Raw genomic sequence first — 43,023 nt, 5'->3', positions numbered from 1 at the left:
TGCAATTAACTTAATGAACCGCCAAGTACCGAACGGTATGCTTGGTGGTGTGAGAGGACGGTAGATAAAATAATTATCTACCTCCTACTCGATGTTCTAAACTCAATTTTTCAGTATAGAATATAGTAAAAAGCATAAGGTGGAAAAGTATGATTTCGAGAAAGCTTGAATTATATAATAGTGCAGACCTATTAATTGAAAAAGTTATACAAAATTTAGATTTAGTCCAGATTACATTAGATGAAGTAATCAACTTAGATGAGTTGTACAATAAGGCTTTTGAAAGGGAAACAGGTAGTAATCACAATATGGAAAAACGAATTTTAAAGGTTATTATGACAAGGCTTCCCCCGCCAGTGGCAATGCAATCATTTCTTAATTTTAAGTCTAGACTTAATAAAATAATTAAACTGTACATTTTTCTTAAACAAAAAGTTATTGTTGAATATTTATACTATATCAAAACTATATACTCAAAACATCAAATTTTGATAAAGCTTACTAGACATAACGAAAACATAGTTTTTATAGTGCCTAATATTGATTTAAATATTAGCTTAAAACTTAAAGACACACTGATAAAAAACCATCGTGACTTATTGAGGCAAATTAGACCACAAAAATTTTCACAATTGTGACTTTTATGTTGACACAGTAAGATCTGTTGTGTAATATATATATAAATATAAATTAATAGATATACGCAAAAACTATGATGGAGAAAGTAGAAATTGAATTTCTTTTCAGAGAGCTGGTGGTAGGTGCGAATCAGCAGAAATCCAATTTTGAAAGCCACTCCGGAGTGATTGACTGAATAATATTAAGTCTATCCGCTTGGCTGGCGTTATAGCTAAGAGTTGAATTGCCTTTTTCTGGTGATTAACAAGGGTGGTACCGCGGGTGAAGTTTCTCGTCCCTATTTTTAGGGAGAGGAGCTTTTATTTTTTTTATAAGGAGGTTTAATAATGGAACAGCTTAAAGTTAAGATATTAGAAATTATTGAAAGAAACTGTAAGATTACTTCAAAAGATATCAGTATGATGTTGGGTATAAACACTGATGAAGTTGATCGGTTAATAGGTGAAATGGAACAGGAGAATATCATTCTTTGCTACCCTACCTTGATTAACTGGGAAAAGGCCGGTGGAGAAAATGTAACTGCTCTTATTGATGTAAAAGTTCAACCTCAAAGGGGAGTTGGGTTTGATACTGTTGCTGAAAGAATTTACCGTTTTCCAGAAGTAAAATCGGTATATTTAATGTCTGGAGGATATGATTTATCCTTGACAATTGAAGGAACTAGCATGAAAAAAGTAGCTCTCTTTGTGGCAGAAAAACTAGCAACATTAGAATTTGTACAGAGTACAACTACCCACTTTGTCTTAAAAAAGTATAAAGACAATGGAATTATTTATGAAGACAATGTGAGTGACAAAAGATTGGTGGTGAGCCCATAATGAGGCCGAAAATTGCGAAACAAGTTAAAAGTTTACCGCCCTCTGGTATCAGAAAGTTTTTTGATTTAGTAGTTTCCACCGAAGGAGTAATTTCTTTAGGTGTAGGTGAACCTGATTTCACAACCCCTTGGCACATTCGAGAGGCTAGCGTCCATACAATTGAAAAGGGCTATACTACCTATACATCAAATTATGGCTTATTAGAATTGCGAGAACAAATTGCTAAAAATAGTAACCGAAAATTTAATGTTCTATATAACCCTAAAACAGAAGTCCTTGTAACTGTAGGCGTTAGTGAAGCCTTGGATGTTGCCCTTCGAGCTATCCTAGATCCAGGTGATGAAGTATTAATACCAGAACCTTGTTTTGTTTCATATAACCCGTGTACGGTTCTAGCAGGCGGGAAACCAATAACAATAGAGACAACTGCTGAAACGGAGTTTAAAGTAACACCAGAGTTACTTAAGGAGCATATTTCTGACAAAACAAAAGTTCTTTTGCTTAGTTATCCCAATAACCCTACTGGATCTATTCTAACAGAATCAGAAATGCGAGAGATAGCTAAAGTAGTGTTTGAAAATGATTTACTAGTAATTTCAGATGAAATATACAGTGACCTAACCTTTGAAGGTGAACACACCTGTTTTGCCAGCCTTCCTGGAATGAGGGATAGAACAATTGTGCTTAATGGTTTTTCTAAGTCCTATGCCATGACCGGTTGGAGAATTGGCTATGCTATGGCCTGTGAAGAAATTATCGATGCTATGGTGAAAATACATCAATACAGCATCATGTGTGCCCCTGTAATGGGTCAGATGGCTGCTTTAGAGGCTTTGGCCACTGGCGAAGAAGACGTTAAGAAAATGTACAATGTTTACGATCAGAGAAGAAATCTAATTGTATCGAAGTTTAATAATATGGGATTAGAATGTCATACTCCAAAAGGTGCATTTTACGCCTTTCCTTCCATTAAAAATACAGGCTTTTCCTCTGAAGAGTTTGCCGAACGCTTGCTAATGGAGGAAAAAGTTGCAGTCGTTCCAGGTAATGCATTTGGATCCTGTGGTGAGGGATTTATTCGATGTGCCTATGCTTCATCCACTGAAAACATAGTAGAAGCTCTAAATAGAATAGAAGAATTTATAAAAAGAAATATAACCTGAGGTGAAATATGAAAATACAATTTATGGGTGCCGCAAAAAATGTAACAGGTTCATGTTTTTTACTTAGTACCGAAAAAAACAAGTTCTTAGTTGATTGTGGATTATTTCAAGGACCAAAAGAGGTAAAGGAATTAAACTATAATAATTTTGATTTCAATCCCGAGGAGATAGACTTTGTAATTTTAACCCATGCCCATATTGACCACAGCGGTCTAATACCTAAGCTAGTCAAACACGGTTTTAAAGGTAAAGTATACTGTACACCTACTACTCTAGAGCTTTGCAAGATTATGCTTCCAGACAGTGGTTATATTCAAGAGATGGAAGTAGAGAGAAAAAACAGAAAGAATATAAGAGCAGGAAGGGAACTAATAGAACCAATTTACACCTCAGATGATGCCTATGCTTCGATTAGTTATTTCGTTGAAGTTGATTATGATAAGCTGTTTACTATTACCGAAAATATAAAACTACGACTAAAAAACGCTGGACACATCTTGGGTTCCGCTATTGTAGAGCTGTGGTTGAAAGATGAAGCTAACCAACAGGAGAAAAAAATTGTATTTTCAGGAGATTTAGGCGATTGTAACCAGCCTATAATCAAAGATCCAGATACTATAACAGAAGCGGATTATTTGGTAATTGAGTCCACATATGGTCACAAAAATCGCGATAAAAGCAAGAGTAAAAAAGAGCAGCTAGAAGAAGTTATTGCTGAAACCATAAGATGTAAGGGCAATTTAATAATACCAGCTTTTGCTATTGAGAGAACACAGGACTTATTATACTATTTAAATCAGATTGAGCTTGAGGGTAAATCTGGAAATATGAGTATGTTTGTGGACAGTCCTCTTGCTATTTCAGCAACAGAGATTTTCTGTAAAAGTGATGATTACTTTGATCATAAAACTCAACTATTAAAAGATCAAACTAATGCTTGTCCTATTTTGCCAAAGGGTATAAAACTCACCAGATCAGCCGAAGAATCTATTAAACTTAATACTATAAAAAAGGGAGCTATAATTATATCTGCCAGTGGTATGTGTGAGGCAGGTAGGATCAAGCACCATTTAAAACACAATTTATGGCGCAGGGAATGCACAATTTTATTTGTAGGCTATCAAGCAATTGGTACTTTAGGCAGGAGAATTATAAACGGAGAAGAGAGAGTTAGGATTCATGGTGAGGAAATTGCAGTGAAAGCCCAAATTAAAAATATAGAAGGCTTTTCAGCTCATGCAGATCAAAACGCATTAATAAATTGGATTGATGCATTTACCGTAAAGCCAAGAAGAATTTTTGTGACCCACGGTGAAGAACAAAACAGCAGTATATTTGCTGAAAAAATTTCAACTAAATTTGGCATAGAAGCAGTTGTTCCTAGTAGACTAGATGTGGTAAAATTATAAATAAGGAGGCACTTTTAGATTAGTTATTTTGTTTATTTACTAGAATGTAGTGATGGTACATTATATACAGGTTATACTAACAACATCAATAAGCGTTTAGCGACACACAATAGTGGTAAAGGAGCTAAATATACTCGTAGTCGTTTACCCGTAAAAATAGTATATTGTGAAGAACACTTTACAAAATCTGCGGCTTTAAAAAGAGAATATATCATTAGAAAAATGTCAAGGCAAAAAAAAGAAGAACTTGTAAAAAAGCACCTACTTTCATGAAGGTGCTTTTATTATTCCAAATATGTATCTAAAGTGTTATAATAATTAAATAGGAGGGCAGAAAATGATTAATCAAAATGAACAATTAGGATTGGAAATGATGACTAACAGCTTGATTTTGCCCAGCTTGTTAATCAAACACTATAATTTAGTTGGCTTAACTGATGTTGAATTGTTAGTCTTGTTAAAGATATTGAGTATCAATAAGGATGATATTGACAACCACGAGTATTTACTTCGGTTGCCAGAAGCAATGAGTTCTGAACGAGCAGAAATAAAGAATTCAGTTGCCAGTCTGATGGAAAAGGGTCTGCTCACAATTAACGCTGAGCCTAGAATGGACATGCTCTATAAGCTCTTAGAAGACATTTGGGAAAAAGAAAATGCTCAGGGAGATGAAGGGCAATTATCAGCTAAAGTGGCAGATAGTTTATTTACCATCTTCGAACAAGAATTTGGTAGGCTTTTAACACCTATGGAGGCTAGTCAAATAAATATGTGGCTTACTGAAGATAAATATAATTATGATATTATTAAAGAGGCATTAAAGAGATCTGTATTAAGAGGGGTATTAAATTTCAAATATGTAGATTCTATTTTGAGAGAGTGGGCAAAAAAGAACTTTAAAACAGTTAAAGAAATCAAGGCATATGAAGCTAGCTATGGCAATAAACGCACTGGTAAAAGTGCTAAAGAACCAAAGCGAGATAGTTTAGACGATAAATATAACGATATATATATGACATAGGTTGTGATGTTCATGGTAAATTCTAAGTATAGTTGTCAGCAATGTAAAGATAGAGGTCTTATTATAAAAAATAAAGAGTATGCAGTTCCTTGTAATTGTGTTAAACAAAAGTCCATAGCTAAGCACTTTCAGTTTGCCAATATGAGTAAGGAATTGCTTAGATGTACTTTTAATAATTTTTCTTTGGATTTCTATTCTGAAACTGATTATGACCACCACTCTGGAAATAACTCATATAAGAAACTAGCCTTAAATGCGCTTCAGGCCAGTAGAAGGTTTTGTGCTGATTATTTACAAGGTCACAAAGGAAGTGGACTAATGTTTACTGGCCAAGTAGGGTCTGGTAAAACTTTTTTAGCTGCAGCAATCGCTAATGAGCTTTTAAAGAGCAAAGTGAATGTTTTATTTGCTGTAGTTCCAGATTTATTAGATGAAATAAAGAGTACATTTAATAATAATTATAAATCAGATAACACTAAAGATGAGTTAAACCTCTTGAAAAAATTACGTGATGTAGATGTATTAATATTAGATGACTTAGGTGTGCATAATTACACTCAATGGAGCAATAATAAAATTTACAGTATTGTTAATTATCGGGTAAACAATTCCTTACCAACAATTATAACTACAAATTTAAGTTTAAGAGAAATGGAGGAATTGTTAGGTGAGAGGACCACATCTAGAATAATTCAAATGTGTCATGTCTATAGACTTATGGTGTCTAAGGATATTAGACATATTCTCCGTAAGAAAGCAAGTACTAACTATAAATAGCGTTTTAGATTCTTTTTTACAGCTGAGGCAACCATTACATCATATATGTAATTTTGATTAGGGAAAAATAAGATTGAGTATTCCTAATCAGAGCTGTAAAGGAGGAAGCATAATGATTGAGATAACTGGAAAATGCCGTCATAATATCTATTTTAATAATGACGATCCCTGTACTAGATGTGCATTTTGTACAATTGATGGAAACGATTACTCTGACTTTAGACAAGGAAAACCATCTATTTGTGACGATTAAAAATGTGCGATCTCTTCCTAACCAATGCACTAGCATTGGTTTTCTTTTGTTATTAATATACCATTTAATGGGAGATAATAGTAATAGTAGCACTATAACGCAGATTGGGGGGAGAAAATTTGAAACGATTATTAATTTTATTGCTGATCTTAATGATGACAACCACAGGCTGTACAATTCCACTTACAGATTTACCCAAACCTGAAATACCTGTAACCTCAACTATCTATGATAAAAACCAAAACGAAATTTCTTCACTATTTGAAGAGTATAGATTAGAGGTTCCCATAGAGGAGGTTTCACCATATTTTTTGAAAGCTCTTTTGGCATCAGAAGATCATCGTTTTTTCGAACATCGAGGAGTGAATTTACAAGCAATAGCAAGAGCTACAATACGTAATATTAGGGCTAGACGTACTGTGGAAGGTGGTAGTACGATTACTCAACAAACAGCTAAAAACTTATTTCTGTCACCGGACCGCACAATGAGTCGAAAAATAAACGAGCTTTTTCTCACATTAAAGTTAGAAAGAACCTATACTAAAAAAGAAATTTTGGAAATGTACATTAATCTCGCTTTTTTCGGTCATGGAGGTTATGGTATAGAAGTTGCTGCTCAAACTTACTTTGGGAAATCAGCAAATGAATTAACCCTGGCTGAAAGTGCTGGCTTAGTAGGGCTATTACCAGGCCCAGCTTTTTACTCTCCATTTACAAATATGGATGCTTTTAAAGAAAGACAAGCCGTAGTATTAAATAGAATGGTTACTTTAGAAGTGATCACACCTGAAGAGGCAGAGGATGCAAAAGAAGAGGAAATAGTATTAAATCACAATAGAGAAAGAGTTAGAGAGGCACCATATTTTGTTCAAGAGATTATTAGTTATATAACAGATAAATACGATAATGGGCACGAAATGTTATACCGTGGTGGGCTACAAATTCACACAAGTTTAGACTTAGAAATGCAAAAGTACGCAGAACAAGCTCTACAACAGGGCTTAGCGGAATTTGAGCCTGAATTAGAAGGAGCGCTAGTAGCTATAGAGCCTAAAACGGGCTTAGTGAGAGCCATGGTAGGAGGTAGGGATTATTCTAGAAGCCAACGCAATAGAGTGATGGATTCAGATAGACCTCAACCTGCATCAGCCTTTAAGCCATTTTTATATGCTGCAGCTATTGGCAATGGTTTTACTTCAGCAGATATTATTAAAGATGAACCGATTAGCTTTGAACTGGCTTCAGGTCAAACATGGGAGCCAAAAAACTATGGAGCAATAGATTATTACAATAGAAACTTTACCCTTAAAGAAGCACTAATGAAATCAAATAATGTCGTTGCTGCAAGATTAATTGACAAGGTTGGCCCGGAAACAGTTGTCAGATATGCAAACAACTTGGGTATTAAAAGTACTTTATCACCTGTTTTGTCATTATCTCTAGGAACTTCCGAGGTATCTCCTTATGAGTTGACAGTAGGTTTTTCTACTTTAGCAAATCAAGGGGTTAAAGTTGAACCTATAATGGTTACAAAAATAATTGACCGTAATGGTATAGTACTTGAAGAAAACTCAACCTATAGAGAAATAGCTATTGATAAAAGGGTAGCATATATAGTAACAGACATGTTGAAAAGTGTGTTAGAACCAGGAGGCACTGGGGCAAATCTGAGAAATATATTTAATAGGCCAGCTGCCGGCAAGACTGGTACCTCGCAGGATTATCGAGATGCCTGGTTTGTCGGATACACCCCTGATTTAGTTGCAGGAGTTTATGTAGGTTATGACGACCCAAAGTCTATTGGACGGCCAGGTGGAGCTCTAGCAGGACCTATATGGGCAAACTTTATGGAAAACTCCCATAAAAATATAGAGGTTAGGGACTTTGAAGTACCAAGTGGAATTATAGAAAAAACTATATCTATGGAAAGTGGAAAGCTTGCCACAGATTATTGTCCAGAGAGAATTAATGCTACCTTTATCCAAGGGACTGAACCCACTGAAATCTGTGATTTGCATAAAAGAGGTCAATCTTCTGCACCCGAAGAGGATAGTCAAAGGGATAGTGAAAGAGGAAATCAAAACTTTTTTGATTGGTTCTTTAATTGGAACTAAAATATATATTGCAAAATATATATATGTGGTGTAATGTAATTATGTAATTTTAGAGTTAGGGGTGATAGTTATGTGGAAAGGAAATCAAGAGAGGACGCCTATAGTTGAAGCAGTTAATAAATATGTAGAAGATAAAATTATTCCTTTTCATGTACCTGGTCATAAACAAGGTTTAGGCAATACTGAACTGAGAGATTATCTTGGCTCTAAAGCTCTAGAAATTGATTTGACCTGCATGGAAAATTTGGATAACATTTGTAATCCACTGGGGGCTATTAAAGAAGCTCAAGAGCTAGCAGCTGAAGTTTATAAAGCAGATCACTCCTATTTCTTGGTCAATGGCACAACTTCTGGCATTCAAGGAATGATTATGAGTGTATGCAAGCCAGGGGAAAAGATTATTATTCCTCGCAATGCTCATAAATCAGCTGTCAGTGGCATTATCTTAAGTGGAGCAATTCCAATTTATATTGAACCAGAAATAAGTATAGAGTATGGTATGGCATTACAAATAACACCGGAGAAAGTAGAATATACACTAAAAATGCATCCCGATGCTAAAGCTGTATTTGTTATTAACCCTACGTACTATGGTGTGGTCTCTGACCTAAAGGGAATTGTAGATGTAGCCCATTCCCATGGAATTCCTGTTGTAGTAGATGAAGCTCACGGAAGTCACTTGTACTTTAGTTCTCAGTTACCTATGTCCGCCATGGAAGCAGGAGCTGATTTGGCTGCAGTAAGTACTCACAAACTGGCAGGATCTATGACGCAGAGTTCTATTTTATTATTAAACGAAGGGTTAATTAGTCAAAAGCACGTCAAGTCTGTTTTAAACTTAATGCAAACTACTAGCCCATCTTACATTTTACTTGTATCTCTAGACATTGCTCGTAAGCAGATGGCTTTAAGTGGGCGAGAAATGATCGCTAATACTATGACCATCTCGGAAAAAATATGCTATGAGATAAGAAAGATGGAAGGGATAGCTTTAATAGAAGATAAATTAGCTGAACATAACAGCTTTTATGGCTTTGATAAAACTAAAATAACTATAAATGTAAAAGGCCTAGGTCTTTCTGGGTATGATGTTGAAAAAATACTGCGAGATAAATATGGAATCCAGGTAGAGCTATCAGATCTTTTCAATGTAATCTTTCTAATCTCAATCGGAGATAACATGGATAAAGCTGAGGTGCTCATTACTGCACTTAGAGACATGATAAAGTCACACTCGAAACAAAAAGTTCTAAAATACAGTGTACAGTTACCAGAGATCCCAAATCTATCGGTTTCGCCTCAAGAAGCCTTTTATAGTGAAACCAAAACAGTAAGATTAGATCAGGCAGCTGGTGAGATAAGTGCAGAAATGATAATGGCATATCCCCCAGGAATCCCAATAATATGTCCAGGAGAACGGATTACTGAGGGAGTAATTAATTATGTTAAGGTATTAAAAATAGAGAAAGCAGATTTGCAGGGTCCTGAAGATCCTTTAATAGAAAATATCAAGGTCTTAGAAAATAGATTAATTTTAGTAAATGATGATTTATGTGGAGAAGGAGACGTGAATGATAATGTCATCTGAAATTCCAAAGACTAATTTTGCAATTATTGGAGGTTCTAGTACACTTTCAATTAATTTTCCTGAAGATGTTGACCCTGAAGTTAAAGTAATTGCATCGGATTTAATATTTCAAACTCCTTATGGGGAAAGTCCAAAGTTTAAGCTTCTTGAAATTAATGCAAAAAAGATTCTACTATGTAAAATGCACGGGTGGAGACCAGGAGTTCCGAGAAGAGATGCCTCTCTTCAAATCTTTTGGGTATTTTATAAGGCTGGAGTTAAGAGTATAATCGCCGAAGGAGGCGTTGGTAGTATTAACCACTTATTAAAGCCAAGAGACCTAGTTATACCCAATGACTACATTGATCACTCTATGAGAAAAGATGTAACATTAGACTTGGGTTACCTCTCAATTATGAGAAACCCAGTTTGTCCTCATACTAGTAAGATTTTATATGAAACCGCATTAAAAAATACTGACGCCAATGTATTTAGTAGAGGCAATTATGTAGTTACAGATGGGAAGCACTTTGAAAGTGTAGCAGAGGTCCATTCCTTCAAGCTAATGAGCGGAGATATTATCGGTCAGAGTATGTGTCCTGAAGTTTACTTAAGTAGAGAGATTGGCGCTTGCTATGGGCGAGTAGACATGGTAGTAAACTATGCAGAAGGTATAATATGCGACTGGGAGCATGCTGAATTAAAGGATATCTTCTACAACGAGTCAGTGCGTATAGGATCAATCGTATTAACTACTATGATACAGCTGACCCAAGAAGTGGAAACATCTAGATGTGAGTGCAAAGACTTACGTAAAAAAACTTTATTAAAGATAGATTAGAACAAAGCTAACGGCTTTGTTCTATTTTTTTTATCCGTTTCTATAATTATTATGAGGTGATTTCTGTGGAAGGGCTGACTTCGATAGTTATACTAGCTCTAAATATTTTTATTGTCCTTAGAATTTATTGGTGGATAGTTGTCAGGTTAATGAAGCTGAAAGAATTAAATATAATGCAACCATCCCGGGTACTAATTACTGTAGCTACAATTCTCGCAATGGGTATTTCCTTTATTATTTTTACCTTTGGCTTAAGTTATTTTATGATTAATAATTATGGGTTTAGAGAAAACTACATAATTTCTGCTAGTGATAGCGTACCTTTAACTAAGTTAGATATGCATTTGTTTTTATACTTTAGTGCAGCAACGTATTTCTCTTTAGGGTATGGAGACTTTGTCCCTTCAGGCAATATAATGTACCTACTAGTATTTCTTCAAACTTTACTGGGCTATGTAACTTCTGGATTAATTTTGGCTTATGCTTTTGATATTTTTATCAAGACAACAAAACCGTAAAAAAATTAACTAGAAACTCATTGTAAAAGCTATTGTCCTATGTTATATTGTATTTAAGATATTGTATACAGTATTTTAGCGAGGAGGCGTAAATATGGACTACCTTGTTACCTGGATTGAAGGAGAAGAAGTACACTATAAATTCACCACAGAAGTGGGACTAAGCGACTTATTAAGTGAAAAACATAACTGCATTTATACAAAAGTAAACTAATTTAATGAAACCTGGCTAACTGACAAAGTTAGCTTTTTTTTTGCCTCTTTTAAAGTTGAAAACTATACTTTTAGAAGGATAATAAATACATACAAAGAAATATATAGTTAAGATGAAATATCAGGTAAAGGTGGTTAGATATATGGATATACAAGCAAATAAAAATTATAACCTAGATAACACCTACGCGATAGCCTTACAAAAACTGCTTTCTATGTCTTTTGATGAGATTGCCTGGAAGTCGGGTGCAACTTATGATGAAAATTCGGGAAAGTTAGAATTACAGTACTTAAATGGTTTTGTCTATTTAGATCAGAATGGACATATGACTTTTAGTGATGTAGAGCCAAACTTACAGGAAAGAATAGCTATTCTTCACTATTTGTGCAAAGCCGATGGTGCACCTCGAGTACCTGATAAAGTTATATCCTACAAAGAGCTAGAAGGAGGAGATATTTATATTGGTCCCTTTACCAATAGGGCCATTAACCCATTAATTAAGATATTTGGAGAAAACCCAAAAGAGCTACATAAATTACTTGAAGTTTGGCCAGGAGTAAAAGCGCCCTATGGCGATTTTAGCATTGAAGTAAAGGTATTTCCATTGGTGCATATATATTATGTTCTTTGGGAGGGCGATGATGAATTTCCACCTAATGGAAACATATTGTTTGACGTTAATACAAATAATTATTTATCTACAGAGGATGCTGCTGTTATAGCAAGCAATTTAGTCTATAAAATGCCTAAACTATAGGACCTTAATTGCATCATCATTGAAGGTTACATTTATTGTTATTGAAAAAATAAAATACTAAAAAACAAAGGATTGTATAGTAGGAGGTACAATAATGAAATCAAAAATTAGAGATATTAACTTAGCACCTATGGGTAAAATAAAAATAGATTGGGTTAAAGAACATATGCCCGTTTTAAATGAGCTTAGAGAAGATTTTGTCCAGAAACAAATTTTTGCCAATAAGAAAATTGTAATGTGTATGCATTTGGAAGCAAAAACCGCTTATTTAGCCAGGATAATACATGAGGCTGGAGGAGATTTAACTGTTGTAGCAAGTAACCCTTTATCTACTCAGGACGATGTAGTAGCAGCTTTAGTAGAAGAGGGAATAACAGCTTTCGCATGGCATGGAGCTACTGATAGCGAATATCAAGACCACATTAAATCCGCCCTTGCTTGTGAACCAGATTTGATTATTGATGATGGTGGAGACCTGGTAGCTACTTTACACACTAGCTGTAAAGAGTATGCTAATAACTTAATTGGCGGTACAGAAGAAACTACAACAGGAGTACTTAGGCTAAAATCTATGGCTAAAGAAGGAGAATTGAACTTTCCTGTTATAGCTGTTAACGATGCTTTTAGTAAATATCTCTTTGACAATCGTTATGGTACCGGACAATCTGTGTGGGATGGAATAATGAGAACTACGAATTTAGTAGTCGCAGGTAAGACTGTAGTTGTCAATGGTTATGGATGGTGTGGTAAGGGTATTGCAATGAGAGCTAAGGGCTTAGGTGCAAAGGTAATTGTTACAGAAATTGATACTATTAAAGCAAATGAAGCCATTATGGACGGATTTTCTGTCATGCCCATGATAGAAGCAGCAAAATTTGGCGATTTTTTTGTAACAGTTACTGGAAATAAAGATGTAATTAGAAAAGAACATTTAGAGGTAATTAAAGATAAAGCGATAATGTGTAATGCGGGTCATTTCGATGTGGAAATATCCAAAAAAGACCTAAACTCATTAGCAGTAAAATCTAGATTAGTTCGAGATAACGTTCAAGAATTTACACTTGAAGACGGCAGAATCGTTTATTTACTAGCAGAGGGCAGATTAGTTAACTTAGCTTCCGGAGATGGGCATCCTGCTGAAATTATGGATATGAGCTTTGCCCTTCAAGCACTATCTTTAAGATATGTACTTGAGAATCACGATAAAATGGGAAGTGGTGTACATGACGTTCCAGATAACTTAGATGAAAGAGTAGCAGCATTGAGATTAAAAGCTCTTGGTATTGAAATTGATACACTAACACCAGAACAAGAAAAGTATCTTAATAGCTGGCAAGAATAATAAAGAAGCAAGTATACAAGAGATTGGCAAATAAGCCAGTCTCTTTTTGTATTTACAATAGTCTTTTTGTTAAAAATAACTTTATCAAATGATTCTGAGGAGTGGTTGTGTGGTAGCAAAAGGGCTGGATCCTGTTATTATAGTTGGCGGCGGACTTGCTGGGTTGACAGCTGCGGTGCGCTTAGCTGAGAAAAGGATAAAAGTAAAGATTATTTCTCTTTGTCCAACAAGGAGATCTCACTCAGCTTGTGCTCAAGGAGGTATTAATGCTGTATTTGACACGATTCACCAAGGAGATTCAACTTATGAGCACTTTTTAGATACTATTTACGGAGGTGACTATTTGGCCAATCAGTCATCTGTAAAACAAATGTGTGAATCTGCTCCTGAAATAATTAACTATATGATTCAAATGGGAGTTGCCTATAATAGAAAAGAGAACGGTGAATTAGACTTGAGAATGTTTGGTGGTGGTAAGAAGAACAGAACTGTATATGCTGGCACTACTACAGGTCAGCAAATGCTTCATTGCTGCGATGAACAAGTGCAAAAATGGATGGAGCAAGGCATGATTGAGAAATATGAAAGCTGGGAGTTTGTATCTTTAATCAAGGATGATAATCGTTGTAATGGAGTAGTAGTTCAAAATGTTGACACATTAGAGTTGAAATCGTTTAGAAGTAATGCAGTAATACTGGCGACTGGTGGAGCTGGGTATATTTACGGTAAAAGCACTAACTCATTAATTAATACTGGAGCTGCAGCTAGCTCTGTCTATCAGCAAGGTGTATTGTTTGCCAATGGTGAATTTGTTCAAATTCACCCTACAGGAATTCAAGGTAGAGATAAAATTCATTTGATTTCTGAAGCAGCTAGAGGTGAAGGGGGTAGAATATGGACTTATAAGGACAACAAGCCCTGGTACTTTTTAGAGGAAATGTATCCTGAGTATGGCAATTTAGTTCCTCGGGATATAGCTGCTAGAGCAATCTACGAAGTTTGTGTCAAACAAAGGTTGGGAGTAGATGGAGAGAAACAGGTTTATTTAGATTTAAGAGATGTAGATGAAAGCATACTGCAAAATAGACTTGCTGGAGTTGCAAATACATGTAAAAATTTTTATTCGATTGATCCAAAAAAAGAGCCAATCAAAGTTTTTCCAGCAGTTCATTACTTTATGGGTGGTCTTCATGTTGATAATTACCATATGACAAATATAAAGGGCCTATTTTCAATAGGCGAATGCGACTACATGTATCACGGAGCAAATAGATTAGGTGCTAACTCCCTTTTAGCCGCCATTTACAGCGGCTTTAAAGTTGCTCCACATGTACTAGACTATATCTTGGGTATGGAAAGCAAAGATGACAAGTTGTGGCAAAGGACAGAACATGATGTCATTACTAGTACCAAAGAAGAATATGAAAGAATAAAACATATGAATGGCAATGAGAGTCCTTATAAACTTCATCAAGAAATGGGCACTCTAATGAGTGAGTACGCTTTTATTGAGAGAAATAATAGAGATTTACAAAAGGCTGATGAAAAACTACAAGAATTACAAGAAAGATGGGATAATATTACTATTAACTCTTCTGGGAATTGGGGTGCTAGTAGTATTCTATTTGTTCGTCAATTGAGACATATGATGGAATTAGCTCGGGTTGTAGTTATTAGTGCATTACACAGAAATGAAAGCCGTGGAGCTCATTATAAGCCAGAGTTTCCTTATAGGGATGATGATAAATGGCTTAAAACAACTTTAGCAAAATGGACACCACAGGGTCCTAAAATTAGCTACCAGGAAGTAGATACATCGTTTATCACCCCTGGAACTCGCAGCTACGATACCAAAGGGAGGTAATTTAATGGACGAAAAAGTAACCCTTAAAATCAAACGCCAGCAACACTCAAGTAAAGCACACTGGGAAAAATTCGAATTACCAAAAGAAAAAGGAAAAAGTATCGTAGTATGCTTACAAGAAATAAGAGATAACCCAGTTACTATTGACGGTAAAGTCACTACTCCAGTTATTTGGGAATGTAATTGCTTAGAGGAGATGTGTGGAGCTTGCATTATGATGATAAATGGCACTCCCAAGCAAGCCTGTTCTACACTCATCGATAATATAGAAGGAGAAGAAGTTATAATAGAGCCACTCAGCAAATTTCCAGTTATAACTGACTTAAAAGTAGATAGGTCATCTATTTATAACAGTAATTATCTAATAAATGGATGGATAGAAACTGAAAACAATACTGAGAACCCAGTTTATGATCAATGCTTCAAACAATTATCTGATGAAGTAACACAGTGCATCTCCTGTGGAGCCTGTTACGAAGTGTGCCCCAATTATTCATCTAAAGCAGAATTTGTTGGCCCAGCACTTCTGCCACAGCTTAATAGATTAATCAATCACCCTTTGGGAAAACCTCAAAAAGTAGCTAGGCTAAAAAAAGTGGCCGGTAACGGCAAAATACAATGTGATAGCTCAAAAAATTGTACTGAAGTTTGTCCAAAAGGGATTGGTATAACAAATTACATTATGGAACTAAAAAAAGAACTTAGAAATATTTGAAAGAAGGCTTTTAATAAAAAGTGAAAAGTGATAAAATGGTTTTGATTACAATGTAGTAAGCAGGAGGAATATAATTATTATGAAGCTTTATCCAATTGCACTAAACGTATCTAGCCAAATTCTTATCGGGAGGATAAAGGCATGAGTAAAAGCTTTAACATAAGCATTATCCCGAACTTATTTACTTTATCTAATTTGTTATTGGGTATCCTGGCTTTAATTTTAACTATGGATAATCAATTTAGATTAGCAGCTTTTTTAATTCTTATCTCAGTTGTCCTAGATGCAATGGACGGTAAAGTCGCCCGTCGACTAGATGCAACTACTTCTTTTGGAAAAGAACTTGACTCTCTGTCGGATTTAGTTTCCTTCGGGGTTGCACCAGCTATTTTACTTTATGCATCTGTTTTACAAGGGGGATTTGGTGTATTTGGTCTTGCCGTAGCTGTTTCTTTTGCCCTTTGCGGAGCAATTCGCTTGGCTAGATTTAATACTTTAAATATCACTGATTATTTTATCGGAGTTCCCATTACCTTTGCTGGTGGTGTAGTTGCGCTTATCATAGCTACAGGTATTGCTTTACCAACATGGTTTTATTTAGTATTAACAGCTGTATTAGCTTACCTAATGATTAGTAATTTTAGAGTACCTAAGTTTTAACTACATAAAAATAAGCTATTGACTAAAGTCAATAGCTTATTTTTGTGCTATACCTAATTTTTTGCGATATGCAACTATTCTCGAGCGATAATATTTTAATGTTTGAAAATTGGGTTGGTGTTTTGAGTTTTCCTTTTGTAATAGTTCTTGGTAGAGTTTGAGATTATTCACCGCTTGCATCTTTTCGAAGGCGCTTAACACTGGATTATATCTCATCTATATTACATCCCCTTTTGCCATTATTTTATAGTTATTATTACCCTTTTACATTTCTTTTATAAACATTAAACAAACAAGACACAAATTGGAATAAATTCATCTCAATTACATATATTTCTACTATTAAATATGAACTAAAGTAGGGGTTAATTATGGGTGAGTTTATACTACTAATACTACTAAGTCACACTTTAGGTAGAATTAACTATAAGTTTTTTGTGAAAGGTACAAGTAATTATATCGAAGTCCTAAAACAATGTGGACTGCCGTTATTTTTAATAGCTCTTCTTTGGGAATTAATAAAGGGGGGAGCCCTTTCTCTTGTGTTAGTAAACTATAACTTGCCTTTAGAGATAATAGTTCTCTACGGATTAATTTTTTTCTTGGCTAACTACTCTGGCCATAATAATGATAATATACCAGTTTTAATATTAGCTCCTCTAGGATTTATGTATATTTATGAACCTCACCTAGTTAATACTCTTTTGTGCTCTTGGCTCATGATTATCTTGATTACTAAGAGTTTAAGTGTATGCCTATACTTAGTTCCATTAACTGCTTTAGCTTCATTTTTCATTTTCAATAATAGTTTCTTACTATTATATTTCTTATCGATTTTAATCTTTATTTTTTATTTGTTTGTTCGCAAGAGTAAAGTTGAAAAAAGGGAATTCACAATTTTAAATTGAATGCTCACCATTTTTCATTTTATCTCATACTATAAGGTAAAAGAGTAAGCCTGAAGGGGTGAGGGATGTGAAAGTATACTTTATTAAATTGCCCGGTTTTATAAGACAATTTTTATTTAAGGTCTTAAAGTAAGGGCAAGGGAGTAGATTAATATCTACTCCCTTATTACTTTCTTAATATTATTTTGATTTTACTAAGCCAATACCAAGAAATCCTCCTATACTGCCCGCAAACAAGATTACCAGTACTTTAGATATTGAGTTCAAAGCTGAAATATCACTGTCAAAAGCCATGGAGCTAAACAATAAAGAAAAGATTAAATAGAAAACTGCTACTCCTATGCCATGAATTAATCCTTTTACAGCAGCCCTTTTTGCTGCTACAATAGATCCAGCAAAAACACTTAAAAATACAATCAAATACCCTGCCACATTTAGCGAACCTTCGCTTACTCCAGTAAAGTGTAGTATAAATGCTGTAATGAAGATAAAAATCAAGCTAATAGCTATCGAGAATAGAAAACCTACAATTATTGCTAAGATACTAAGATTTAAACTTTCACCTGCACCGTTAGTAGACAAAAAGATCACCTCACTTTTTTAATTTTTATGTCTTTTTAATAATTATATGTATTAATATTTATAAAAGAATGTCTTTATGATATGTTGTTTGTGCAGGGATTTAAATTTTTTTGACGAATAAAGATTAGAACATTGTAAAGAAGTTACGAAGGAGGGGCATTGTGGAAAAGACAGTAGGTTTTCCGGCTACTTTATTTTATTATTCGCACTTTCCACTATGGAAAACTTTTTTTGAGAAGTTAGATTTCAAAGTCGAAACTTCTCCTATCACAACAAAAGAGATCTTAGATATGGGGGTAAAAGAAACTGTAACTGATGCATGTGTCCCTATTAAAATATACCATGGTCACGTAATGGAGTTGAAGGATAGGGTAGATTATATTTTCATTCCTCGTATGGTTAGTGTTAATAAAGAGGCTACTTTTTGTCCAAAGTTTTTAGGTTTACCCGATATGGTCCGACATTCAATCGATAACCTTCCCCAATTAATAGCCCCTAGAGTAGATTTAAAAAAGGGTAGGTTTGAACTTTGGAAAGTTTGCAAAGATATTGGGGAAAAGCTCAAGAAGGGAACGTTTCAAATATTTCAAGCTTATAGATCTGCTTTAAAAGAACAAAAAGACTACGAAAATAGTCTGCTTTCAAGAGCAAAACCTTTAGATTATTTACAAAATAATAAAAACAGTAACTTCCTGTTAAGCAAAAATGATACGGCAGTTAAACTTGCTATACTGGGATACCCATACGAGTTATACGACCCTTTTATTAATGTGAATTTCTTAAAAAAGTTAGAAGCCATGAATGTTGAGATACACACCGTGGAAATGCTTACCAACGAACAGCTTAAGTGTCAGATAAGTAAAATACCAAAAAATCTGTTCTGGCATTATAGTAATAACGTCATTAGAGCTCACTATCACTATCTAGAAAAGAAACTAGATGGTTTTATTCATGTTACGGCTTTTGGCTGTGGCCCTGATGCAATGGTGGATAAACTGATGGAACTGAGTTGTAAAGAAAATGGTGTTCCCTTTATGTCTTTAATCATAGATGAGCATTCTGGAGAGGCGGGCTTGATAACTAGGCTAGAGGCTTTTGTGGATATGATTCGTTTGAGGAGTGAAACTAGATGAAAATAACTTTTCCCTACATGGGAACTTCCCATATAGCTTTTAAGCAGCTAGTTGAACAAGTTGGGCACGAACCGGTGGTGCCACCGCAGCCTAGTAAGAGGACTTTAACCTACGGCACAAAATATAGTCCTGAATTTGCTTGTATTCCATTTAAAGTTCTACTGGGAAGCTACATTGAAGCTTTAGAGAATGGCGCTGAAATGATAATAGCTTCTGGTGGAGTGGGACCATGTCGAGCTGGTATATACGGGATGCTTCACGAAAAGATTTTAAAAGATTTGGGATATGAATTTGAAATGGTTATCTTTGAACCGCCAAAAAGAGATATAAAAGATTTTCTAGGTAAAATAAACAGAATAATAAAGCCAAACAACATCTCCTGGGTTAAGTTTTGGAAGGAATTCAAGCTAGGTTGGGATAAACTTAAGCTACTAGACGAAACAGAAATTCTCGCTTCTAAGGTTAGACCTAGGGAGATAACTAAAGGTGAGACAACAACCGCTTATAAAAAATGTCTCCAAATAATAGATCGGTCACACACTAGTACTGAATTACAGAAGGCAAGGTTAGAGACTGGAAAAATATTAAAAAATATCCCTCAAGACTTAAATAGAGATTGTCCTAAGGTGGGTCTAATAGGAGAAATATATGTAGTTTTAGAGCCATTTATTAATTTAGACATTGAGACAACACTTGGAGAAATGGGTGTTGAAACCCATAGGTCTATTTATTTAACGGATTGGACTAGAGAAAATGCTAAATCAAAGGGAATTGCTAATATCGAGGATGCAGCTCGTCCGTACTTAACTGAATTAGTTGGCGGTCATGGTATCAATAGCGTTGGAGAAACTGTTATCTATGCAAATGAAGGCTTTGACGGAGTTGTACAGTTAGCACCTTTTACATGTATCCCAGAAATTGTGGCTAAAAGTATTATGCCGCAGATCTCTAAGGATTTAGATATTTCAGTTATGACTATTTTCCTTGATGAACAAACAGGAAAAGCTGGTATCCAAACTAGATTAGAAGCATTCATCGACTTATTAAAACAAAAACGGCTAGAGAGGAGAGAACCTGCCTCATGCATGGCTACTTAGGAATTGATGTAGGATCTGTTAGTACTAATGTTGTTATTATTGATGATGAATATCAAGTTTTAGAAAGTTTATATATAAGAACCAATGGCCAACCCATTAAAGCTGTTCAAGATGGATTGCGACAAATTGGCTCCAAATTGCCTTCTGACATAGTTATAAAAGGAGTTGGCACAACAGGAAGCGCTCGTAATCTCACTGGGGTAATAGTGGGTGCGGATATTGTAAAAAATGAAATTACAGCCCATGCTGTAGCGGTAACAAAATTAGTTCCAAATGCTCAAACTATTATAGAAATTGGGGGCCAAGATTCCAAGATTATTCTGATGCGAGATGGCATAGTCACCGATTTTGCCATGAATACTGTATGTGCTGCAGGAACTGGGTCATTCTTAGATCAACAATCTAATCGATTAAATATACCCATAGAGGAATTTGGCAAGATAGCGATCCGATCTAAGTCTCCAGTCCGTATTGCTGGTCGCTGTGGAGTTTTTGCTGAATCTGATATGATTCACAAACAACAAATGGGGCATAATACAGAAGATATAGTAGCAGGGCTCTGTGAAGCATTAGTACGAAATTATTTAAATAATGTAGGTAAGGGCAAAGATATATTAGAGCCTATTGTTTTTCAAGGTGGCGTAGCCGCAAATATAGGAATCAAACATGCTTTTGAAGAAGCATTAGGTAAGAAAGTCACCATACCAAAGCACCACAACGTTATGGGAGCAGTTGGAGCTGCTTGCTTAGCAATTTCAGAAATGAAAAACAATCCTAACAACAAGACCTCCTTTAAAGGTTTTGCTGTAAGTGACATGAAATACAATGCTAGCAGTTTTGAATGCAAAGGGTGTCCCAACCTGTGCGAAATCATTAATATACACATTGACGATAAACTTATAGCCAGATGGGGAGATCGATGTGGTAAGTGGGAGGTGGCTGCAAGCTAGTATTAAATTGGTTTATTTTGGATAAATTAAGAGGGGAGAGTACATTTTAGGAGGTATCCCCTTGAAAATAACTTTTCCCCACATGGGAACATTATCAATTCCAATAAAAACTTTGCTAATCGAGATGAACGTAGATGTGATGTTGCCTCCGCCAACTTCTCAAAAAACTATTGCTCTCGGAGCAAAATATGCTCCAGAGTCCATCTGCTTACCCTTTAAAGCTAATTTAGGAAATATCATGGAATCAATAGCGCTAGGTGCAGATGCGTTTATAATGTTAGGAGGTAATGGTCCCTGTCGTTTTGGCTTTTATGGTCATTTGATTAAGCAAATCACTGATGAACACGGATTTAAGTGTCAGTTTATCGATTTAAGTGATTCCAATGTTAATAAATATAAGTTCTTTAAGAATTTGAATCCCGATTTAACCTTAAAAAAGTTTTTTAATGCATTAAGAATTAGTTGGTTCAAATTAATTACTATTGAGAAAATAGAAGAGCGATTATTTTATTCCCGGCCACGAACAAGTACCGAAGGTTTCATGAAATTGGAAAAAGCACATGAACATTTTTTAAAAACCATAGACAATGCTTTTACTATCAAAGAAATCCAAGCTGCTGCTTTAGAATTTCAGCAAAAAGCATCATTTCTTGAAGTTTATAAGGGTGAGAGTGGTGAAAAGGTCCATGTAATACGATTAGTTGGTGATATTTTTATAATGCTAGACCATTCATGCAACTATAATATTATTAGGGAATTAGGGAAACTCGGGGTTCAAGTTAGTCCAAGTATTAATGTTTCTACATGGCTAAAAAGCAACATCTTTAGCTATAGACTTACCCCCTATGGCAGGAGTGTAAAAAAATCTGCATTATGTTATCTGAAGAACTCTGTAGGTGGACATGGACTAGACACAATTGGCAATTCTGTTAACTATGCCAAAAAAGCTGCAGGAATTATTCATCTGATGCCACTTACTTGTACCCCTGAAATAGTTGCCAGAAGTATCTTGCCCAGTATTTCTACAAAATTTGATATACCAGTAATGTATTTGACCTTAGATGAACACAGTTCGGCTACAAACATGTATACTAGATTAGAAGCATTTGTTGACATGCTGTAAAATTATATTTAAATTATTGTATAGTAGGTGAAAAAATGAAGCTTACACTAGAAGAAATTTGTGAAAAGCTACATCAGAATGATTACAAAATAACTCCTCAGCGACAAATAATTTTAAAGATTTTTTTAGAAAATGCTGAGCAGCACCTCAGTGCCGAGGAGGTATATGCCATTGTCCGGGACATAAACCCTGATGTTGGCCTTGCCACCGTTTACAGAACACTAGATCTTTTAGCTGAATTAGAAATTCTGCAAAAGGTAAACTTTGGCGATGGTAAGAGCAGATATGAGTTTTCAGATTTAGAGGTTCATCATCATCATCATTTAATATGCGTTAAGTGCGGTAAGGTTACAGAATTTGACGATGACCAACTTGAAACTCTAGAAAAAAATATTGCTCAAAAAAGTAATTTTAAAATCATTGATCATCAATTAAAATTCTTCGGCTATTGCAGTAATTGTCAGACTTAAATAACAGGAGGTTTACCGTAATTGTATTTTTTAAAAGTAATATCCCATTTTGACAGTGCACATTATCTGAGACAATATTCAGGTAAATGCTCAAATATCCACGGCCATACGTGGAAAATCGAAGTAACGGTTAAGGGAAGTAAATTAAACCATCAAGGGCTATTGATTGACTTTGGTGATTTAAAAACTCTATTAGCTAAGGTTACAGATCAATTTGATCATAAGCTAATAAATAATGTGGACGGTTTTACAGATGATGAGTTGAACCCAACTGCTGAAAACTTAGCATACTATATCTACAATAAATTTCAGGTAGCCCTACCAGAGCACGTGGCAGTTCACCAGGTAGAAGTTTGGGAATCAGAGAAATCTTGTGCCATTTATAGTGAGGAGAGATAATTTGTCCACTGAAAATGCAAATATTATAGAGATGTTTTCCTCTGTTCAGGGCGAAGGAGTTTATGTAGGGTGTAGACAAGCTTTTTTACGCTTTTCCGGTTGCAACCTTAAGTGTTCCTATTGCGATACTATATTCAATTCTGACTTTTGTGCTCTAGAAACTTTACCGGGAACAGGTGACATCGAAAAAATTAAAAATCCTATATCAATAGCTCAAATTAGGGCACAACTTGATATCTGGTTTAATAGTTGTCCTCATCATTCAGTAAGCTTTACTGGTGGCGAACCTTTATTGCATGCAGAGTTTTTAAATGAATTAGCAAGGTATATAAAATCTAGAAGTGTTAAAACCTTTTTGGAGACAAATGGAACTCTGCCAAATGAACTCAATAAATGCATTGAACAGATTGACATTATTAGTATGGACTTGAAACTTCCAGAGACTTTGCCTGATTGGAATGAAGAAATAGCAATTGCTCAAAGAAAATTCTTACAAATTGCCCGAAATAAAGACCTCTATTTAAAAGTTGTGGTAGCAGAGAATAATACAGAAGAGGCGTATTCAAATATGGTTAATATGATAGCTCAAGTGGATTCTAGTATTCCTTTGATAATTCAACCAGTTACGCCCACAAGTAATGTTAAAATTGCCCCATCAGCATCAAAGCTGTTACATTTTCAACAGCTAGGTTTAAGTCAGTTAAGGGATGTGCGAATTATTCCCCAAACCCACAAACAAATAGGTTTACTATAATTTCGGAGGTGCCATATGGATAAAACCCGAATTGAAGAAGCAGTTCGCATGATATTAGAATCAATCGGAGAAGACCCTAATAGAGAAGGACTGGTAGATACCCCCAAAAGAGTGGCTAGAATGTACGAGGAAATTTTTTGCGGGCTTAAAGAAGAACCTAAAGAGCACTTAGATGTAGTATTCACTGAAGGTCATGAAGAAATGGTACTAATTAAGGATATCCCTTTATATTCCATGTGTGAACACCACCTTTTACCCTTTTATGGTAAGGCTCATGTGGCTTATATTCCCAGAAAGGGTAAAATAACAGGTCTCAGTAAATTAGCACGGGTTGTTGAGGGTTTCTCTAAAAGACCTCAATTACAAGAGCGGTTAACTACTCAAATAGCAGATTCCATTATGGAATCACTTGACCCCCAGGGAGTAATAGTAGTAGTGGAAGCTGAACACATGTGTATGACTATGCGGGGAGTAAAAAAACCAGGCTCTGCAACTATCACATCTGCTGTTAGAGGGTTATTTAAGACTAATGAAGCAACTAGAGCAGAAGCATTTTCGTTAATAAAAAACTAAATTAAGTGTAACTCAGGAGGTTTAAAATGGAGGATAATAAGGAAGAAAAATTGGAGTTAATCGCACTAAAATCTTTTGAAGAAGAAGCTGAGCTCTATAAGGTAGTAGATTTCCTGAATAAATCCTTAAGAGAGAAGAAACTAATGTTCGGTATTGCTAAAGACGATAAAGAGGGATTTACTCTATCTATATACGAGATATAAATATATCAGGAGGAATAAAGTATTTATGAAATTTCTTTTGACTAATGATGATGGTATAAATGCTCATGGGATTATTTCCCTAAGAGAAATAGTTGAAGATTTAGGAGAAGTCAACACTATAGCTCCTAAAACAGAAAAAAGTGCTTCAGGTCATGGAATAACGATGCACTACCCTCTATATGCTAAAACATTTAATTACAATGATAATTCAAAGGGTTGGGCTGTGGACGGAACTCCGGCTGATTGCGTGAAGTTAGCTCTAACCACTATTCTAAAAGAGGATAGACCTGATATATGTCTTTCAGGTATTAATCGCGGAGCCAATTTAGGAACAGATGTGTTGTATTCTGGAACTGTATCTGCAGCAATTGAAGCTGCACTGTTAGGAGTGCCGGCAGTAGCTATTAGCTTAGCCGATCCAAACCCCCAGTCGTATACTAATGCAGCAGCTTTTATTAAAGAGTTAATTGATAAAAGTCTTTCTAACAACTTGCCTCCGGATACTTTATTAAATGTAAACATTCCCAATGTGCCAACCGATAAAATTAAAGGTGTGAAAGTAACTCGTTTAGGCGAAAGAAAATATGCAAACGTATATGAAGAGAGAAAAGACCCTAGAGGAAATGTCTATTATTGGCTTACAGGGGATGTTGATGAAAGCAATCCGCATCCAGAATCTGATGTATATGCTGTAAAGCATAACTACATTTCAATTACTCCTATTCACTTCGATTTAACAAATCATTACCTAATAGATAAGGTTTCCGCCTGGAACTGGAACTAATGAAAGGGGGAAGTTATGCATTTATTGTTTTATATCTTTATATTCTTTTTCATATTTAATCTAGATGTTATCACGGACAGATTTAGTGGCAAAAAGACTACTAAGTCTCCATATGAAGCCTTTTTATTACCAGTAATTCTAGGCCTACTGCTAGCTATGGTAAACAGTCTACGTATATTTTTTGTATACCAATTAATAATATTTATAATATTGGCCCTTGTTGTTTACCTTGGTTTTATAAAGATCAAAAAGAAATACCTATAACTACCAACGCTTTAACCTCAAGATAATTGACTTGAGATTGACTGCTCCGGTTAGTACTAACATTAAAAAGTAAACACCAGCAGCTGCAGTGCATATTAGCAGTAGTGAACCCAAATCACTACCTGTTACCAGCAGCTGTTTTTTTAATTGTATTATAACTAATAGCATGACTAAGCTAGCTATTAGAGGTTTAACAATGCTGTTTTTAACATCTAGTTCAAAGTTAACTAACTTTCCCAGTGCCAATAAATTTAAAAATGCAACTGTTAAGAAGCTTAAATTGACTGCTATGGCAACTCCCTTAATGCCGTAGGATGGTATAGCTGCTAGCAAGTAGATTCCACCTAGTCGAATAGCTCCTCCCACGATAGAGTTTATCAAAGGGATTTTAACTTCGCCTAATCCTTGGAGAATCCCAGAACAGGTCTGATGTAAATATAAAAAAACTCCTCCTAATGCTAAAATCCTCAAGACTTGACCAGCTTCTCTATTATTAAAGAGTGCCACTGTAAAATTCTCAGCAAGTACAAAAAAAACCAATGCACTGGGAATTCCAATCATGAAAGTCATAGCAATACTCAACATAGTTCGCTGCTGAATAGATCTAATATTATTTTTGGCAACTGCCTCAGAAATTGAGGGAATTAGAGTTACAGCTAGTGAAATTGTAAATACTGTTGGTAGAACTAATAGTGACATGGCAATACCTGAATATTGACCGTACAGGGATGTGGCTTCTCTAAAAGTAAAACCAGCCGCTTGAAGTCTTTGGGGAATTAACATAGCCTCAATAGACATTATTACACTTGAAACAATCCGCGTAAGGGTAATAGGAATTGAAAGCTCATGTATATTTTTCAGTATAGTAACTGAGCGCAAAGAGCTCTGATAGTTGGGCGGAGTCGGCCTTTTCCTGCGATAGATAGCATAAATAGTTAGTAATCCTACAGCTTCCCCCGCAACCATACCTATTGCGATTCCCACAACCCCGTATTCCAAACCATGGGGTAGCAGTAAAAGACTCAGATAGATTCCTACTGCCACTCTAGTTATCTGTTCAACTATCTGGGTAATTGCAGTGGGTGTCATTTGCTGTAGGCCTTGAAAAAAGCCCCGAAAGACTGAGGAAATAGATACAAGCAAAATTCCTGGAATCATTGTTTTTAAAATTAAGTAGACTCGAGGATCTGCAAAGGCTCTATCTACTAGGTAAGGCAGAACAAGATATAGACCTAAAGTAAAAAAAGAACCAGAAATCATCAAAAAAACAGTAGCTATCTTCATGATCTTGTAAGCTCCAGCTATATTGTTTTTAGCCATCTCTGCAGATACTAATTTTGACATAGCCAAGGGAATACCGGCTGTAGCTAAAACTAATACCATTACATAAATGGGAAATACCATTTCATATAAACCAATTCCCTCATCTCCAACAATTCGAATAATAGCTACACGATAGCCAAAGCTTAAAATTCTATTAAATAAACTAGCAATAAAAAGTATTGCTGCACCCATTAAAATTGATTGCTTTGTCATTTCTGGCCTCCAGAAGACTTTTAAGAAATAATATGCTAAAAACTGCTCATCATGCTGAAAAAGTAAAGACTATTAAACAGGAAAATAAAAGTAACTGTTGAAACAGATATATGAGGAGGGTCTTTTCATGAATCAATTAATAAAGAAAATAAATACCATGGATAATCAAAGTTATAGTCGTTATAAAGATTTAACAGGAAAATTTAACTTTCCAAATTTTTCACTTTACTTGGACTACATCCAAGGCGATCCCTTTGCTACACCTACAAAGATTAGGGCAAGAGTAGAGCAAGTGAACGCTGGTTTCAAAACTGATTTATTTGATACTCAGTACAAACGAATTGCCTTAGAGGACTTTCTAACTCGCCAGGTACATAAAGCCATAAAAAAGATCGCTAAAGGCATAAGGGGAACTGGAAAAAGTGGCATAATAGAAATTGACAGTGGCGGCCAAGAGATTTTGAATAGAACCGCTGTGGTAGTAAACTCTGATTATATAGAAGCAAGATTGACTATAGGCTTGCCAGCGCGAGGTAGAAGGGTACTTGCCCGAGTAGCGCTAGAAATGTTAACTGATGAGTTGCCAAAAATTATTTCATCTTCTATTTACTATAAAGCTATTGATGCCACTAAGCTCTCTGAATTCATAAAATTATCAGAAGACCAATATACTCTAAGGAAAGAGCTTAAAAGACTGGGTCTGGTAACATTTGTAGCAAACGGATCAATCTTACCTCGAGAAAGCGGAATTAGTAATAGACCATTACAATCTGAAAACCTAGTACCTTTTAAAACACCTGAAGAACTTCAAGTAGAAATCAATTTGCCTAATCGTGGTAAAGTGGTCGGTATGGGATTGCCCGCAGGTATTAGCTTAATTGTGGGTGGTGGATATCACGGCAAGTCAACACTGCTCCAAGCAATTGAACGGGGAGTTTACAATCATATTCTCGGTGATGGCAGAGAGTTAGTTGCTACTGAGGAATCTGCAGCAAAAATTAGAGCAGAAGATGGTCGTTATGTATCTAATGTGGACATAAGCTCTTTTATCAACAATCTCCCTTTTGGTCAGAATACAGTAGAATTTTTTAGTGCTGATGCTAGCGGCAGTACTTCCCAAGCAGCTAACATTAACGAAGCCTTGGAATGCGGAAGCAAACTACTATTAATAGATGAGGACACTAGCGCTACTAATTTTATGATTAGAGACAAACGCATGCAAGAGTTGGTGAGTAAAGATAAGGAGCCTATTACTCCATTTATTGATAAAGCTCGGCAATTGTGGAAGGAAAACGGGGTTTCCACTATACTAGTTGTTGGTGGAGTAGGGGACTACTTTGATGTAGCTGATAATGTGATAATGCTCCATGAATATAGCGTTACGGATGTTACTGAACAAGCAAAGAAGATTTCAGAGAAATACAGGGACGCAAGGAAGAAGGAGGGGGGAGACAGCTTTGGACATATAAAAGAAAGAACTCCTATCTTTCCAAAGGTTTTAGATAGCTCTAAACTGAAAATAGATGCAAAGGGTAAGAATTCTATACAAATTAACAAAACTAATATCTCTCTTAGTCATGTAGAACAGTTGGCTGATCCCAGTCAGACAAGAGCAATTGGTTTTATAATTAATTACGCACTAAAAAACTATAGCTCATTGGGTTTATCCTTAAACCAATTAATCGATAAAGTTCTTGCTGATATAGATGCAAAGGGGCTAGATGTGATATCAATCTTTAAAGGAGGGCATCCAGGCCAGCTAGCCTTGCCTCGCAAGCATGAGATAGCTACAGCATTTAACAGATGGCGAGAATTGAAGTTTACAAAAACAAAATAGGGTTATAAGAGGTTGTGGTGAAATGCTGACATTACTTGAAAAATTACCATCTGAATTTGAGAAAAAGTTCAAAGATTATATTAAGATGACAGAATTAACGAAGGTATCATTATTGTTAAATACCAATGCCGCATTAGTTATTACCAATAAGCAAATCCTTATAGCAAAGAAAAAGTTTCTTTTAGGTATAAGGGTAACAGAGTTACCCCAAGAAGATTTACTAGATTTATTGTACAATGAAGACACATATGAACTAGTTTTTAAAACTAAAGAGAAGGATATAGCAATTACAGTTGACAACGCCCACGTCGCTATTTTAGAAAAATTAAAAATGTTAAAGGAAATTTCCCTTAAACGTAGAAATTAATAAATAACATTTAAAAGAAACCAACTAAGTTTTTGCAATACTCAGCAGAGGAGGTTAAGTTTATGACTTTCGGTTTTATTCCAAATTTCGGTGTTACTGAGCTAATATTAATATTAGCTGTTGCCTTGATAATCTTTGGTCCTGGTAAGTTACCTGAAGTAGGCAAGTCTTTAGGTAAGAGTATAAGAGAATTTAAGTCGGCAACTTCAGGTAAAAATGATAATGAAAAAGAAGAAGAAAAAGATAATACTGATAATACTCAGGAAACAGATGAAAATAAAAAGGCTTAAAAGAGAGGGAATTTTCCTCTCTTTTTATTTATTACTTTTATTTATTAAAAGGAGATTTATCTACTGCGTGTTTAAGGCGTTCTTGACTGATATTGGTATATATTTTAGTTGTGCTAATATCCTTGTGTCCCAGTAACTGCTGTAACTCTAAAACATCAGCAGCACCACTATCGTATAGGTGTGTGGCAAAAGTGTGACGCAACTTGTGAACTGTAATATAATCGGGTAAGTCTGCTTTTTTTATTAGATCCTTTAAGATGTTCTGCACAGCTCTAGGGGTCATACGTGAGTAGTTTTTACTTAAAAAGATGGCATTTTGACTATTGGGTTTTATTTTTTCATTTCGAGGACGCTCCTTAAGGTAATCTAACAGCGCTTTTTTGCACGCTTCATTTAATGGTATAAATCGCTCTGCATTACCTTTACCAATAACACTCAAGTACGTAAAGTCACTGCGAATACTGTCTAAATCTAAAGCAGTAAGCTCACTAAGTCGCATCCCGGTGTTTAAAAACAGTATGAGAATACACTTGTTGCGCATTTTAAACTTACTATCAGTTTCGTTAACAGCTGCAAACAGACGTTCAACTTCATCCATAGAGAGAAATATGTGTTTTTTCTTAGGCATTTTTGGATACTCAATTCCAACCGTAGGGTCAGTTTTGATAGATTTATCTCGTACTAATAAATATTTATAAAAGCTCTTGAGACTAGCAATTTTACGGGTTTTAGCATTGATATTGAGCTTTAGCAAGCTTTCAGCAAAGCGAAAGTATTGACGAATCTCATTTTCGGTAACAGAATCGACCATATCCATAGTAACAGCTGTAGCGTCAATTTGAGCAAAGTACTCTTTAAACTCTTGCTCAGATTCTTGCACAACCATTTTTCTGTGGTGCAAGAGCCATCTGAAAAAAATAGATAAATCTGATGCGTACGATTTTACTGTGCGCTTAGAATAATTTTTATCTCGTTCTAAGTAATCTAAAAATTTGTATGCCGGCGCAGGTAAGTTTGCTAAATCTAACATGATACACAAAACCTCCAAAATAAGCTATTTTTGCTAATAATACCATAGAGTAAAGAACTTTACAAGTACTTCGTATAAAGTTATTTTCACGAAGTTACATTAAGAATTGACACAAAGCATAAACCACTACTTATTCAAGTAGTGGTCTTTGTTTACAGGGATTATTATTTCCTGACCTGGATAAATGTGCTGATCTATGTAATTGAGTTTTCTCACTTCATATATATTTTTGCGAATATCTTTTGAATAAGGATATTGTTCTCGTACAATATTCCATAGCGTATCACCCTGTTTTACTACAATCGTCTTTGTTAATGAGTCTTTCTCTGAAGATAAGGCAAATACCACTGGTGTTAACATGAAGCTTACCACTATTACAACTATACAAATCCGCTTCCAATTAAACTTCCATTTAACCATTTAACCTACCTCCTAAAATTTTAATCGAATAAATGTTCTCTTTCTACTAACATAATATCAAAACACCTGTTCGATGTCAATAGAAAAACGAACACAGGTTTGCACTCTTTAGCATGATATGGTATAATTTCACCAAAGGAGGTATTTTTATGACATATATAGATTTGACTAACAGACAACAAACCATTTTACAGTACATAAAATCTGAATTAAAGAGAAAAGGCTATCCCCCATCAGTTCGAGAGATAGCAGCAGCTGTAGGTCTGAATTCTACTTCTACAGTACATAGTCACTTATCCAACTTAGAAAAAAAAGGCTATATTCGTCGAGACGCCACTAAACCTAGGGCAATTGAAGTACTAGACGGATCTTCTAATACTGCCCCCAAAAAAGAAACCGTAGATGTTCCCATTTTAGGTAGCATTACAGCTGGGCAACCAATTTTAGCTTTCGAGAACGTTGAAGACACCTTCCCTATCCCCGCTGAAATTGCAAAAGCAGATCAGGTTTTCATGTTATCGATTAAAGGAGATAGTATGGTCGAGGCTGGTATCTTAGATGGGGATTATGTGTTAGTTAGACAGCAGAGCACTGCTAACAACGGTGACATTGTAGCTGCTCTTATTGATGAAGAGGCCACTGTAAAAACCTTCTATAAAGAAACTGACTGTTTCCGGTTGCAACCAGAAAACAGTCAGTTAGAGCCTATAATGGCAAAAGAACTTTCCATTTTAGGTAAAGTTATTGGTGTTTATAGACACCTGGCATAAAGTAGCATTTATTAATACACTACCTTATTCTTTTTCTTTTCAGCATACTCCTGTTGAGCCAGCTGAACTACCCGATCTAGAAGCTCCTTATATGGTAATCCCGAAGCCTCCCACAGTTTAGGGTACATACTCACGTTTGTAAACCCTGGAAGGGTGTTAATTTCGTTAATTAACACTCTTCCATCGTCTTTAGTTATAAAAAAGTCTACTCTTGCTAATCCCTTGCAATCAATAGCTTGATATGATTTTACTGCTAAATTACTTAATTTAGCAAGTACTTCCTCATCTAATTCTGCCGGAATTATAAGCTTAGAATTATTATCTATATACTTAGCATTGTAATCGTAAAATTCATTTCCAGGCACAATCTCTCCAGGCACTGATACGCTCAAATCTTCGTTACCTAAGACACTGATTTCCACTTCCCTAACGTCTACAAATTCCTCTACAAGGATCTTGCTATCATAGAGAGCCGCTTCAATTAGCGCTTTTTCTAATTCTGATTTGTTTTTAGCCTTGTTTATGCCTACACTAGATCCCAGGTTTGCTGGTTTCACAAAACAGGGATATCCCAATTTTGTTTCGATTTCTGTTATCACTTGCTCAAGCTTTTCATCTTGATGCACTTGTGAGCGCTTAAGGGCTACGTATTTAGTTTGAGGTAAACCGTTATTAGCATATACAGCCTTCATAGCCAGTTTATCCATTCCAACAGCCGAAGCCATCACACCGCCACCCACATAGGGAATATCCGCTAATTCAAATAACCCTTGAATGGTGCCATCTTCCCCATAGGTCCCGTGGATAATTGGAAAAATCACATCTATTGGTATAGTTTCGCCAGTATCAATCACTTTAAGCCCTTGTATAGAAGGTATAGGCAAAAAGGTAATCTGCTTTCCTCTTCCAACTAGGGTTTTATCCTCTGATTCTAACAGCTCCCGAGGATCTATTGGCCCTAGCCACTCACCTTCATTGGTAACATATACTGGGATTACATTGTATTTATCTTGATCTAGAAACTGAATGATAGAAGCTGCAGATATTATTGATACCCGGTGCTCTCCAGATTTACCACCAAAAACCAAAGCTAAATTCACTTTACTCAAAACTTATCGCCTCCTATCTACTTATTATTCTATGAATGAGAAAGGCGTTTAAAACTAAAATTTAGTTAAATATTCGTCAATTTCCCATTTATGGACTTGCAATCGATAATTATTCCATTCAATTCGTTTTGCTTCCATAAACCTTGAGAAAGCATGCTCTCCCAATGCTTCTTTAACAACTTCATTTTTAGATAATTCTTTCATGGCTTCCTCTAAGCTTTCTGGCAAATCTTTTATTTGATACTCTTCTCGCTCTTCTGGAGTCATAGTATAGATATTCTTATCTGTTGGCTTAGGAGGCATTGTATTCTTCTTAATTCCGTCTAAACCAGCTTTGATTGTAACAGCTAAAGCTAAGTATGGATTGCATGATGGATCTGGACTTCTCAACTCAACCCTAGTGCTGTTGCCTCGCTTTGCGGGGATACGCACCAAAGGACTTCTGTTTTTTTCAGACCAAGCAATGTATACCGGTGCTTCAAATCCAGATACCAAACGCTTATAGGAGTTAATTGTTGGGTTAGTAATTGCACAGAAACCAGATGCGTGCTCTAATACTCCACCCACAAACTTAACAGCCACATCACTTAATTTGTTTTCCGCATTTGAGTCATAAAACGCGTTCTTACCATTTTCAAAAAGAGATATGTTTACGTGCATCCCTGAACCAGCTATCCCATAAATGGGTTTTGGCATGAAAGTGGCATGAAGTCCGTGCTGCTGTGCAACAGTACGAACTACAAACTTAAAAGTAGCTATGTTGTCTGCAGCAGCTAAGGCATCGTCATATTTGAAATCAATTTCGTGCTGACCTGGAGCCAGCTCATGGTGAGAAGCCTCAATCTCAAAGTTCATATCCTGTAGTGCTAGAACCATATCTCTTCTTGCATTTTCCCCTAGGTCCACTGGAGTCAAATCAAAATAGCCGGCCTTATCATGAGTATTAGTAGTAGGCTGCCCGTTTTCATCAATTAAAAACAGGAAAAACTCCGCTTCCGGGCCCACATTTACTGTATAGCCCATATCTGCAGCCTCTTTTAATACCCGTTTCAAAGTATTTCTAGGACATCCAGTAAATGGTTCATTATTAGCATCATAAACGTCACATATTAATCTGGCAACAGCACCTTCACCTTTTGATTTCCATGGGAAGGTAACAAAAGTTGAGGGGTCTGGCTTCAAATACATATCCGATTCTTCGATTCGCACAAAGCCTTCAATTGATGATCCATCAAACATCATTTCACCATCAAGAGCCTTTTCTAATTGCTCCACAGTAATGGCTACATTTTTCAACACACCAAAGATGTCAGTAAACTGTAGACGTACAAATTTGACATTTAACTCTTTAGCTTTTCTAAGTACATCTTCCTTTGTAAGCTTAATCAATTGTTTCATCTCCTTAATAAATACTATTCCTATATTTTAACATACTGTTTTTACTTAAGCAATTGAGCAGCAGCATTATTTATTGCTAATTGGCTATGTTCAAAAGCTAGTCCTCCTTGAAGGTAAACCGCATAAGGACTTCTGAGCGGTCCATCTGCACTTAATTCAATAGAAGAACCTTGGACAAAGGTCCCCCCTGCCATGATTACTTGATCGTCGTAACCAGCCATAGGAGCAGGAAGTGGTTCTACATGAGAATCTATAGGCGAGAAAGCTTGTAATCCTCGACAAAACAACTGCATTTTATCAGCTGTATTTAGTTTTATGGCTTGGATAATATCAGTTCTCTTTTCCTGTGGTCCAGGTGAAACTTCATACCCCATCTGAGAAAAAACTGACGCCGCATAAATAGCGCTCAATAGCGCTTGTTTAGTAACATGGGGCGCAGTAAAAATTCCCTGATATTGAATTCTTGGGTCAATCAAAGTGGCACCCACATGGGAGCCAATACCAGGAGCAGTCAGACGATTTGCAGCTGCTTCCACATACTCTTCAGCTCCCACTATGTACCCTCCTGTGGGTATCAATCCCGCACCCATATTCTTAATCATAGACCCAGCTATTAAATCTGCCCCCACTTGGGTAGGCTCCTTAGATTCTACAAATTCACCATAGCAATTGTCTACAAAACAAATAATCCTGGAGTCAATCCCCTTGACTATTTTGATTATCTGCTCAATTTCTGTAATTGAAATGGATGGACGCCATGAGTAGCCTCTAGACCTCTGGATTAATACCATTTTAGGCCTTTCTGCAGCTACTCTCTCCCCAATTGCTTCTTTATCTGGACACCCGTCTGGTTGCAGCTCTATTTGACTATAGTGAACACCTAAATCCGCTAGGGACCCGTTGCTTCCTCCTGTTGTTCCCAAAACTTGAGCCAGAGTATCATATGGCGCACCTGCTAGGGACATCAGTTTATCTCCCGGTTTTAAATTGCCATAAAGACAACAGGCAATTGCGTGAGTTCCTGAAGATATTTGACCCCTCACTAGGGCAGCCTCCCCATTAAAAACTTGGGCAACTATCCTTTCTAAGGTCTCTCTCCCCAAATCACCGTATCCGTAACCAGTACTGTACTGAAAGTGCTCATAACCAACTCTGGCTTGGGTAAAAGCAGTAAGTACCTTTTTTTGATTATGTAAAGCAACTGTATCAAGACTCTCAGAAAGCTTTTTCGTATTTTCCAAAGCATTTGCAACAATAATACTGAAATGATCACTATTCATTTAGTTTCTCTATCCCTTCTAATGTAATATTACTTCAATAATTGTAACATAAAGCCCCTGAGCAGCAAAGAACCTGCCACTCAAAAACTACTCCACTAAATCCTCCCTTTCAATAATCATAAGCTCATCGCGAGTAATGCTTTGTCTCTCCACAAGTCTCACCGCTTGACGCCTTATTGACCTTTCAATCACATTTCTCATCATTCTAGCGTTCCCATTATAGCGGTGTCCAAAAACTACCTTGTCTTTAATTAAATGCTTCAAATATTCCTTTCCCTCTTGGGATAAATAGTACTGTCTTTCTTTCAGCATTTGCTCACCAATTTCTAAAAGCTCTTCTTCTCGATAATCGGGGAAATCTACTTGTATGGGAAACCTAGACCTAAGGCCAGGATTAGTTTGCATAAAAGTATCCATTTCCTCTTTATATCCTGCTAGTATCAGTATGAGATTATCCTTATGATCTTCCATCCCCTTAACTAAACTATCCACTGCTTCTTTGCCAAAATCCTTTTCTCCACCTCGAGCTAAAGAATAAGCTTCATCAATAAATAGTACTCCTCCTTGAGCCTTTTTAATTTGAGCCTTAGTTTTCTGAGCCGTCTGACCTATATACTCACCTACTAAATCAGCTCTCTCAATTTCAATTACATGCCCCTTTTGTAAGATGCCCAGTTCTCTAAATAGCTTTCCGATTATCCTGGCCACTGTGGTCTTCCCTGTACCTGGGTTTCCCTTAAATACCATGTGCATCACAGTGGGCTGAGAATTTAATTTTTCCCTTGCCCTCTTTTTTTGAATTTCTACAAAAGCAGAAATCTCCCAAACAAGACCTTTTACGTCTTCTAAACCTATAAGGTTATCTAATTCTTCTAATACATTCTTGATTTTATCACCACTGGGATTTTGCTTTCTACTAACGGGCTTGGGCTTAACTGTGGGAAGAGGTGTGAATTCAGGCTTTTCGTTTTCCCGAAATTTCACAGTTATAGCCAATTGCTCTCACCTACCTTCTTCCTTAGATTCTTCACTATAATTCTTCATATAATATACTCATCTAGGTAAGGAAGTGTGAAAACAAAAAAACTCCCATTGCTGGGAGCTACTTTACATCGAAATTAAAATTTATCTGCTTTGTAGGAGAGATTGTAGAAACCGCGTGTTTGTAAACCATTTGAAGCTTACTGTCATTTTCTAAAATAATTGTAAAGTTATCAAATCCCTTAACGATTCCCTTAAGCTGAAACCCATTTACCAAGTATATGGTTACAGGAGTAACTTCTTTTCTAACTAAATTTAAAAAAGAATCTTGAAGATTAATTTGGTTTTTATTCATTCTGATACAACCCCCGTCTTATTATTTTCAGTAAGATCTATAATCTCATCAACCACTGCTTCAAAGTTGGGATATTTATCTACTTCAATCCACTTTATCCTCTTATCGCGTCTAAACCATGTAAGTTGTCTTTTAGCAAAACGCCTTGTATCTCGCTTAATCAACCGAATGGCTTCATCTAGACTATGTTTCCCATGTAGGTAATCTATAATTTGACTGTAGCCAATTCCACCCATAGGTATTGTATCTGAGCCATAGCTTTTCTCTAAATTAGCCTTCGTCTCTTCAATCAAACCTGATGAAATCATCTCATCTACTCTGGCATTAATCCGCTGATACAATTTATCTCGATCCATAGTCAAACCTATCATTGTAACGTCAAAAATACAATTATCACTATATTTAGCATCTTGCGATAAACTGATTGGCTCACCAGTAGTTCTAAAGTATTCCAAAGCCCTAACTATTCTTCGCAAATCGTTAGGGTGAATCCTTGTAGCAGCTTGGGGGTCCACTTGTTCTAACTGCCGGTGCAAGAAGTGTGATCCCTGCTCGCTAGCTATCTTCTCCAATTCTTCTCGATACTCATTATCTACAGGTTGTTCCTGAAACTTATAAGGGTCAATTACAGCTCGCACATAAAGGCCTGTTCCGCCTACCATTATGGGTAATTTATTCTTCTTATGTATCTCGGAAATAGCCTCTAGTGCTAGTTCTCTATAATGCACTACACTAAACTCTTGTTTTGCATTTACTACGTCTATCATATAGTGGGGTATCCCCTGCTGTTCCTTTGGAGTAATCTTAGCTGTGCCAATATCAAATTCTTTATATACTTGCATGGAATCTGCCGATACTATTTCTCCATTTAACTTGTGGGCAACTTGCACTGCCACATTTGACTTGCCCACTGCAGTTGGACCCACAATCAATAATAAATTTTCACTCAAAAAAAACACCTCTATTTTGTCTTATAACAAAGAAGCTATTATATACTTATTTTTTTATTATATCATATATGACATTATTGACCAAAGGTTATGTTATTTCCCAGGAAGCTATTTCACCAGAATGACTTATAAACAAAGGATGAGTGTCTGGTAGTTCAATATCCTTCCACAGCTCATATCTATCTTTATCCCTTAGAGCAAGTTTCTTCAGAAGGTGGCTCAACTCGTATTGCAACTGACCTTCTGTAACCTCAATAGTATACTCTAAATCTATTGTCCCAATTTTTGAGGAATCAAAATTATAGTTTCGTTTAGTGGCTTCAGCTTGAACGTAATATAGGTATGTATTAATTGCTATTTGTGGGTTCCCACAATCTCTAAAACGCTTTAACTGCGGATGTTTAGTATACCCCTTAGTCTTTCCCATGAGTACTTTTTGTGCCAATAAAGCCTCCCGCCACAAGGCCACTAAACCTTTTGCATCTAAATATTTTGGATGGATACTCCATAAACGCATTATGCTACCCCTGCCTCATTTAATCGTGCTTTGGATTTTTCTTAACGTGTTCAATTGCCTGAGCTACTTTAGCCAAAACATCTGTTTTGGCTTGTTGGTGTAATACATTTGTCTTTGTATAGACTTCTCCATGCTGGCTTACAACATACTTGGGAGGTAATGAGTTAAGTGCTTTTGCAGCCATATCTAACTTACAACGTTTACATGAACATACATCAGTATCATTAGATAGCAAATGCTCTAAAACCTCAAACACCATTACCTCCATATAATTTTTAAGTTGCACCTCCATGGCCTCATCCCCTTTGCATTTTTCTAGATATTGTATTTATTCGCTACTGGGGATATTATTCCTTTAGTTTTGTGAAATTTAGTCTAAAATTACGCTGTTTCATTTTTTGCTATTTTTCCCTTTAAGAAGTCCAGCAAACCCTTATTTTGCTCTTCAAATAATTGATTTTCCACAAAAACCTTTTCTTTTCGCAAGAGTTCCATTTGCTGACTTAGATTTTTACTCTCTTCCTTAGCTGCTTGTAGTTCCTCCATAATTGAAGTGAGCATAAAAAATACAGCAGTTTTAAAATTGTGTTCAATTCCCATGGCACTAGTTAGAGTTTTTTCCAATTCGATCCGTCTCTTAGCCCCTTTAATTGTATACATCTCGGTCTGCAACAATTCCTTAATTTGCTGAAAAGTTTCAAGTTGGCGATCATTGTACCTGCGCCTACTTCCCTTTGGACTATTTACATCTAAAAACTCACTGAACTCTTTTTCCCAAAATCTAAGTGTGCTTATCTCTACCTGCAAAATAGTTGAAATCTGCTGTAGAGTCAACTTTTGGGTCATATTATACCCCTCCCAAAACATATTATAATATTTACTATATATTTTCAGGGTAATAGTCATAAAACCTTTAATTTATTTCCAAAATATTACAACATATTTCGAAAAAAAATGACAGCATTTTTAGCCATCATTTTTGCAAATTCATGTTTGCTAACAAAACTTTTTTCATTATTCCCTCTGGGGCCTTCTGTCCAGTCCATAATTCAAATGCTAATGCTCCTTGATACAGCAGCATGCCCATACCAGAAATAGTTTTGCAACCTTTCTTTTCTGCGGCAGCAAGTAAAACTGTCCTCTGAGGATTATAAATTAAATCGACAACAATCAGATTGTTGTCCAAATACTCCTCAGGTACAATTGTTTCTACCTGATGCCGTGGATACATTCCATAAGGAGTAGTATTGATTAACAGATCAGCTTGCTTCAAACATTCTCGCAACAGTTCCTTGTCCTCCAACGAAACTACTGATGTGTTGCAAGTGAAATTATCCTTAATCAATTGAGACAATCCCTCCGCCCTTTGTAGATTGCGGTTGACAAAAACTATCTTTAGAATTCCTGCAGCAGCTAAGGACACTGCTATTGCTTTAGCTGATCCGCCAGCTCCCAAAATAACAGCTCGTTTACCGTGAAGATCTACTTTCTCTTGCGCTAGCGACCGAAGAAAACCTTGACCATCTGTGTTATATCCTGTTAATTTTCCCTCTATATTAAGGATAGTATTTACGGCACCAATTAAGCGAGCTTCTCCTTTAACCTGATCTAGATGTTCAATAACTTGTTCTTTATAGGGAATAGTTACATTTGCTCCCCTAATGGAAAGTGACCTTATTCCTTCCATAGCTCTCTCTAAATTGCTTTCTTCCACTTGTGTTGGTATATAAACCCAATTTAATCCCAACTCTTGAAAGGCTCTGTTATGCATGGCCGGCGAAAAGGAATGACTTACTGGATTTCCAATTAAAACACAGGTTTTTGTATTTCCATTTATGTAACTCTCCATAACTAAAAGAGCCTCCTATTTACCTCTCTTTAGAACAACTCTCTCTAGCATCCTAGCAAATTTAGTGCCAAAAAACTCCTTAGTACTCATAGGCAACACTAATATTGTGTAAACTCCTAAACGATTTCCACCCAAGACATCGGTAAAAACCTGATCTCCAATCATGGCTGTGTTATGCTTATGGGCATTAAGCATTTTCATAGCCCGAGCAAAAGCTTTAGTTCTTGGCTTCTGTGCCTTTGACACAGCAGGAATTCCTAGCTCTTTGGCAGCCTTAGCTACCCTTTCTTCCGTATTGTTGGAAACTATACACGCTCGTAACCCATAATCATCAAGACTACTAAACCACTGAATAGCTTTAGTGGGAAGTTGGTGGTTATTCCATTCAGTGATAGTGTTATCCAAATCAATTAATAAGTACTCAATTCCTTTGGCCTTCAGTTTTTCAAGATCTATATGAAAAATAGAATCTACAGCTAAATTTGGTTGTAATAGCTTTAACATAATTTTAGACAACATCCTTCCGATTTTTATTATCTAATTGTACCAAGTTTTTGACCTTTTAGTCAAATCATCCAAACAGTCTCTCATATGACCATTTAACTTAAGATATAGCCTGTTGACAGTTAAAATCAGTGATAGTATAATTTGGTATAAAGGTCATAGTAACGAATATGGTTTTCTCTGCACTAATTGACGCCAATAGCTCAAAGGGGGAGGAAACATTTATGGAAAATCGTTTTGCACAATCACTGTTGGATAAGGACACCATGTCTATCACATGGGAACTAGTACCAGGGAGAGGTGCACGGGAAAAAGCTCAGGAAAGTGCACTAGCAAGTGCTGAGCTAGCAGCTAAGGGGGGGCGCATCCATGCACTAACTATTACTGACAACCCTGGTGGCAACCCTGCCATATTAGCTGATTATTTGGGGATGGAAATACTGAAGTTGGGAATCGAGCCTCTGGTCCACTTTACTTGTAAAGACAAGAACCGTAACCAAGCTGAAAGTCAACTCTACTCATTAGACAGAGCAAATGTAAGAAATCTATTAGTTATGACTGGAGATTATGTTGTTACAGGCTTCCAAGGAAGACCTAAACCAGTATTTGATCTAGATCCAGTTCACACCTTAGAACTAATAACCGATATGAACAAAGGCCTCGTTGTTCAAGGTTTTAAAGGTCCCATTACACACCAACAAAGTAACTTCTTCTCAGGCGCAGCAGTCTCACCTTTTAAATCTACTGAAGCAGAACTAATGATCCAATACAACAAAATGAAAAAGAAAATTAAAGCAGGTGCTCAATTCATAGTAACACAGTTGGGTTATGACGCTCGAAAGTTTCACGAGGTTCTTCAATTTTTGAAAATTCATAATATTGATATACCTGTGGTAGGGAATATTTATATCCTCCCCTTTGGAGCGGGACGAATAATGAATCAGAACAAGTTACCAGGTTGCGTAGTTACAGATGAACTCTTGGCTGAAATTGATAAAGAACGCAAAGCTGAAGATAAAGGCCTCAGCGCCCGTTTATTAAGATCAGCTAAAATGTATGCAATAATGAAGGGTATGGGTTTTGCAGGAGTTCACATCGGGGGGCACAATATTAAATACGAGCAGGTTGAGTATATAATCGATAAGGGTGAAGAATTAAGTGCTAACTGGCTTGATTTTGTGCCAGAATTCAACTTCCCACAACCCAACGGCTTCTATTACTTTGAGAAGGATGAAAAAACTGGACTTAATACAGACAAGCCAGTGAATATTGATAAGCGCCCCTTAGATGACAGTATTGGCTTTACTTACCGCTTATCTAGATTTGTTCACGGTATGGCCTTTGAGCCATCAAAACCCTTTTTCGGCTTGATGCGTAGCACCTGTAAGGCAGTTGATGGATCTGGTGTTGAAGGTGCCTTCCACAAACTAGAGCACCTATCAAAGGTAATGCTTTATGACTGCAAGGACTGCGGCGACTGCGCTTTAGCAGATTTAGCCTATGTGTGTCCCATGTCCCAGTGCCCCAAAAATCAGCGCAACGGCGCCTGTGGGGGTAGCTTTAACGGTTGGTGTGAAGTGCATCCAAATAAGAAAAAGTGTATTTATGTAAAAGCTTATGCTCGTCTGAAGAAATATGGCGAAGAAACTCAATTGGATTCATACATTGTTCCACCTTGTAACTGGGATCTATACCAAAAAGCTTCTTGGCTTAATTTCTTCTTAGGTAGAGATCACTCTGCTAAGCGCTTTAATATTACTGATCCCACAAAAAAAAGTACGGGAGATAACAAAAAACCAGGAGCACCGGCTTAAGCCGGCTCCTGGCTTTTTTATGTGTGCCCGGCACGGGCGGTAACTTGGCGGTGAAAGTCCGCTGTGGGCTTGGTAGTGGGAACCACTAGCCAATGACAAGGGTG

At 36.2% G+C, this 43,023-nt stretch carries 48 protein-coding genes and 1 other annotated feature; of the genes, 33 read left to right on the top strand and 15 right to left on the bottom strand.

The genetic code is table 11. The annotated features are described in order from the left end of the window. Nucleotides 1-149 precede the first annotated feature (149 nt). From GGQ84_RS10265 to pssA, 17 genes are all read left to right on the top strand, one after another. On the top strand, nucleotides 150-638 hold the full coding sequence (locus GGQ84_RS10265; protein ID WP_429162314.1) for a hypothetical protein: 489 nt from the start codon (nucleotides 150-152) through the stop codon (nucleotides 636-638). A gap of 65 nt (nucleotides 639-703) precedes the next feature. Beyond that, nucleotides 704-921, top strand: a binding site (T-box leader). A gap of 44 nt (nucleotides 922-965) precedes the next feature. Then, nucleotides 966-1,457: an Lrp/AsnC family transcriptional regulator gene (locus tag GGQ84_RS10260; RefSeq protein ID WP_429162312.1), complete on the top strand. Its 492-nt coding sequence runs from the start codon at nucleotides 966-968 to the stop codon at nucleotides 1,455-1,457. Further along, nucleotides 1,457-2,620 carry an aminotransferase class I/II-fold pyridoxal phosphate-dependent enzyme gene (locus GGQ84_RS10255; protein ID WP_429162310.1) on the top strand — a complete coding sequence of 388 codons (1,164 nt, stop codon included), beginning with the start codon at nucleotides 1,457-1,459 and terminating at the stop codon, nucleotides 2,618-2,620. The genes GGQ84_RS10260 and GGQ84_RS10255 overlap by 1 nt, the downstream gene beginning before the upstream one ends. Before the next feature lie 8 nt (nucleotides 2,621-2,628). After that, nucleotides 2,629-4,029: an MBL fold metallo-hydrolase RNA specificity domain-containing protein gene (locus GGQ84_RS10250; RefSeq protein WP_429162308.1), complete on the top strand. Its 1,401-nt coding sequence runs from the start codon at nucleotides 2,629-2,631 to the stop codon at nucleotides 4,027-4,029. 18 nt (nucleotides 4,030-4,047) lie between these two features. Then, a complete protein-coding gene (locus GGQ84_RS10245; protein ID WP_429162322.1) occupies nucleotides 4,048-4,302 on the top strand; it encodes a GIY-YIG nuclease family protein in 255 nt (84 codons plus the stop codon). A gap of 64 nt (nucleotides 4,303-4,366) precedes the next feature. Continuing rightward, nucleotides 4,367-5,050, top strand: a complete 684-nt coding sequence (locus tag GGQ84_RS10240; RefSeq protein WP_429162306.1) for a DnaD domain-containing protein — start codon at nucleotides 4,367-4,369, stop codon at nucleotides 5,048-5,050. A 6-nt stretch (nucleotides 5,051-5,056) separates the two neighbouring features. Further along, a complete protein-coding gene (locus GGQ84_RS10235; protein WP_429162320.1) occupies nucleotides 5,057-5,827 on the top strand; it encodes an ATP-binding protein in 771 nt (256 codons plus the stop codon). Between the two features lie 73 nt (nucleotides 5,828-5,900). Continuing rightward, on the top strand, nucleotides 5,901-6,080 hold the full coding sequence (locus GGQ84_RS10230) for a hypothetical protein (RefSeq protein WP_429162305.1): 180 nt from the start codon (nucleotides 5,901-5,903) through the stop codon (nucleotides 6,078-6,080). A gap of 119 nt (nucleotides 6,081-6,199) precedes the next feature. Continuing rightward, complete coding sequence (locus GGQ84_RS10225; RefSeq protein ID WP_429162304.1) at nucleotides 6,200-8,194, top strand: transglycosylase domain-containing protein; 1,995 nt, start codon at nucleotides 6,200-6,202, stop codon at nucleotides 8,192-8,194. A 70-nt stretch (nucleotides 8,195-8,264) separates the two neighbouring features. Further along, nucleotides 8,265-9,782 carry an aminotransferase class I/II-fold pyridoxal phosphate-dependent enzyme gene (locus GGQ84_RS10220; protein ID WP_429162302.1) on the top strand — a complete coding sequence of 506 codons (1,518 nt, stop codon included), beginning with the start codon at nucleotides 8,265-8,267 and terminating at the stop codon, nucleotides 9,780-9,782. After that, nucleotides 9,769-10,602, top strand: a complete 834-nt coding sequence (locus GGQ84_RS10215; RefSeq protein ID WP_429162318.1) for an MTAP family purine nucleoside phosphorylase — start codon at nucleotides 9,769-9,771, stop codon at nucleotides 10,600-10,602. Before GGQ84_RS10220 ends, GGQ84_RS10215 begins: the two co-directional genes overlap by 14 nt. 65 nt (nucleotides 10,603-10,667) lie before the next feature. Further along, nucleotides 10,668-11,120 (top strand): hypothetical protein, encoded by a 453-nt coding sequence (locus GGQ84_RS10210; RefSeq protein WP_429162301.1) that lies wholly within the window; start codon nucleotides 10,668-10,670, stop codon nucleotides 11,118-11,120. 356 nt (nucleotides 11,121-11,476) lie between these two features. Next, nucleotides 11,477-12,091, top strand: a complete 615-nt coding sequence (locus GGQ84_RS10205) for a DUF3786 domain-containing protein (protein WP_429162299.1) — start codon at nucleotides 11,477-11,479, stop codon at nucleotides 12,089-12,091. 94 nt (nucleotides 12,092-12,185) lie between these two features. After that, the gene (locus GGQ84_RS10200) at nucleotides 12,186-13,433 is read left to right on the top strand and encodes an adenosylhomocysteinase (RefSeq protein ID WP_429162297.1); all 1,248 of its coding nucleotides are present in this window, start codon (nucleotides 12,186-12,188) and stop codon (nucleotides 13,431-13,433) included. A gap of 109 nt (nucleotides 13,434-13,542) precedes the next feature. After that, entirely contained in the window at nucleotides 13,543-15,297 is a 1,755-nt protein-coding gene (gene sdhA / locus GGQ84_RS10195) for a succinate dehydrogenase (quinone) flavoprotein subunit (RefSeq protein ID WP_429162295.1), read from the top strand. A 4-nt stretch (nucleotides 15,298-15,301) separates the two neighbouring features. Then, nucleotides 15,302-16,012: a 2Fe-2S iron-sulfur cluster-binding protein gene (locus GGQ84_RS10190; protein WP_429162293.1), complete on the top strand. Its 711-nt coding sequence runs from the start codon at nucleotides 15,302-15,304 to the stop codon at nucleotides 16,010-16,012. Between the two features lie 141 nt (nucleotides 16,013-16,153). Next, a complete protein-coding gene (gene pssA / locus GGQ84_RS10185) occupies nucleotides 16,154-16,672 on the top strand; it encodes a CDP-diacylglycerol--serine O-phosphatidyltransferase (RefSeq protein ID WP_429162292.1) in 519 nt (172 codons plus the stop codon). A gap of 1,088 nt (nucleotides 16,673-17,760) precedes the next feature. On the opposite strand, the gene GGQ84_RS10180 is transcribed toward pssA, so the two are convergent. Next, entirely contained in the window at nucleotides 17,761-18,162 is a 402-nt protein-coding gene (locus tag GGQ84_RS10180) for a TIGR04086 family membrane protein (protein WP_429162290.1), read from the bottom strand. 161 nt (nucleotides 18,163-18,323) lie between these two features. Here GGQ84_RS10180 and GGQ84_RS10175 point away from each other — a divergent pair, with 161 nt between their 5' ends. The 11 genes from GGQ84_RS10175 to GGQ84_RS10125 all read left to right on the top strand — a co-directional run bounded on the left by GGQ84_RS10175 (nucleotide 18,324) and on the right by GGQ84_RS10125 (nucleotide 25,912). Beyond that, a complete protein-coding gene (locus GGQ84_RS10175; RefSeq protein ID WP_429162289.1) occupies nucleotides 18,324-19,295 on the top strand; it encodes an acyl-CoA dehydratase activase-related protein in 972 nt (323 codons plus the stop codon). Continuing rightward, on the top strand, nucleotides 19,292-20,392 hold the full coding sequence (locus GGQ84_RS10170) for a CoA protein activase (protein ID WP_429162287.1): 1,101 nt from the start codon (nucleotides 19,292-19,294) through the stop codon (nucleotides 20,390-20,392). The genes GGQ84_RS10175 and GGQ84_RS10170 overlap by 4 nt, the downstream gene beginning before the upstream one ends. Continuing rightward, a complete protein-coding gene (locus GGQ84_RS10165) occupies nucleotides 20,377-21,342 on the top strand; it encodes an acyl-CoA dehydratase activase (protein WP_429162285.1) in 966 nt (321 codons plus the stop codon). Before GGQ84_RS10170 ends, GGQ84_RS10165 begins: the two co-directional genes overlap by 16 nt. Before the next feature lie 61 nt (nucleotides 21,343-21,403). Beyond that, entirely contained in the window at nucleotides 21,404-22,465 is a 1,062-nt protein-coding gene (locus tag GGQ84_RS10160) for an acyl-CoA dehydratase activase-related protein (RefSeq protein WP_429162283.1), read from the top strand. 35 nt (nucleotides 22,466-22,500) lie between these two features. After that, on the top strand, nucleotides 22,501-22,935 hold the full coding sequence (locus GGQ84_RS10155; RefSeq protein WP_429162281.1) for a Fur family transcriptional regulator: 435 nt from the start codon (nucleotides 22,501-22,503) through the stop codon (nucleotides 22,933-22,935). A gap of 21 nt (nucleotides 22,936-22,956) precedes the next feature. Next, nucleotides 22,957-23,334: a 6-carboxytetrahydropterin synthase QueD gene (gene queD, locus GGQ84_RS10150; protein ID WP_429162280.1), complete on the top strand. Its 378-nt coding sequence runs from the start codon at nucleotides 22,957-22,959 to the stop codon at nucleotides 23,332-23,334. Between the two features lies 1 nt (nucleotide 23,335). Next, nucleotides 23,336-24,088, top strand: coding sequence for a 7-carboxy-7-deazaguanine synthase QueE (locus tag GGQ84_RS10145; protein WP_429162279.1), 753 nt, complete (start codon nucleotides 23,336-23,338; stop codon nucleotides 24,086-24,088). A gap of 15 nt (nucleotides 24,089-24,103) precedes the next feature. Further along, on the top strand, nucleotides 24,104-24,661 hold the full coding sequence (gene folE / locus GGQ84_RS10140; RefSeq protein WP_429162277.1) for a GTP cyclohydrolase I FolE: 558 nt from the start codon (nucleotides 24,104-24,106) through the stop codon (nucleotides 24,659-24,661). A 26-nt stretch (nucleotides 24,662-24,687) separates the two neighbouring features. Beyond that, the gene (locus tag GGQ84_RS10135) at nucleotides 24,688-24,864 is read left to right on the top strand and encodes a YpmA family protein (RefSeq protein WP_429162275.1); all 177 of its coding nucleotides are present in this window, start codon (nucleotides 24,688-24,690) and stop codon (nucleotides 24,862-24,864) included. Between the two features lie 25 nt (nucleotides 24,865-24,889). Beyond that, the gene (gene surE, locus GGQ84_RS10130; RefSeq protein ID WP_429162274.1) at nucleotides 24,890-25,648 is read left to right on the top strand and encodes a 5'/3'-nucleotidase SurE; all 759 of its coding nucleotides are present in this window, start codon (nucleotides 24,890-24,892) and stop codon (nucleotides 25,646-25,648) included. Between the two features lie 15 nt (nucleotides 25,649-25,663). After that, on the top strand, nucleotides 25,664-25,912 hold the full coding sequence (locus GGQ84_RS10125) for a hypothetical protein (RefSeq protein ID WP_429162272.1): 249 nt from the start codon (nucleotides 25,664-25,666) through the stop codon (nucleotides 25,910-25,912). Here GGQ84_RS10125 and spoVB read toward each other — a convergent pair whose 3' ends face one another. Continuing rightward, entirely contained in the window at nucleotides 25,913-27,448 is a 1,536-nt protein-coding gene (spoVB, locus tag GGQ84_RS10120) for a stage V sporulation protein B (RefSeq protein ID WP_429162270.1), read from the bottom strand. A gap of 127 nt (nucleotides 27,449-27,575) precedes the next feature. Here spoVB and GGQ84_RS10115 point away from each other — a divergent pair, with 127 nt between their 5' ends. The 3 genes from GGQ84_RS10115 to GGQ84_RS10105 all read left to right on the top strand — a co-directional run bounded on the left by GGQ84_RS10115 (nucleotide 27,576) and on the right by GGQ84_RS10105 (nucleotide 29,942). Continuing rightward, the gene (locus tag GGQ84_RS10115) at nucleotides 27,576-29,285 is read left to right on the top strand and encodes an ABC-ATPase domain-containing protein (protein ID WP_429162269.1); all 1,710 of its coding nucleotides are present in this window, start codon (nucleotides 27,576-27,578) and stop codon (nucleotides 29,283-29,285) included. 22 nt (nucleotides 29,286-29,307) lie between these two features. Beyond that, on the top strand, nucleotides 29,308-29,652 hold the full coding sequence (locus tag GGQ84_RS10110) for a hypothetical protein (RefSeq protein ID WP_429162267.1): 345 nt from the start codon (nucleotides 29,308-29,310) through the stop codon (nucleotides 29,650-29,652). Nucleotides 29,653-29,714: 62 nt separating this feature from the next. Continuing rightward, complete coding sequence (locus tag GGQ84_RS10105) at nucleotides 29,715-29,942, top strand: twin-arginine translocase TatA/TatE family subunit (RefSeq protein WP_429162266.1); 228 nt, start codon at nucleotides 29,715-29,717, stop codon at nucleotides 29,940-29,942. Nucleotides 29,943-29,979: 37 nt separating this feature from the next. Here the strand turns inward: GGQ84_RS10105 and GGQ84_RS10100 are convergent, their stop codons facing one another. Together GGQ84_RS10100 and GGQ84_RS10095 are read right to left on the bottom strand one after the other, a co-directional pair. Then, nucleotides 29,980-30,972: a tyrosine-type recombinase/integrase gene (locus GGQ84_RS10100; RefSeq protein WP_429162265.1), complete on the bottom strand. Its 993-nt coding sequence runs from the start codon at nucleotides 30,970-30,972 to the stop codon at nucleotides 29,980-29,982. A 126-nt stretch (nucleotides 30,973-31,098) separates the two neighbouring features. Next, a complete protein-coding gene (locus GGQ84_RS10095) occupies nucleotides 31,099-31,392 on the bottom strand; it encodes a LysM peptidoglycan-binding domain-containing protein (protein WP_429162263.1) in 294 nt (97 codons plus the stop codon). A gap of 149 nt (nucleotides 31,393-31,541) precedes the next feature. Here GGQ84_RS10095 and lexA point away from each other — a divergent pair, with 149 nt between their 5' ends. After that, entirely contained in the window at nucleotides 31,542-32,162 is a 621-nt protein-coding gene (gene lexA / locus GGQ84_RS10090) for a transcriptional repressor LexA (protein ID WP_429162261.1), read from the top strand. Between the two features lie 11 nt (nucleotides 32,163-32,173). On the opposite strand, the gene GGQ84_RS10085 is transcribed toward lexA, so the two are convergent. From GGQ84_RS10085 to GGQ84_RS10035, 11 genes are all read right to left on the bottom strand, one after another. Beyond that, nucleotides 32,174-33,262, bottom strand: coding sequence for a D-alanine--D-alanine ligase (locus GGQ84_RS10085; protein ID WP_429162316.1), 1,089 nt, complete (start codon nucleotides 33,260-33,262; stop codon nucleotides 32,174-32,176). A gap of 63 nt (nucleotides 33,263-33,325) precedes the next feature. Then, complete coding sequence (gene glnA / locus GGQ84_RS10080; protein WP_429162259.1) at nucleotides 33,326-34,660, bottom strand: type I glutamate--ammonia ligase; 1,335 nt, start codon at nucleotides 34,658-34,660, stop codon at nucleotides 33,326-33,328. A 50-nt stretch (nucleotides 34,661-34,710) separates the two neighbouring features. After that, complete coding sequence (locus GGQ84_RS10075) at nucleotides 34,711-35,949, bottom strand: methionine gamma-lyase family protein (RefSeq protein ID WP_429162257.1); 1,239 nt, start codon at nucleotides 35,947-35,949, stop codon at nucleotides 34,711-34,713. A gap of 87 nt (nucleotides 35,950-36,036) precedes the next feature. Then, nucleotides 36,037-36,945 carry an AAA family ATPase gene (locus tag GGQ84_RS10070; protein WP_429162255.1) on the bottom strand — a complete coding sequence of 303 codons (909 nt, stop codon included), beginning with the start codon at nucleotides 36,943-36,945 and terminating at the stop codon, nucleotides 36,037-36,039. Nucleotides 36,946-37,051: 106 nt separating this feature from the next. Next, nucleotides 37,052-37,285 (bottom strand): RNA chaperone Hfq, encoded by a 234-nt coding sequence (gene hfq, locus GGQ84_RS10065; protein WP_429162253.1) that lies wholly within the window; start codon nucleotides 37,283-37,285, stop codon nucleotides 37,052-37,054. Continuing rightward, nucleotides 37,282-38,235 (bottom strand): tRNA (adenosine(37)-N6)-dimethylallyltransferase MiaA, encoded by a 954-nt coding sequence (gene miaA / locus GGQ84_RS10060; RefSeq protein WP_429162252.1) that lies wholly within the window; start codon nucleotides 38,233-38,235, stop codon nucleotides 37,282-37,284. Before miaA ends, hfq begins: the two co-directional genes overlap by 4 nt. 88 nt (nucleotides 38,236-38,323) lie before the next feature. Beyond that, nucleotides 38,324-38,752, bottom strand: a complete 429-nt coding sequence (locus GGQ84_RS10055; RefSeq protein WP_429162250.1) for a pyrimidine dimer DNA glycosylase/endonuclease V — start codon at nucleotides 38,750-38,752, stop codon at nucleotides 38,324-38,326. 19 nt (nucleotides 38,753-38,771) lie between these two features. Further along, nucleotides 38,772-39,044, bottom strand: a complete 273-nt coding sequence (locus GGQ84_RS10050) for a late competence development ComFB family protein (protein WP_429162247.1) — start codon at nucleotides 39,042-39,044, stop codon at nucleotides 38,772-38,774. An 89-nt stretch (nucleotides 39,045-39,133) separates the two neighbouring features. Beyond that, complete coding sequence (locus tag GGQ84_RS10045; RefSeq protein WP_429162245.1) at nucleotides 39,134-39,598, bottom strand: MerR family transcriptional regulator; 465 nt, start codon at nucleotides 39,596-39,598, stop codon at nucleotides 39,134-39,136. A 127-nt stretch (nucleotides 39,599-39,725) separates the two neighbouring features. Beyond that, nucleotides 39,726-40,601: a shikimate dehydrogenase gene (locus GGQ84_RS10040; RefSeq protein WP_429162243.1), complete on the bottom strand. Its 876-nt coding sequence runs from the start codon at nucleotides 40,599-40,601 to the stop codon at nucleotides 39,726-39,728. 15 nt (nucleotides 40,602-40,616) lie between these two features. Next, nucleotides 40,617-41,105 (bottom strand): YqeG family HAD IIIA-type phosphatase, encoded by a 489-nt coding sequence (locus GGQ84_RS10035; RefSeq protein ID WP_429162241.1) that lies wholly within the window; start codon nucleotides 41,103-41,105, stop codon nucleotides 40,617-40,619. A gap of 224 nt (nucleotides 41,106-41,329) precedes the next feature. Here GGQ84_RS10035 and GGQ84_RS10030 point away from each other — a divergent pair, with 224 nt between their 5' ends. After that, nucleotides 41,330-42,919 (top strand): methylenetetrahydrofolate reductase C-terminal domain-containing protein, encoded by a 1,590-nt coding sequence (locus GGQ84_RS10030; protein WP_429162239.1) that lies wholly within the window; start codon nucleotides 41,330-41,332, stop codon nucleotides 42,917-42,919. Nucleotides 42,920-43,023: the final 104 nt, after the last annotated feature.

Source organism: Desulfitispora alkaliphila (genome assembly GCF_050433185.1).
Taxonomy (GTDB): domain Bacteria; phylum Bacillota; class Desulfitisporia; order Desulfitisporales; family Desulfitisporaceae; genus Desulfitispora; species Desulfitispora alkaliphila.
The sequence above is the reverse complement of the archived record's forward strand: the minus strand, read 5'-3'. Positions and strand labels throughout refer to the sequence as shown.

Bases quoted from the DNA above. Each gene is read 5' to 3' on its own strand.
- GGQ84_RS10265 (WP_429162314.1), top strand. From the start codon at position 150: ATGATTTCGAGAAAGCTTGAATTATATAATAGTGCAGACCTATTAATT.
- GGQ84_RS10260 (WP_429162312.1), top strand. From the start codon at position 966: ATGGAACAGCTTAAAGTTAAGATATTAGAAATTATTGAAAGAAACTGT.
- GGQ84_RS10255 (WP_429162310.1), top strand. From the start codon at position 1,457: ATGAGGCCGAAAATTGCGAAACAAGTTAAAAGTTTACCGCCCTCTGGT.
- GGQ84_RS10250 (WP_429162308.1), top strand. From the start codon at position 2,629: ATGAAAATACAATTTATGGGTGCCGCAAAAAATGTAACAGGTTCATGT.
- GGQ84_RS10240 (WP_429162306.1), top strand. From the start codon at position 4,367: ATGATTAATCAAAATGAACAATTAGGATTGGAAATGATGACTAACAGC.
- GGQ84_RS10235 (WP_429162320.1), top strand. From the start codon at position 5,057: ATGTTCATGGTAAATTCTAAGTATAGTTGTCAGCAATGTAAAGATAGA.
- GGQ84_RS10220 (WP_429162302.1), top strand. From the start codon at position 8,265: ATGTGGAAAGGAAATCAAGAGAGGACGCCTATAGTTGAAGCAGTTAAT.
- GGQ84_RS10205 (WP_429162299.1), top strand. From the start codon at position 11,477: ATGGATATACAAGCAAATAAAAATTATAACCTAGATAACACCTACGCG.
- GGQ84_RS10200 (WP_429162297.1), top strand. From the start codon at position 12,186: ATGAAATCAAAAATTAGAGATATTAACTTAGCACCTATGGGTAAAATA.
- GGQ84_RS10190 (WP_429162293.1), top strand. From the start codon at position 15,302: ATGGACGAAAAAGTAACCCTTAAAATCAAACGCCAGCAACACTCAAGT.
- pssA (WP_429162292.1), top strand. From the start codon at position 16,154: ATGAGTAAAAGCTTTAACATAAGCATTATCCCGAACTTATTTACTTTA.
- GGQ84_RS10170 (WP_429162287.1), top strand. From the start codon at position 19,292: ATGAAAATAACTTTTCCCTACATGGGAACTTCCCATATAGCTTTTAAG.
- GGQ84_RS10165 (WP_429162285.1), top strand. From the start codon at position 20,377: ATGCATGGCTACTTAGGAATTGATGTAGGATCTGTTAGTACTAATGTT.
- GGQ84_RS10155 (WP_429162281.1), top strand. From the start codon at position 22,501: ATGAAGCTTACACTAGAAGAAATTTGTGAAAAGCTACATCAGAATGAT.
- folE (WP_429162277.1), top strand. From the start codon at position 24,104: ATGGATAAAACCCGAATTGAAGAAGCAGTTCGCATGATATTAGAATCA.
- GGQ84_RS10135 (WP_429162275.1), top strand. From the start codon at position 24,688: ATGGAGGATAATAAGGAAGAAAAATTGGAGTTAATCGCACTAAAATCT.
- surE (WP_429162274.1), top strand. From the start codon at position 24,890: ATGAAATTTCTTTTGACTAATGATGATGGTATAAATGCTCATGGGATT.
- GGQ84_RS10125 (WP_429162272.1), top strand. From the start codon at position 25,664: ATGCATTTATTGTTTTATATCTTTATATTCTTTTTCATATTTAATCTA.
- spoVB (WP_429162270.1), bottom strand. From the start codon at position 27,448: ATGACAAAGCAATCAATTTTAATGGGTGCAGCAATACTTTTTATTGCT.
- GGQ84_RS10115 (WP_429162269.1), top strand. From the start codon at position 27,576: ATGAATCAATTAATAAAGAAAATAAATACCATGGATAATCAAAGTTAT.
- GGQ84_RS10110 (WP_429162267.1), top strand. From the start codon at position 29,308: ATGCTGACATTACTTGAAAAATTACCATCTGAATTTGAGAAAAAGTTC.
- GGQ84_RS10105 (WP_429162266.1), top strand. From the start codon at position 29,715: ATGACTTTCGGTTTTATTCCAAATTTCGGTGTTACTGAGCTAATATTA.
- GGQ84_RS10100 (WP_429162265.1), bottom strand. From the start codon at position 30,972: ATGTTAGATTTAGCAAACTTACCTGCGCCGGCATACAAATTTTTAGAT.
- GGQ84_RS10095 (WP_429162263.1), bottom strand. From the start codon at position 31,392: ATGGTTAAATGGAAGTTTAATTGGAAGCGGATTTGTATAGTTGTAATA.
- lexA (WP_429162261.1), top strand. From the start codon at position 31,542: ATGACATATATAGATTTGACTAACAGACAACAAACCATTTTACAGTAC.
- GGQ84_RS10075 (WP_429162257.1), bottom strand. From the start codon at position 35,949: ATGAATAGTGATCATTTCAGTATTATTGTTGCAAATGCTTTGGAAAAT.
- hfq (WP_429162253.1), bottom strand. From the start codon at position 37,285: ATGAATAAAAACCAAATTAATCTTCAAGATTCTTTTTTAAATTTAGTT.
- GGQ84_RS10055 (WP_429162250.1), bottom strand. From the start codon at position 38,752: ATGCGTTTATGGAGTATCCATCCAAAATATTTAGATGCAAAAGGTTTA.
- GGQ84_RS10050 (WP_429162247.1), bottom strand. From the start codon at position 39,044: ATGGAGGTGCAACTTAAAAATTATATGGAGGTAATGGTGTTTGAGGTT.
- GGQ84_RS10045 (WP_429162245.1), bottom strand. From the start codon at position 39,598: ATGACCCAAAAGTTGACTCTACAGCAGATTTCAACTATTTTGCAGGTA.
- GGQ84_RS10040 (WP_429162243.1), bottom strand. From the start codon at position 40,601: ATGGAGAGTTACATAAATGGAAATACAAAAACCTGTGTTTTAATTGGA.
- GGQ84_RS10035 (WP_429162241.1), bottom strand. From the start codon at position 41,105: ATGTTAAAGCTATTACAACCAAATTTAGCTGTAGATTCTATTTTTCAT.
- GGQ84_RS10030 (WP_429162239.1), top strand. From the start codon at position 41,330: ATGGAAAATCGTTTTGCACAATCACTGTTGGATAAGGACACCATGTCT.